Origin of the sequence: Saccharopolyspora shandongensis (genome assembly GCF_900106995.1) — a bacterium.
In the GTDB taxonomy this organism is placed as follows: domain Bacteria; phylum Actinomycetota; class Actinomycetes; order Mycobacteriales; family Pseudonocardiaceae; genus Saccharopolyspora; species Saccharopolyspora shandongensis.
This window is the reverse complement of the sequence record NZ_FNOK01000055.1, coordinates 1-57,671: the sequence shown is the minus strand read 5'-3', so window position 1 is coordinate 57,671 and position 57,671 is coordinate 1. Positions and strand designations below refer to the sequence as shown.

General features: G+C 66.5%; 9 protein-coding genes (1 of these 9 running past the window's edge). 5 read left to right on the top strand and 4 right to left on the bottom strand.

Features of this window, described 5'->3' with window-relative positions; all coding sequences use genetic code 11:
- Together BLW84_RS37100 and BLW84_RS48000 are read left to right on the top strand one after the other, a co-directional pair.
- Positions 1-457, top strand: the 3' end of a protein-coding gene (locus BLW84_RS37100) for a cytochrome P450 (RefSeq protein WP_245761653.1). Its footprint begins 860 nt before the window's first position; only the last 457 of its 1,317 coding nucleotides appear in the window; its start codon lies off the left edge, out of view; it ends in the stop codon at positions 455-457.
- Between the two features lie 488 nt (positions 458-945).
- The gene (locus BLW84_RS48000; RefSeq protein ID WP_177226894.1) at positions 946-1,095 is read left to right on the top strand and encodes a hypothetical protein; all 150 of its coding nucleotides are present in this window, start codon (positions 946-948) and stop codon (positions 1,093-1,095) included.
- Here the strand turns inward: BLW84_RS48000 and BLW84_RS37090 are convergent, their stop codons facing one another.
- From BLW84_RS37090 to BLW84_RS37080, 3 genes are all read right to left on the bottom strand, one after another.
- Positions 1,096-1,602: a hypothetical protein gene (locus tag BLW84_RS37090; protein WP_093275515.1), complete on the bottom strand. Its 507-nt coding sequence runs from the start codon at positions 1,600-1,602 to the stop codon at positions 1,096-1,098.
- 214 nt (positions 1,603-1,816) lie between these two features.
- Positions 1,817-2,197 carry a DUF397 domain-containing protein gene (locus BLW84_RS37085; protein ID WP_093275514.1) on the bottom strand — a complete coding sequence of 127 codons (381 nt, stop codon included), beginning with the start codon at positions 2,195-2,197 and terminating at the stop codon, positions 1,817-1,819.
- Between the two features lie 10 nt (positions 2,198-2,207).
- Entirely contained in the window at positions 2,208-3,107 is a 900-nt protein-coding gene (locus BLW84_RS37080) for a helix-turn-helix domain-containing protein (protein WP_093275512.1), read from the bottom strand.
- A gap of 397 nt (positions 3,108-3,504) precedes the next feature.
- On the opposite strand from BLW84_RS37080, the gene BLW84_RS37075 reads away from it, so the two are divergent.
- From BLW84_RS37075 to BLW84_RS37070, 3 genes are all read left to right on the top strand, one after another.
- Positions 3,505-3,744, top strand: coding sequence for a hypothetical protein (locus BLW84_RS37075; protein WP_093275509.1), 240 nt, complete (start codon positions 3,505-3,507; stop codon positions 3,742-3,744).
- Positions 3,741-3,905, top strand: coding sequence for a hypothetical protein (locus tag BLW84_RS47995; RefSeq protein ID WP_218157621.1), 165 nt, complete (start codon positions 3,741-3,743; stop codon positions 3,903-3,905). The genes BLW84_RS37075 and BLW84_RS47995 overlap by 4 nt, the downstream gene beginning before the upstream one ends.
- 274 nt (positions 3,906-4,179) lie before the next feature.
- Positions 4,180-5,019 (top strand): arylamine N-acetyltransferase family protein, encoded by an 840-nt coding sequence (locus BLW84_RS37070; protein ID WP_093275507.1) that lies wholly within the window; start codon positions 4,180-4,182, stop codon positions 5,017-5,019.
- A gap of 281 nt (positions 5,020-5,300) precedes the next feature.
- Here the strand turns inward: BLW84_RS37070 and BLW84_RS37065 are convergent, their stop codons facing one another.
- Positions 5,301-57,545: a hypothetical protein gene (locus BLW84_RS37065; protein WP_143061230.1), complete on the bottom strand. Its 52,245-nt coding sequence runs from the start codon at positions 57,543-57,545 to the stop codon at positions 5,301-5,303.
- Between the last annotated feature and the right edge of the window lie 126 nt (positions 57,546-57,671).

Below are 57,671 nucleotides of genomic sequence, written 5' to 3'. Positions count from 1 at the left end.
CAGGCGAGTCGCGGAAGCCGAGGACCTCCCCGCTCTCGAGCTGACGAACCGCGTCATCACCGAAACCCTGCGCCTCTACCCGCCGGGGTGGATATTCACCAGAATCGTCACCGCCGACGCGGAACTAGCCGGCCAGCCGCTACCAGCGGGCACTATCGTGATCTACAGTCCCTACCTCATTCACCGTAGTCCGCGGTTGTACCCGGACCCCGACCGCTTCGATCCCGACCGATGGCTGCCCGGCCACGTCGCGAGGCCGCCCCGGACCGCCTACCTGCCCTTCGCTGCGGGGGCCCGCAGGTGCATCGGCGACACCTTCGGGCTGAACCAGGCGGTGCTCACGCTTGCTTCGGTCGCGGCCCGCTGGGAGCTCCGGCACACCACACGTGCCGTGCGGGCCGCTCCCAGCGCCGTCCTCGCCCCACGATCGCTGCGGATGCGTCTGAGTGCCCGTTAGCCAGGAAACCGTTGCTAGAGACTGAGCATGAGTTGTTCGGGCTCAGTCGCGTGCCCCGAACGGTGTTGGGCACGCTGGTTCCCCGCGTTCGCTCCGCGTCCGGCGCCGACGCATCGGGTGCGTGGTCCAGGATCATGGGGTCGGGGTTCGTCACACCCCGGGGCACCTGGTCGGGCCTGGACGGTCCGATGCCCGCACCCATCACTCTGGTGGGTACGGGGCGGTGCCGTCCGTCGCCGGACCGGGTATCCCTGGACCCGTCGTCCAATCGCCACGGCCGCAGCGTCGTGACGGCGCCGAGCGTCGTAGTGAATCCGGTAGGCCACCGCACGGTCGGCTTCGATGCGGTCGGCCCACTCCTGCCCGCGGTGCGCGAACCGCACCGGCAGGCGAGAACGTAGCGGCCGTGCCGGGCGTTGGCGTAGGCGGCCAACGGCGCGGGAAGTTTAATGCTCACCTCACCATCAGGGGTAACGCGGATCGTCTCGTTGCCGTACGGTTTCCCGCTCTCCCTCGATGCTGGCGGCGTCCTCGCGGAGTTCACCGGGGTGCTGGTGCACGACAGCTACGCCGGCTACACGCACCTCACCGCCGTGCACGCCTGGTACGGGGCCACCTCCTGCGGGACGTGCGACTGATCAGGTTTGGGGCCCGCTCCACCCAGTCGCACTGGCCTGCTGACCTTCGACATCGGCGACATCGGCGACCGCGCCCGCACCGCCTGGACCATCCCAGTCCGGTTGCGTCACCGGCCCGCCCGGGAACACGAGGTCAGACAGCGGTTCGACACTCTTCATCAGGGGTGTGCTCACTTCACCCACCCCGCAGGCGCCCGCGCCAGCGCAGTCTGGCCGGGACGAATCCGGACTCGACACCGACGGGCGCAAAGTTGGCAGACCATCGACCGGGTCCGACTCCATGCGATACCCAGCGACGACCTCGATCCCTCCATCGACCGGTTTGATGTCAACCTGACCGATGACGCCGTTGACGCCAATGTCCCGGCGCACGTGCTCGACGAAGTTGCGCACGTGCCGCACATGCTCGCTGCCGTTGGCGCGTTCCCACTCCCGGATCAGCTGCTCATCCTGGGCTTTCCGCTGCTCCATCCGCTCGAACTCGCTCCAGCTGCCGGGCTCGGTCACGGGGGTTCCTCCAACTGCCTTGTCGGTGCACGGACCTGTTGGCCAGCACACGTATGCCGAGCGGCATCCGGTTCAACCGATCCCGGGCGGGGCGTGAAAGTGCCGTTCACTCAGCCTGGAGCGACGCTCCGGCAGGTCAGGGGCCGTGAGTGCTTTGGGGTGCCATAGCGCCCCAAAACACGCACGGCTTTACACGACGGCGACAGCGGAAAACCTATGCGGCGTAGGCGATTGCGTCGAATTCGTGGTTGGCGATGCCGTCCTGGAACGCCAGCAGTTCGGCTTCGGTGAACACCAGCTCGACGGCTGCCCAGCCGCGCCGGCGGAACACGTGCATGCCGTCCGCGTCGCGGCGGGTGATCTCCAGGCACAGCCCCTCGGTCCGGCCTTCCCGAGCACCGGCTAAGAAGGCATCGAACTCCTCCGCGGTGAACACCAGCCGATGGTCATCCGGCGCGCCGAACACCGTCTTGTCGTCACGCACCTCGACCCAACCGTCCCGGCGGGCCACGCGCACACAACTCTTGTCGGGCTCGCTACGTGTTGCCTTGCGGAAATCCCGCTCGGCAAATTGCGGTCGTGGGACCGTGCTCATGTGGAACTCCCTAGCTGGTGGTGTTTTTCGCCTGCTCAGCGTAGTCGCGTGACACCGCCTTCATGAACTTCCGGCTCTCATCGAACCGCAGGGCCGCGTTCGTGATGCGCGCCCAGGCTGTCTCATGTGCGGCAAGCGCCTTCTTGTCGTCCAGGTAGCGGATCTCGCTTTGACCTTCCGCGTATGCGAGTTCGAGTGGTCCGGCCGCCCCTGGCGAAGGGACGCGAAGCAGGATGAAGCGGGTGCCGAGCGGAGACCGGCGGCCAGGCGGAGCTTGGAACGGCATCACCTGAATCATCACGTTCGGCCGGTTCGACAACTTGATCAGATACTCGATCTGCTGCTGCATCACGTCTGCTGGGGCCCACATGCGGCGCAAGCACGACTCACTCATGACGACCTGGATCGTGGGTGGCTCGGACTTGTCGAGAATGTCCTGGCGCGCGACTCGCGCCGCCACGCGGTCTTCGACGGTGACGCCATCGATCTCTGGTTGGTCCGCATGCATGGCGCGTGCGTAGGCTTCGGTCTGAAGCAGACCGGGCACGACCTCGACCTCAGACTGCCGGATCTGGTCCGCGTGCTTCTCCAGGTCGATCAGGAGTCGCAGATCCTCTGCGTACGCACGGTTGTGACCGGTTGACCAGAAGCCACGCTTGTGGTTGTCCCGGCGCAGCTCGCGCAACGTCTCCCGGTGGCCGTCATCGGTGAATCCGAGGCGCGTCGCCAGCAGATCCAGATCGCCAACGGAGATCGTCCCCATGCCGCTGATCAAGCCAGCGATACGGCTCTGACTGGACTCGATGATCTTCGCCGCGTCGGCTTGCGAGATGTCGGCGGTCTCGATCATGTGGGCGATTTCGCGCCCCAGCAAGAGCTTCCTGGCGGTACGCATCTTGGCCATCGGCATTGGGTGCTCTCCTGCGTCGTGCGGGCATTGTCCGAGCGAGCACCCCTCCTTTCCATCACGAAGGGTATCGCTCGGTGCTACCCGATCGGGCGGGTAGGCAAATAGTGATTATCACGATACCTTCATCGCATGAACATACGCGAGATGAGATTGAGGCCATGTGATGCAGAAGGTCCTTGCTGAGGCAGCGGATGCCAGGCGGAAGCTCGCCTGTACCAGCGACCTTCAGCACTCCTGAGACCTGCCCGGGCCGTCCGTGCCCCCTCCCGACGGGACGGACCGGGCATATGAGGCGGGCGGCGCTGCGTCGAGACCGAGCGGTGCCCCCGACACCGCGCCCCCCTCGGGCTCCGCGCGCCGCCCGCCACCCCTACAACCTCCGAACACTGGAGTTCTCATGTCCCAGCCCCAGACAGAGCAGCGCTACTTCTGGTTGCCAGTGCCAGACGAGTCCAGCACCTACGGCCTCGTGCGGCACGCTTTCGCCGGTAGCCGCCTGGACGCCGGCACAGCCGACGAAGCGTTCTGCGGCAACACCTTCGCCTTGGCCAATCCGTCCGAAATGGACTGGATTCACGCCCGGACATGCCCAGACTGCAACGCGCTGCTCAAAGAAATGAAGGGCTGGCCCCGGTGACCTCTCCCATGCGGTGGCCCGACGGCACCCCAGTCGACCCCGAACCCGACGACACCCCGACCACCGACAACCACGCCTGGCGATTCACCGAGCCGCCCGTCTGGGCCCGAATCGACCACGAGCTCAAAGACCGGATCATCCAGCGCCTTCGCGCGCTCTAAAAACCCGGCTCGATGCCGCGACCTCCCCGACTCGCGGCGGCATCGAGCCGCGCGGCCGGGCGGAGCGAACGTCCCCCGACACACCGCCCGGCCGCACCCCCAACGACGAGGACTACCCGTCCTACGGGTTGGAAGGCCGGGCTCGATCACTACCAGGCCTGGTCTTGCTGCGTCCCCGTCACTCTCGCGCCCCGCAGGGGGGCGACCAACAGAAGGTTCCCGTTCGCGCAACAGAAGGTTCCCGTTCGCGCCCGGAGGATCTTATACTCCCGCCGTGGACGTACTCGGCTACTTGGCACGACTCGGTCTCGAACGTGAACCGCCGAGCCTGGCGGCGTTGCAGAGGTTGCAGGCGGCACACGTCGAACGGGTGCCGTATGAGATGCTGGATCTCCAGTTCGGGCAGCCGCCCTCGCTGGATCCGTCGGCCTCAACAGCGCGAATACTGCAGGGCCGCGGTGGCGGCTGCTACCACCTCAATGGCGCCTTCTCCGCGCTGCTGCGCGAGCTCGGTTACCAGGTCACCCGCCATCTTGGCGGAGTGCAGCACAGCACGGAGGATCCGCCGAAAATCAGCCGGAATCACCTAGCGCTGACCGTCACCGGCCTGCCGGAAGCCCCCGAAGCGGCGTGGCTGGTGGACGCCGGGTTGGGAGACGGCTTCCATTTGCCGCTACGGCTGCGCGAAGGTTCGTATGACCAGGGCCGTTACACCTACCGGATCCGGCCGTCCGAGGTGGCACCGGGCGGCTGGCGGTTCGACCACGACCCGGCGGGAGCCTTTGTCGGTTTCGACGTTGCGCCCGGCGTCGCGAAGATGGCCGACTTCGCGGAAAAGTGGGTGTGGCTGTCGACAGCGCCGGAGTCGGGTTTTGTCCGCCTCTGCATGCTGATGCGCCGCGACGCGACAGGCGTCGACACTCTCAAGGCTTTGACCTTGAACCGCCACGGTGCCGAAGAAGTACTCGAAACCCCCGAAGCATGGTGGACGGCGGCAGGTGACGTGTTCGGGATCCAGCGGACCCTGTTCACCGGCGATGAGCGCGATCGACTGTGGCAGCGGCTCGTCGAGCAGCACGAGGGCCACGCGAGCGACGAAGTGATCAACGCCTAGTACCCGACGGTCAGGTACCAGTTCACGTCCTGGTGCTGCGGTTCCGGCACCGACTGCGGTCTTAGAGCCTGTCGGCGAATGCCGTCCGCGCCTGTGGAAGCGGCGCAGCCGCTTGCATCCACCTTGTCAAGACGACCATCGGCGGGTTCTGAGAGGTTTCCTGGCGAGGACGGCCCCTCCGCCGCGTATTGGACATACATCAGGAGGGGCACCCACTCCTCCAGGGAACCTCTCAGGTTCCGCTAAGCGACCACCCACCCAGACCATTCACCAACAGGCTCTTACGGATTGTGGTGGTCGGAGTCGCCTTCGTGGTCCTGGCCCGCTGCGCCGTCCGATGCGGTGTCCGGCCCGGGCGGATCCTGCGTCATCTTGGCCGGCCGCGAATACTCGGCCATCCGGTGCGTCTCCTTGCCCGGCAGGAACCGCAGGTACTTCCGGGCCTGCTCCGGCAGTTCGACGCGGCGCTCCTCATGCTGGTCGCCGGTGATGCTGACCAGTTCGCGGTCGGTGACGGTCCGCACCAGCCCGGCGAGTTCCGGCCGCTGCGCGAGGTACCCCAGTGCGGCGGTCCAGATCACGTCCGGGGCCTCGTGCCGGTGCACGGCGTCGCCCACCAGGGTCAGGTGCAGGTCACCGTCGCGGTTGTGCAACTCCCGGACCAGGGTTTGCACGACCTTCTTGGTCAGTTCGACGGTCGCCACGCGATCCTGCAGCGAGATCGACGGCTGCGGGCGGGGGCGGGCGACCCACTGGCCGCCCGTGTTCATCGCCGGTCCGGTCATGGCTCCTCGGTCTTCGCCTCCGTGCCCGAGTTCGTAGGCGAGTTTTGCGATGTTGATCGGGCCGGTGCGGGAGGTGACCGAGTAGCGGTGCGACCTCAGCTGCGGGTTGGTGACGAAGCTCGCGGCGCGGAGGAAGTCCGGCACCCTGTGGATCTCAGCCTGCGTCTTGCCGTAATTGTCACGCATCCGATCGAAGAACTTGTCCGCGAACGGGTGTCCCTTCGGCAGCACGAGGAGATCGTTGTTGACCCTACCGCCGTACTTGTGCGTCCCGTACGCCTCGCGGGAGTCCAGCGCCTGCCGCATCCCGTCGAGCAGTTGCCAAGTGGTCTCGTACTCGCCGTCGCTGTACGGGAGGCCGAAGCGTTGCCCGAGCGCCACCCGCAGGTAGTCGCTTGACGCGGTGTAGCCGGGCTTGGTCTGCTTCGCCAGCTCGGCCAGGAACGCCTCCTGGTGCGGCATCGGCCACGAACTGTGGAAGACCTCGTGGACGTTGACCAGCGCGACATTGTTGTCCTCGGCCCACGCCAGCATCTCGCGAACACCGGCCAGCGAGTCCGGTTCGTGGTCGACCGGGAGCTTCGCGGCCTCCTCGAACTGCGCCCGCGGTACGTCGGTGAACACCACCATCGGTGCCCAGCCCCGCAATTGCTTCTCGGACTCCGCGATGTTCTCGCGGAGTTCGACCTTCGCCGGGCTGCTGGCGTCCAGCGGACCGCCCAACCAGACGGAGGCGCGGGCGCGCAGCAGTTGCAGCTCGGCGGGTAGCGGCGTTTCGTTCTCCGCCCAACCGCGTTCGTGCTCGGGCAGTTCCCGTGTCAGGACAAAGTCGTCGAGATCCCGCAGGTTGTGCGGCGCGATGTCGGACCAGTTCGGTGCCGGGCGCTTCAGGTCGAGACGCTGCAGCAGGTCCAAGCCCTGACCCGCGGTGATCTCCGAGTAGTCGTGACCGCGAAGGAACTCCGGCGGGTCGGCGGGCGTGAGCAGCCCGAACAGGTCCGGTTCGGGCAGCACACCGGCGGAAGCCGGGTCCGACAGCGTCGCCTCGTTCAGCTCGCTCAGCAGCTGACCGGCCGCGACGGACTCCGGCTCCGGCTTGGAGCTCCCTGCTCCGGCGTGGATGCGCAGGCTGTTGCCTTGCGTGTCAAGCTTTTCCGCCAGCGTCCGGGAGAACTCGATGGCCCGGGCTTGGTTTTCGGGGCTTTGGCCGGGGTGCTGAGCAGCGACGAGTGCCACCACATCCGCCAGGGGCACGCGAGCATCGTTGCGAGCCAACTTGATGACATCGTGCGTGTGCCGCACAACCATGTTGGCCACCGCAACATCGATGGGTTTCGCCACCGCATTGGCAAGCTCGATCTCCGCCCGCCACTCCGCCCGCAACTCCGCGATACGCTGCTTCGTCTCCTCCCAGTACCTCCGCAAACCCGGATTGTGCGACGGCAACGTCGCCGACTCCGCCCGCAGAACCTCGGCCATACTCGGCAACGCCTCCAAGTCAGCCAGGTAAGACTCAACCTGCTCCAGCGACTCCCACAGCTGCACAACCCGCAGATCCTGCTCCTCATCGCGGGTCGCACCCTCCGCCTGCTCCCCCTGCTCGTCCAACTCCCCCTGCGTCTCCCCCAACTCCTCCGGGAAAACCGCCTCCGACCCCTGCAACGCCTCGAACTCCGCCTGCTGCCCCTCGCCCACATCGGACAACGATGCCGCAGCCCGCCCATCCCCACCTGAATCCCCCATCACCGCATCAACCGACGCACCGAGATCAACGTCCTGCTGCCCACTTGCCCCCACACCCGCAATCTGCCCCGACCCAGCCTCCCCCCGGGCCAGCATCAACTTCAGCTCCTGCTTCTTTTTCGCCAGCCTGTCCCTCGCCTCCTTCTCATTCTTGATCTCCTCAGCAGCGTTTTTCCGTCTCCGCCTTCGGGTTTTCGACGTATTTACTTCCGTTTCCCCCATTGCTATTTCCCGCCGCAATCTGAGCTCGTCCTGCTGCCCCGGAGTCAGCTGCCCCTGCCGCTCCCTCGCCTCCAAGTCCGCACGCCGATCGGTGGCAGTCTTTCCCTTCTGGCGCCGATTCGCCTCCTTTGCCTCACCTTGCTGCTTCCAATGCGCCACCATCGGCCGGAGGTCCGCCAGTTCCTTCGCCTCCAACGGAGTCAGATTCTCCTCCCCCTCCTTCGGAGTCAGCTTCTCCTTCGCCTCCAACTCCGCAAACCGATCGGTGGCAGCCTTTCTCCTCTTGTAGTAATTCGCGTTCTGGGTCTTCCTGTTCTGCTCCCACTGCCCCACCGTCGGCCAGAGCTCCACCAGCTCCTCCGCATCCCCCGGAGTCAACTCCTCCTTCGCCTCCAACTTCTTATACTGATTGGTGGCAGCCATTCTCTTCTGGTACTGCTTCGCGTATTTTGTCTTCTCTTGCTGCTTCCGCTTCTCCGCCCGCGAGTCCTGCTGTGCAGAACTCTCGCCGGCCTCCCGCGAACTCCCCGCCCTCACACCACCCCGGCGGTTGGGGCCTGTCACGTCGGTCGGCAACCCGGATCTCCCGCCCGAGCCCGACGGTCCGGCACCGAACGGCCGATTAGCATCGCCCTCCGTCACCGGCTCGTCGCCCGGCCCGCCGCCCACTCGCGGACCGGAATTCCCGGCGTCACCGGGCTTCTCCGGTGGGCTGACGTACTCGCCGTCGGCGTCGACCGGGTCCGCCACAAGCGTGGACACCGAGATACCGACCGCCTCGATCACGCCGGCGTAGCCGAAGTCCGCCGGCGAAACCACGACCCCGGTCCGGGGGTCCACGATCGTCAGCTCGTCGCCGTCGAAGCGCACGACGTATGCGCGTGCCAGTGCCAGCCCAGGCAGCTTGTTGCGACGGACCATCTCCGCCTCGGCCTCCGGACTGGGCTCCTCGAGCCCACGCACCAACATCACGGTGAAAGCGTCGCGGTTCCGCGGATCCCTGTCCTTGGCCACCATCATCCGCTGGAGCACCTGCCGCACCCCGTCTCCGCCGGTCCCGAACTGCTCCAGCGTGTGCCGGGTGAGCAGATCCGCCGACTTCCCCGTGTGGCTCTCAAACGCCCTGAGCGCTTCGACTCCGCCCTCGGCCATGACTGTCTCGAAGCCGAACCTGGACGGCGCGACGTCGGGTGTGTGGGTGAATTGCCCGGCGTACATCGGCGGCCTTGAGACGTCGACCGGGTTCTCCCGCGCGTCGAGAGCAACCTCGTAGATCGAATCGAGGCCAGGAAGTGAGTTCTCCGGCCATTTCTCGCGGGTGACCGGGTTGCCCGTCCCGTGCGGGTTCTGCGACGTCACCGTCTTCGTCTCGGAGATCTTCTCGATCCGCATCCTGGAGTCGAAGCTGTACTGACGGGATTCCTTGATCTCCCATCGCCGCTCTTTGAGGACCCAGCGCGCGGGGCGATCGTGACCGTCGGCATCCTTCCCGCCGGCCCCGCCCCTGTTCTCCTTCTCCGGTTCCGCGACCAGGTCGGTCACCGTCACCGAACGGAACGCATACCCCCACTCCTCGCGTTGAACCATGGCCCCGTTTTCCACGACGTCCACGATTTGCTTCTGGGGAACCCGTTCCAGGTTCCGCACCCGGAACTTGTCCCCGCTCGAAGGATCGACGATGTACACCAGGTCGCCTTCGTCGTCCCGACCCAGGTTGACCAGGACCCAGACGTGACCCCGGAACGGCTCGCGATAACCGACCAGGAACGACAACGCGCCAGGGCCCGCGCCACGAACTCGTTCGATGCTCTGGGCCAGCCCCTCGATGCCTCTACTCTTCATCGGCTCGAAGTCGGTGAACGGCGAAGCATCACGCCCGTGGAAGAACCTCTGGAACTCCAGCGCGTCACGGATGCCCTCGCGAACCTCATCGGGTTGGACCTCCCCGGGTTGATCCGTGCGCAGCACCACCAACAGCTTATGTTTCTCGTTCACTACCGGATCATCTGGCAGCCGAGGAAACGCCCGCTCGCTTGCTGTCCTCGGCTCATCCGGGGACAGCAACTCCTCCGGCTGGTCGTTCAGCCATGTACTGATCTGTCCGGTCTCGGGGAGTGGCGTCGATTCGCCCAGCACGATCTGCACCTGCCTGCGCTGACGACCCAACGACTCGCCTGGCAACAGCGCCGGGTTCGTCGAAATCACAGTCACCGGGACATCCCAGGGGTGCGGAACATCGGCCGGCGGCAACCCGGCTTCGAGGGCCATCCGGCGCGCGTCGCTCACCGCCTCACGCATCAACGCGACGACCCGTTCCGCCTTGATCTCTCCGCCGCTGCGACCGCCCCGGCGCGCGTTGTCATAGGTATTCAGGAAGATCCGTGGCGGATTCCGCCTCTCGCCGCCCGTGACCGGCCCGTCACCCGACCTCGCGCTCCAAGCTTCGTCTGACCCGTCACGCTCTCGGTGGTCCACGAAGGCCCTGTCGAACCAGGCCTTGCCGACGTTGTACGCCGTCTCGGCGTTCTCGCCGGTGAGCTCGGCATCACCTTCTTCCTCGAACGTGACGATCTCTGGCGCATAGGCCGCCACCACGTCCGCCTTACTCGCTTGAAGGTCGTGCGCCATCTCCTTGACCGTGGCACGGACAGCGGAACCGTCCCGGATGTCCCCACCGTGCCGCTGCAGGGCGTCCCTCGCCACCAGATTCGGGTGCAGGTTCAACACCTGCAATCGCATCAAACTGAACTCGGCGAACACCATTCGAGCAACCGAGCGCAGCGCCGGACTGTCCTCGTGGACCGAGATCCTCACCCGTTCGGCGCCAGGCGACGGCAGCACCTCATGCTCCGCCACGTCGGTGACGACGTCGATGTCCGTCTCCGCCGGCAGCTCCTCCGGGTTCGGCCATCCGGCAAGGTAAACGGCACGCGCGTAAGCGAATCCCGAACGAACCTGCTCGCCCACCCTGTTCGCGGCTTGCTCGGCAGCTCCCGCAGCGACGACCCGGTAGGTCCGCACGCCCACCGTCCCGTCGGCAAGCACATGCTGCGTCTCACCGCGCCGCACATCCGCGTGCATCTTCTCGAACAGCTCGATCCCATACAGCCACGGCCTTGTCCCCGCTGCCGCAGCCGGGTCGCGCGCCTCGTCGTTGATCGGCACGTCCACCGGCTCCGGCAGGCTCGGCGACCGGTGCTTGATGACCTTCAGGTCACGCAGGACATCCCGCACGATCTCGTCGATCGGTTTGACCTGCGACGCGGCCTGGACGTAATAGCGGCGTTCGATCATCCCGGCCACCTGGTCGAAATCCATGCCCAAGCTGACGATCCTGGTCAAGCTGATCTCGTTGTTCAGCATTGCCTTCACCGTCTGCAGGTAGCCGGGCCGGGCTTTGTCCCGCATGCCCTCGCCGATCTCACGCACGAGCGAGCCGGGATCGGGCCGGTCGACGGGTGCCGGTTGGAGCCCGTCCAGCTCGACGAGCCCGTCGGTGAGTCTGCTCTCGACGATCTCGGCGAGCTTGAAGGTGTACTGACCCTTCTTGCCGTCGGGCAACTCAGCCGGAAGCCCCGTCCGCCTGTCCATGATGTGCAGCCGCCCGCGCAGGGTCCGCCGCACTTCGATCAGATGGCTTTCGTTGGGCTTTTCGCTGTTCTCGATGAGAATCAGACCGGAATACCGGTCAGGCAGCCGGTCCAGTCGCCGAAGCAGACCGGCCTTGTTGTCGTAGCGATCGAATCGAGGGATCTTGAACGCCTCTCTGACGTCCTTTTCCTTGAACTCCCGCTGCGTCGTCGGGCCGAAGGAGTACAACTCCCCCCGCTTGCGCGAGTTGTACGCCGCAGCCGTGGCCAGCACGCAGGTGTAGAAGTAGTCCTCGTGGTGCCGCAACCCGCCCGCATGGTGCGCCAACCCCGCCACCCGCGACGCGAACCCGTCATTGACAGCGACCCACCGCAGCGCCTCCTCCCGGCTGAACGCATCCCGGGTCACTACCGGCGGGTTCGGCAACCCCAGCAGATCGGTGACGATCTCCCGGACCAATTCGTCCGCATAGGACCGCGCCGCATCCGACAGAGGTCGACCGGTCCACGACATCGCGATGGCGGCGATCCTCGCCACATCCGCACCCACCGGGCTATCGGCCCACTCACGGCCGCCAAGCGAACCCGGCGCCGCATCCCGCACCAGCCCCACCGCACGCGACCACGCACCCTCCTCGAACCGCCCCTTCCACTCGTTCGCCTTCCGCACCACAAACTCAGCCGTCCACCCCTCCTCCGGCCGAAGCAAGTCCATGTCGAAAGCCTGCCTGCCAAGCGTCTCCGCCGGGGTAGGCAATCCTCGAATCGGCTGGCTCGACGGCGGCACCACTGCCTGCGAGGCCTCACGCGTCCCCAGCTTGGCCGCCCACGACTCCAGCCCGTCGCGCCACCGCGTGCGCTCGTTGTCGTCCGCGAAATGCAGGTCCTGTGCCGCTTCCCACCGCCGCCGCGCGGCCGCATCCCCCGGGTCCAGGCTCCGCGGATGCTCCTCGTCGTTCAGCCAGTCATCCCGCAATCTCGCCCGATCCGGAGCCTTGTCCGGATCCATGTCTCGCAAATCCAGCGCATCGGACGCATCGCCCGGTGCGGGAACAGCCCCCGGCGACTCCGACTCAACGGCGTGCACATCCCCGGCCTGCCCGGACTCCGGAGGGCCAACAGACAACGCCTGCGCCCACCGCTGCACCGCTTCGCCCGCGGACTCCTCCGCACGCGACGGATCCACCTGATCCGCCACTACAAGCGCGACCTGCTCCAAAGTCAAGCCATTGTCCAACAGCTCCGCCGCATCGATGCCCTCCCGCACCGCCTGCCGCGCCGCCGCCAACTGCGTCGTGCGCTCCTGCCGGACGTCGGCGGGGAGACCGTCCAGATCCGTGAACTTCCGGGCCACCTCGCTCAAACCGGACAAGACCTGGCCGACCGCCCGCCGAATCACGAGCTCATGCTTCAGCCCCTCGTCGCCGGCTCCCATGTGTGCGGCCGCGACCGGATCCCCCATCGCCCATTTCACGTCCTGCGCGACCACGTTCGCCATCGCTCGCACAAACGCGTTCAGATCACGCGGCAACGTCGGAGGCAAGAACGACCACACCTCCGCACGCCCCTTCCAGGCATGCGCGGCGATCACCTGGACGGCATCGGCCAAATCACGACGACCCAAGAACTTCCGGGTTTCGAGACCGCGCTGTGCCGAACTCTCCGCCGGCTCGTCGAACCGCTCATACGCCGCCCGCACCGCATCCGCCAGAACCGCATCCTCCGGCTCGGACCGACGACGGTCCCCAGCCGCCAGTCGAGCCGCCATCCCCAAAACCAGATCCCGATCCCACCGCAGCCGCGGCCCCGGCGTCTCCGGCCAACCAGACCACTCGCCCGTGGCCTCACCCGGCCCCGGCCCACCGACACGAGGCCCGGACGGCCCCACCCCAGGATCGCCTGGGAAATCGCCGGTGACCGCGCTACCGCCGGCGTCGGCACCGAACCCGGCCGCCTGTCCCTGATCGGGAACCGTCATTTGCTGGCCGGCCAGTTCCCGCCCGGCGGCCAGACCGCTCACGATCTCGTCGACCACGGCGGTGAGCTCTTCGCCATGACCGTTGCGATGCGACACGATCCGCGCCACAGCGTCGTACTCGGCCCTGGTGAGTTCCTCCGGCAACAGCCCGCTGATCAACACCGGAAACAAAAAGCTGTCCACCGGCGGCAATCCGGACACGTCGTCCAGCGCCGACAACACCCGCGCCGAGGTCCAGCCAGGCCCCGTCCAACGCTGCCCCGCCTCAGCCGATCCCCGCACCTGTTCCTGCACCTGTGACGGTGCCCCCGCGGCCGCCTGCTCAGCCACCAAACCAGCCAGGATCTCTTTGAACACCACCTCAGCGGCCTCGCCCCGACTAGCCCGAAGCCACAACACCCGCGCCACCCCATCAAGGACCTCCCCCGACTCGCCCACCAAGGCCTGAGCGGCGTCAACCCCGCTCACCGAACGCAACTCGCCCCAGATCCGATCCGCCACCTCACCACCGCCCGGTCGCTCCAGCCCCGACTCATCCCGCACCGCCGACAGCACCCGCGCCCTGGTCCACACACCCCCCACCCACGAATCCCCCGCCACCACCAGTTTCACTTCCTCCGCACCCGGCCCCGGAACGAACATCATCCCCAGCTTGCGGTCAACCTCAACCCGACCCGAAACCACCGATTCCCCTCCAGGCACACCCGGGTCGGGCCGGGGTTCCAGGACCACGTTCAACTGATTCCTGATCCCCGCCCGTCGTTTTGGCGTGGGACCATCAGGAATCAACCCCTTACCCGGCTGGGCGTCCAGCAGCGCACGCATCACCTCGAATTCATCGCGCTCCAACCACCCCCACCACCCAGACGTCTTCATCAACAAACCCTCAGCCCGCGGCGAATTCCCGCGGGGCCGCACCCTAGTCGTCAGATCTTCGATCGTGGACGGATCAACCAGCCGATCCCCTGGCGCACCGGTCGTCATGTACCGCCACGAAATCTCACCGCCACCCTTTTTTCGGGTCGTGTGCGAAACAATGATCCCGGCACCATGCTGCCTCAACACTTTGTTGACGTTGACGATTCTTGTATCAACAGCCCGCTCTGTGTAATCGTCAGAGTTCGAGCCCCAGATACCCTCCCGAAGCTCGGTACGGGAGAACTCCTGTCCCGGCGCCTTCGCGAAGAAATGCAGCATCTCCAACAAGCCTGCCGTTAATAATTTCCCCCAGTCGGCCGCGGTGAACCGGTGCCCCGTTACGGCCACCGACTTCTTGGGCATATACAGATAAGCCGTCTCGTCACCACGTTTCTCGGTGACAATCCAGCCCTCCGCATCGATCCCCTCGCTATCCAAACGCTTTTGGACCGCAGCGTTCGTGGGCTTGAACATTTTATCTGTTAGCCTCGCCCCCTGCAGCAGAATGCGCTTAGGTATGGGGCGGCTCGGATTCGCCCGATAGAACTCCTCCAGCCTCTCCTCCGGCGTCGCGTCAGCCGCGCGGTCAATCTGATTGAACGACTCCAACTGCACCGGGCTCTCCGCGGCACGCCGTTGCCGCTTGTCGGAGAGCGACCCCTCCGGCGCCGTCAGCCCCCGCGTGTCCCGCGCCCGCTTCTGCCCGCGGTAGTTCTTTTCACCGAGCTTCGGTTCATCCAACTCGGTCAGCTTCGCCTCAGCCTCACTCCAGGCCGGCTCCAGCCGCAGATTCCCGCCAACAGACGCGACCAGGTTCCCCACCCCTGTCTTGGCGCCGACCCAGTTCAGCTCGTCCACTGCCGACGTCGACGACTCGCCCACCCGCGTCAGGCCCTCTTGCAGGTCCGACAACAACTGCCCCGCACCGGAACTCAACCACACCCGCCAGTCGTCACCCACCAACAGCTCCCACCCATCCCGCCGGCGATCGCGCCGCAACTGTGTGCGATCGACATCCGGGACCTCGGCCCTCGACAACAACCGATCCCCCGCCTCACCAGACGTATATATAAACCCCTTACCCCGCACGTCGTCATTGACAACAAAGATATGACCCGCACTATTCGCCCGCAACAACCCATTGATCTCAGAGACCCTTTGCATCATTTTTCCACTGTACTGCTCCTCGACCTCCGCCGTCGGAATGAAACCCCGAGGCGCCTTGACGATCTCCGCCAACAACTTGACCATAGGCTTTTCCAGCGCAGAGTCCCAGTTCAAGCGCTTTCGATCCCCTGCTGACCTCTCACCATCCGATACCGCAGCATCCGGTGCCGCAGCATCCGGAATGAACATGTACTTTTCAGACAGGGACACGACCCACCCCGCCGCACCAGAACCCGAACCCGAACCCGAACCCGAACCCGAACCCGAACCCGAACCAAGAATCTTCCGCGCAGAAGACAGATAATTCAAGAACGAACCCCGGCTCGACGCCTGCGACTTAACACCATCCTTATCGACAGCGTCACGAGCCTGACCCATCCACTTTTCCCACTCCCACAACACATTCGGATGAGCCCGGAACTCGGCCGCTAACGCAACCCCCAAAATCTCCTCGGAACCCTTACCCTTACCCTTACGCTTCACCTCGCCGGCGTTATCGCCAGAGCCGCCGGATTCCTGCACAAGACGCACCACTTGGTCAACCAGCTCGGCAGCGAAGACCCTGATCCTCTCCTCGACCGTGCCGTCAGCGAATACTGTGCTGACCACCAACTCTGCCAGCTCCAACCCCTTGATCAGCTCCAGCGCCTCCGGCGTGCCCGCCACCACATGGCGAGCGAGCACCGAGATATCGGCCCACGTACTCTCCGCCATCCGCCGCGCCGGTTCGCTGCGCTCATAGGCATCCTTGACCGCCTCTGACGCCGTGTCCAGATCAGCGAGGATCCGCTTCTCCGCCTCCGACCGCGCCGGCCTCGGCTCGGCCGCCAGCAGAATGATCCTTGCCCTACGCAGCGACTCCGACGTGAAATCCAGCCTCCCGCTACCCGCCGACGATCCCTGGTCGTATGCCCACTTGACGACCTGGTCAGGGTTTCTGAGGCCCAGATCCTTCCTCAGACCCTCGAGCTGGTCGACAAAGCGATTCCGCGACCACCGCAGTCGCCTTGCGATCTGCGCCTCGCTCATGCCTTCGGCGAGGTACGAGACGAGCCTCCGCTGATCCTCCGTGAGCTTATCTTCGGGGCCTGGGGGGAACTCGCTCATACGCCGCATCAAGTCGGCCAGCAACGTCGCGACATCATCCCGACTCCGTCGCTGCCCCTCGAACACAAGGCCCCACTCAGTGAGCAACTGCAGCGCCGCGTCCGTACCCGCCGCAGCATGGACGACGACCAGCCTGACACTTTCCCACGTCCTCGGGTACTTGGCCCGGAAATCCTTCACCAATGGCGCCAGCATCACCCACGCCTCGATTGCCGCGAGGTCCCTTCCCGCCTTGCGCAGGTCCTCGGAAACCTGCTTGTCCGCGTCCGTCCGCGGCGGCCGCGGCGGCTCGGCCTCCCGAAGCCTGTTCGCCGCATCATGCAGCACCTCAGGCGTCAACCGAACCGAAGACGCCTCCTGCTCGTTCTCCGACGAAGGCAACTCCCCCATCAGCACATCGTCCAGGTCCAGAGCGACCACGGCGGCCCAGTCGAGGTCGCGGCCGTCGACGTTGCTCGCACGCTCGTCCGCCTGCGCGGATTCCCGGAAATTCTCGGTGCCCGCCGGGCGCGCGGTGTCACGCGTCTCCAGCTGCTGCACTGCGCGCTGGTGACCGTCGTCGCCGAGCGCCATGCGCAGGACGGTGTCCAGGGTCTTTCCGGTGTTCGCCAGGTATGCGGCCCGCACCTCCTGGACCGCCGCCGGGTCCCCGCGCAGCGCAGCCAGCTCGCCCAGCACCGCGCCCTCGTCGACGGTGTCCCGCGTCAGCAGATGATCCAGCGTCCTCGCCCGGCGCTGCGGGCCCGGCACCGCCATATCCGGGCGCAGCCCCTGCGAAATCGCGTGGTCCTCGATCCGCCACAGGTGGCGTGGCAGGAACGCCGCCGCCTGGGTGCCCATCAACCCGTCATCGGCGATGTAAGAGTTCTGCGGGCGATGCGGCTCACCGGTCGTGATGTCGGTGGGCATCGGCGGATCGGCCCGGTTGAAGATCAGCCGGTCGTCGGCCTTCGGGCGCGCCTGCATGTCACCGGCCTCGCCCCGCCGCAATGCCTGGAGGAATTCGAGTTCCAACCCCAGGTGGAGACCGACCCTACCGGCGAGGGCGAACCTGCCGGCCCGGGTGTCCCAGGCTCTCGGATCGCCGGCCGACTTCTCCACGAGGTTGACCCTGTAATGCGAGTCCGCCCAGACGTCGGTGAATTCCAGATTGACGAAGAACCGCGAGTCCGGGTGCATCTCCTCGGGATCGAACAAGTCCGAGACCGCGCCGGTCGCGCGGGCCTTCAGCTCATCGATCTCCCGCTCGGCGTCGGCGAGCCGCTGCTTCGACTCGTCCGCCTTCGCCCGCAACTGCTGTGCCTCGTCCCGCAGCCTCGCGTCATGCGGTTCGCGCACCGCGTCCGCCGTCGCTTCGGCGGCCCACCGCTCATCAGTGTCCACCTCATCCCGAAGCGGGCCCAGACGCGAATCGGTGTCCAGATGCGTCCGGACCGTGTACTCCGGCAGCCGCACACCGTCCGCCGCCTGCCGCCAGCCCCGCTGGTAGCTCCCCAACTGGCGGTACTCATCAGGGAGACCGAACCAGTGCCCGAGTTCGTGCGCGAACGTCGAGTCATCGGCCGTGTACGGGTTCCAGGCAAGCTGATTCGTACGGCCGCTCGGATCGGTGTGGAGACGGATCGATTGGCGTGCCTGCGCCGGGTCATCGACGAACTCGAGCCGGAAGTGGAACTGGTCGCCGGAACGTGGCATCCGGTAGCCCTGGTTGAACACCTCGTCCGCCGCACCGGCGGCACGCCGCTTGACATCGTCGATCAGCTGCTGCCGCTGGTCGAGCTCCATGCCAGCCTCGTAGGCCTTCTCCCACTGATCGTCGGCCCGGCGCCGGGCAGCATCGGCGTCGTCCTGCGCACGGGCCAGCACGGCGGCGTTTTCCGGCGAGGAATCCAGTTGCCATTCGAGACGCTGGACGGCGACGGTGGCATCGTCGGCGGCATCCGATGCCTCCTCGGCAAGCCGAAGTTCACGCTCCGCGCGCTCTCGGAACGGCGCCAGGAACTCGTCTTCCTTCAGATGCGCCTTGAACGTGAACTCCTGAACCCCACGCCCGTTGACCTCGAAGCGCCGCCATTCGTAATCACCGAAAACGAAGCGGTCATCGACATTGTCCGGACGGCTGGACATCTTGATGCCACTGATCTCGAAGTTCGCCGAGCCATCCGGGAGCACGTTACGCAGGTGCTCCCAGTCGGCCGGCTTCACCGGGTTCGGCAGCGGGGCGAACCACGACGCCTCCCGCACCTTGGTACGCCGCCAGACAAGGTCCTCGACCCCGGGTTCCCGCTTGCTCGGCCAGAGACTGTCGTAGTACAAGGCGTCCCGGGGGCCTGCTGGCTCGGTTTCCCCGCCCCGTTCGGCGGTTTCCGCTTCCTCCGTACTGGATTGTTCCCCCGGATTTCGCTCAGGCGCTTCGGCGACGCGGCGCTGCTCCGCCTGCTCCGGCAGCGACCGAAGGCCGATGTCGTCCACAGTGGATCCTTCGCCGGCGGCCTCGGCGGTCAGACCGCTCACGATCTCCTCGACCACCGCGGTGACCTCGTCGCCATGACCGTGGCGATGCGACACGATCCGCGTCACAGCGTCTTTCTCGGCTTGGGTGAGTTCAAGTTTCTCCGGCAACTGCTCGTGGATTAACCACTCAAACACATCGTCGTCCACCGGCGGCAAAGAGGACACGTTGCCCAGCGCCGACAACACCCGCTTCCTGTTCCACACACCCCCCACCCACAAATCTCCCGCCTCAGCCGATACCCGCACCGGCACCTGTCCCTGCGTCTGCGTCTGCGTCTGCGTCTGCGACGGTGCCCCCGCGGCCGCCTGCTCAGCCAACAAACCAGTCAGGATCTCTTTGAACACCACCTCAGCGGCCTCGCCCCGACTAGCCCGAAGCCACACCACCCGCGCCACCCCGTCAAAAACCGCCCCAACCTCACCCGCCGAAGCCCGAGAGGCGCCAAACCCGCTCGGCGGACCCAACTCGCCCCAAATCTCATTCCACGCCTCACCACTGCCCGGCGGCTCCAACACCGACACCGCCGACAACACCCGCGCCCTAGTCCACACACCCCCCACCCACGAATCCCCCGCCTCCACCAACTCCACCGCACCCTCACCACGAACGAACATCATCCCCAGCTCGCGGTCAAACTCAACCCAACCCGAATACGCCGATTCCCCTCCCGGCACCTCCGGGTCGGGCCGGGGTGCCAGGACCGCATTCAACCGTTCCCCGATCCCCTCCAGTCGTTCCAGCGGGATCGTGCCCTCGGCGTCCGCGAAAACATCAAGCTCCAACCACGCACCCGGCTGAGCCGCCATCAACGCACGCATCACATCGAACTCATCGCGCCTCAACCACCCCCACCACCCAGACGTCTTCATCAACAACCCCGCAGCCCGCGGCGAATTCCCGCGCGGCGGCGGCAGCACCCTCTTCACCAGACCTTCGATCGAGGACTTATCAACCAGCCGATCTCCTGGCGCACCGGTCGTCGTATACCACCACGAACCCTCACCACCCCCTTTTTGGGGCGTGTGCGAAACAATAATCCCGGCACCGTGCAGCTTCAACACTCTGTTGAGTTCCAAGATTTTAATACGAACTTGGTCCTCTCTGACGCCGGAGCCCGGCCCCCAGATTTCATTCCAAACACCAGTACGAGAGAGCTCCTGCCCCCGCGCCTGCGCGAATAAAAGCAGCATCGCCAACTTGCCTGGGTCTAACAATTTCCCCCAGTCGGCCGCGGTGAACCGGTGCCCCGTTCGCCCATCGATATCGGCCATCGACTTCTTCGGCACATACAGATAAGCCGTCTCGTCACCACGTTTCTCGGTGACAATCCAGGCACTCGACCCCTCGAAGCTTCCGTCACCCAAACGCTTGTGGAGACGATGGTGACAGTGGTCGAAATGACTCTGACCGATGGGATTGTCTAGCCGCCGTTCCGGCCACCCCACCTGCTTCAGAATGCGCGCAGGAATGGGGCCCGGATTCGCCTCATAGAATGCCAGCATCCTCTCCTCCGACGTCGCGTCAGACGCGAAATCAACCCGCTTGAACGACGTCGACTGCACCGGGCTCTCCTCGGCACGCCGTTGCCGCTTGACGAAGCGCGCCCCCTCCGGCTGCCCCTGCCCCCGGTTTTTCCGCGCCCTCTGCTGCGCGCGGTAGTTATTTTCACCGAGCTTCGGTTCCTCCTCCAACTTGGTCAGCGTCGCCTTCTCCTTACTCCCGGCCGGCTGCAGCTGCAGGTTCTCGCCAACAGACGCGACCAGGTCCCCCACCCCCGCAACGGCGCCGACCGAGTTCAGTTCCTTCACTGCCTGCGTCGACGACTCGTCCACCGGCCGCGGCCGACCCTTTTGCAGGGCCGTCAACAACTCCCCCGCACCGGCACTCAACCACGCCCGCAAGTTACCCACCAGCAGCTCCCGCCCACCCCGCCGGTGTTCAGTATGCAACTGTTCACGACCGACATCCGGGATCTCGGCCACCGACAACAACCGATCCCCCTCCTTGCCAGTCGACGCATATACGAACCCCGCAACCCGCTTGCCGTCATTGCCGTCCCTGACGCCAAAGATGTAACCCGCTTTATTCGCCAGCAACAACCCATTGATCTCAGCGACAATGGTCACGGAAGCGCTGGCTGACTTTCGATCGTGCACCGCATCGACCTTCTCCACCGGAATGAAACGCCGAGGCGCCTTGACGAACTCCGCCAACACCTTGACCAAAGGCTCGCCCAGCACAGCGTCCCAGTTCAAGCGCTTTCGATCACCCGCCACCTCCCCACCATCACCATCCGATACCGCAGCATTCGACACCCCCGCATCCGATACCGCAGCATTCGGAACGAACATGTACTCCTCAGCCAGGGACACGACCCACCCCGCCGCGCCAGAACCCGAACCAAGGCCCTTCCGCGCAAAAAGCAGATATTTCTTGAACGATTTCTCGCTCGACGCCCGCGCCTTACCACCAGCCTCCTCGACAGCTGGACGAGCCCGGTACAACCACGTTTCCGACTCCAACAACACATTCGGATTCGCCAGGAACACGGCTGCTAACGCATCCCCCCAAATCTCCTCGGAACCCTTACGCTTCACCTCGCCGGCGTTATCGCCAGAGCCGCCCCCGTCGCCGGCCTCGGCCGGGGCATTGGTCCGCTCCAAACGCTCCGTTCGCTCGCGGCCACCCACAAAGCCACCACCACGCTGTTCCCCGGACGACGACTCGACGAGGCCCAGATCGCGTGCGAGGTTGTCGACGAACCGCACCCGGTCACTCGCCGGAGTTCGTGCGAACACCGCCAGCACATCACTGAACCTGGCGACATCCCCGGGCAGGTTGAACTGCCTGCGCTGCTGAGTGGTCAGGTCCGCCAGCCGCTGGTCCACCCGCTGGATGTTCGCCGGCCCGCCGAAGGTCTTGACCACCTTCTCGAGTGCGGCCAGCCGCAGCCGCCCAGCATCTCCGGTCTCGGGGACGCCGCCGCTCACCCAGCCAAACACGGTCTCCGGGGCCGCGCCGGTCACCTTGACGGCGGCGTCGACCCCACCCACGTAGCCCACCAGCGCGCCGGGAGTGCTGGCGTCGAGGAACCGCACCACGTCCCCCAGCCGACGCAGCTGATGATGCACCACAACATCAGACCCGGGCTCGTTGCTGGACGGCAGCAACTCGCTAACCGCCCGCGCCAGCTCCCACGCCCCACCGAACCGCTCCGCGACCGCGCGGCGCTCGCCGCGGACGTCGGTGAAATGCATCAGGTCCGTGAGCCGCCCCAGCTCACGCACAACCCCAGCCGACTCTTCCACCAGGGCGGCCTTCGGCTTCGAACCGACCTCGATCAGATTTCCATCGACATCGGCCACGTCAACGAAGTAGACGGCGTCGTCGCCGCCCAAGCCGTCCGGCACATTCCTCGTACGCAAATCGTCACCGGTCAGCCGCCACGTCCGCAGACCACCCCGCGCTCCTTCGAGCAGGAACACCCGATCGACATTCGGCTGCCTCGCCAGCCGCGTGAAGACTCCCCACACATCGTCACTGGCGGCGATCACCCTCGGCCGGGGATCACGACCCGTATCGGCACGGAACTCACCGATCGCGCCGTCGTCCTGGGCGAACTCCTCCAACGTCGCACGGTCGACAGCCGGATCAGTGGACACCCGGTCCCGGGGCAGCCCGGGCTCCACGATCTCGGTGATGCGCCGCTGCGCGTCGCGCCCGTCGTCACTGCCGGGCTTGAGACCGGGCAACCGGATGAGCCCTCCATCCAACTTGCTCGCGTCGACAACGCCGAAGTAGTAGGTCCCGCCGGGCAATGCGGCAGGCAACCCCGTGGACGCATCGAGCACCCGCACCTGCCCGCGGGAGTTCCGCCAGACCCCCACCAGGTGGTACTCATCCCCATTGACCGTCCACATAGCCACGCCAACGCCGCGTTCAGGCAGCTCACGACCAACATCAATGAGGCTGTTCCGCCCGCCGTCGTATTCGGTGAGACCACCCACCCCGAACTCACGCACGACATCGGACAGCAGTACCCGCCTCGACAGATCGCCCGTCGGATCGAACCTGAACGGCTCACCCGTCTTCGTCGAGTTGTACAAGGCCCCCAAGGCATACACACACAACATGTCGTAATCCGGGTGACGCCACAACGCACCGGGAATGTGCAACAACGAGCCGATCTGCCGCATATGTTCGGCGTTGATGTCGACCCACGCACGTGCCTCGTCCCGGCTCTCGAAGCTCTCGAGGCTCACCTCCTGGGGGTTGGGCACACCCGCCAGGTCCGTGATGACCTCCCGGACCAGATCAGCCGCATCGGACACCGCGACCTCCCAGCCGCGGGAGCGGCGGCTGGGATCCCACAGCTCATGCGCGGCGAGTACCACAACGGCCTTGCCCAGGCTGCCGTCGATGAACTCCCGGCCACCAAGAGCGCCCGGCGCCGCATCCTGCACCAGCTTCTTCACGGTGTCCTTGATGCGGCGCGAGGGCTCCGAACGCAGGGCATCGCCGGAGTACGGCCACCCCATCCGCGACGCCCGAGACTCGACGTCCTCGGCAGTCCAGCCGCCGTCCGGCCGATTCAGGCCGACCGCACCTCCAGCGGGCACCGCGCCTGCCGGGACGTTCGCGCTCACCACGTGTGCCGGCTGATTGCCAGGCTCCGCGATCGCGATATCCAGGCGCCCCGCGATCTTCCGCGCCACCGTGTTGGCGGACGAGACCTCGTCGAGCGGGTCAAGGTCTTGCGCGACGATCAACGCGAGCTGCTCCGCCGTCAGACCACGCTCACGCAGGGCCGCGCCATCGATCAAAGCCACCGCACGCCTGGCGTGCTCCAGTTGCCGCGTGCGGTCCTCACGCACCTGCTCGTCGGTAATGTCGTCGAGGTTCGTGAACCCCAAAGCAGCCTCATACAGGCTGGTCAGATACTGGCCAACTCGCCGCCGGACGGTCAGCTTGATCTCCTCAGCGGAGGCATCCTCGCGCAGGTGATCCAACGGCGGCGACTCCATCGACCCGGCCACGTCCAACGCGATGATCTTCGCCACCGCGGGCACGAACTCGTTCAGATCGCTCGGCAAGTCGGACGGCAGCAGCCGTCTCACCGCTTCGGCTCCCCGCCAGGCGTGCAGTGTGATCACTTCGACGGCCTCTTCCAGGCCGAAACCGCTCAACAACCTCCTCATCGCGGCCAGGACCTGCTCGTCGTCCGCCGGACGCTTGTCGAACCGCTGATACGCCGCACGGAGGCGCTCCGCTTGCGCTGCGCGCAGGGCGCCCGTGCCGGCCTCGGTCCGAGACTCCAGCGACTTCAGGTGCGCGGCCATGCCAAGGGCCAGGTTCCGATCCCATCGCGGCCTCTCGGCGTTCGCTTGCCCCCCGGCGTTCGCCACCGTGAGAGGGGTGCCATCGACGTTGACCGCGGAGGCGTACAACTCGTCATATTCGGACAGAGTGGCTCGCAACTCGCCCAGTAGCGGCTTCCCATCCTCCTGAAAGTTCGCCGTGTCAACGAGAAGGGGGCGACCATCCTGGGGTGACGACACCACGTTCCAGGCACGGGACCACTCGCCGTCCTTCTTGCCGGCGACGACCGCCGTCACGTGCGGCTTTCCGGAAAACATCAGGATGAGCGCGTCCACCCCGCCAGGCACCCGCTCGAAGTCGACGGACTCGATGATGTCCCTCACATCTTCGACGTCGAGCGCGACCTTCGTCTGGGCCCAGCGCATACGCCTGTGCACATCAAGGTGGTTTAGCAGCGCCGGTCCCATTGCCGCGATGCCGTAGTTCCACCAGTGCCCCGCCTCGCCAGCCACTCGCCAGCGTACGAGCGAGGCCATCAGGCTGTTCTCCTGTGCCGAGGCGACCGGCGTCAGGGCGTTTCGCCACCCGCCGGCCGTGATGAGTCCTTCCGGCAGCAGCTCCGCCGGCGGACGTTTCAGCTGCGCCGGCCCACTCAGATAGCCACGCCACGTCAGCGCGTCACCACCGGTCACAGTGAACAGTTGCTCCAGCGTGGCCGTCGTCGCGACGTGGTGCCACTCGCGATCGCGGAACTCCGCGTTGGTCACCGACGCGGCCCGGGAACGAAACGCCGGAACACTCGCGATGAAGGTACTCGCGGCCTGCAACACCAGTTGAGGGTTCTCATGCCGGCTCAGCAGATTCCTGACCGCCGGGTAGAACATGTCGTGCGGCCGGTTGTGCAGATACAAGATCAGGACGTCGGCGACCTTGGCCACCAACTCCTCCGACCTCGCATGATCCTCCTGGGCAATCTTCGGTTCCGCGGACGGGACGACCGCGGCCGCCCACGAATTGGCATAACTTCCGCTCACGCCCGGAAGCAGGTGGAATTTGCCAGTATTCCGCCGGACACTCGCCAGCAAGCCCGGACCCGTTCTGTCCTTGACCGAACTATGATCAGTCCAGAGCACCCCTATGGGATTCTCGTCGAATAAGTCGGCAGACCGGTTGTAGAGCCGATCTCCGAACAGGTCGATTTGTGTCAGCTCTCCGGCACGGGCATATGTACCCAGATAACCCAGTGCCTTGGGGTGCCCCCTGGACATGAGGATCGCGTCGTTGTTGACGAACCCACCGGTGTCCTCCCGCTCTACGGGTTTTCTGTCCAGCAAGCGATAGCCGACATCCGAGGCATGCACCTGCTGGAACACCTGGGGCCGCTCGAGGACGGCGTCGCCGTCGAGGTAGAGGTTGCCGAGCGCGAAGCTCAGCAGCCATCTCAACGCATCGCTGGCCTGGACATAGCCGTACGGGCTGCTCTTCGTCCGGTCCATCAGGACCCGCTCGACCACCGGCGTGGACACCTTCGCCAGCGGAAGCTCGTCGATATTGACCACCCACAAACCAAGCTGCCCGGCGATCCGCACCATCCGCCGCACACTGTCGAGCCGATCGCCTCGCAGCGCGAGCCCATTCAACGCCTGGGTGATATCCGCTCGCGGAACGTCGGTGAAGAGGACCATCGGGCCATTGAACTTGCGCCGTGTCGCCGCCACGCCCTCGATGAATTTCGCCGTCCGCGGCGAACCGTCCAGTGGGCCACCCAGCCAGATCGCCGACCGCGCCATCGCGATCTCCCGCTTGGTGGGCAGCCGAAAACCGGTTCGGAACTGCTCCGGAAGATCCTGCAAGATCTGACGATCAGCCGCTGTCCAGTTCGACTCCAAGATGACGACGCCCCGCCCAGCCTCGTCGAGGGCTTGCCGCGTGAACGGTTCGTCCGGCAACTCTGAACGAATCATGTCAGCGCGGTTCAGCAATCCCCACACCTGGCGCAGCGGCAACTCCATCAGATCGACGTCCAACGCCGCCGGAACCGGCCGAATCCGGGTGTTCCCGAACAGCCGGGGACCGCGCGTCGGATGGTCACTGATCTCCCCGCGCGCGAAAGCATCCGCGGCCCGGCGCTCCAAACCCGCGAACATCCGGCGGACCCATGCCGCGTCCTGCGCACTCATCGACCCGGAACCGCGCTCCACTGCCGGTACTTCAGTGGGCGCCTCTTCATCGACCTCCATGGATGATCCGTCGTTGTCCAAAGACTCGTCCCGCGCGCCGACCCACCCATCGGGGACGCGACTGGCCGAGCTCCCCCCGGCTTCACCCGTGGCCTCTTCCGGCCCCGGGCCACCGACACGAGGCCCGGACGACGACCCCGTCGCAGGATCGCCCTCAAGGCTGCGGATCGGGAAATCGCCGGTGACCGCACTACCGTCGTCGCCTACCGCATACAGGAAGTACCTGGAGCCAGCATCCTCGAAGTTCCCCGGGAATCCCGAGCCCCGCACCCGCTCAACACTCAGATGCCAGGCCCGCCCGTCCAACTCCGACGCCCCGGTCTTCGGCAGCCGCACCACCACCGCCTCGAGGAACGCACCGGCATTGGCCAGAGCCGCCAGCAAAGCCTTGGCGATATTCGCATCGTCGCTGAAGAAGGCCGGCTCCGGTTCAGCGTCCGGCAGGCGTGGGCGTCGATTCCTCAGCGCCTGCCGGAAGTTCTCCCGCGCCTCGGGGCCATCGACCACGTTGTCCCTCAGCTGCTCACGGGTGATCACCTCACCACCAGCGACGCCGGCCGCGTCCGCACGCGATTCCTGGCCGGGATTCTCGTGCTCAATCACCCGATCGTCGGCAGCGGTTCCATCGAACTCCACGGAAGATCCACCGTCGTCCGAAGACTCGTCCCGCGCGCCGTCCCGCGAGACCGGTGCGGGCCGCTCCGTCAACGGCTCAACCGACGGCAAGCTCACCTCGTCCGACTGCCTGGCGGCCTGCTCACGTCGCTGCTGCATTTCCCAGTCGTGGAGTTCTTCCGGGTCGTAGTACTGCACCGGCGCCGCGGGCCGCTCCTGACCGACCTGATCAGGACCGGTACCGACCAACCCCTCGAACTGCACCCACCACGCCGGATTGACCGTGCCCAGATGGTGGCCAAGACCAACCGCGAACTCCCGCAGACGCTCCTCGCTCCAGCCACTGTTCGCGATCCGCTCGGCAACAAGGCGGGACAGCGTGTTGTACGGGCCCCAGCCGTCACCGTCGGGATCGACAAGGTCAGGATCAACCGGGGTGTCAAACAGGTTGGTTTCGTTGACGATTCGCTGCGCGGCCCTCAGATGATTGTAGTCCGGCCTCAGATTCCCTACGGCCGTATAGATATCGTCCGCACTCGTCAACAGGTCCCGACCGTCTCCACGATCCACCGCAGGCGGCGCATCAGACGACGTCACCAGCTCAGGACGAAGCACCCCGAGCCCACGCGCGATCATCCAAGCAGCGCCGTCAATATACGCGGCGCTGAACTCGCCAATCCCCAACAGCCGGCCAATCGCGGCGACCGCAGCGTCAAAATGCCAAGGCCGACCCTCCAACCGGTTCATGTCAGCGAACCTGCCGAGAACACCGCGCGCGTCATCGACCACCAGATCAAGCCGCTGCCCCTGGTTATCGACCACGACCACCGAGTACCGGAAACCCGCATCATCCAGACCAGACGGCAATTCCCCCATCGCCGGCACGTGCCACGCCCGAATTCCCGCACCACCCCCCAAACCACCCTCCGGCCACCCCACCACCAACGCCTCAGCCGCAACCACATCCCTCTCCGTAAACGCATGCGTCACCGTCGCATCCAGCACCCCCCGCACATTCCGGTCCTCCGGAATCATCTCCAACGACCGCGGCATCAGCCCGCCATCAAACGACGCCCCCCGACCAGCCAACCCCTGCGCAAACCCGTCCCATGCCGCAGACCCACCCTCCAACGCCCCCCACGCCAAACCCGCCGCCACAGCCCCCAACAACGACTCGGCAGAACCACCAGCCCACCACAACTGCGGCGTCCGCTCCACCACATCCAACGCAAACCGCCGACCCGCCACCACATAACCCACAAACCGATCCACCGCCTCCCCCACATTTTCAGGCAGACGCGCAAAAACACCCTCCACCTCCGCACCCACCCGCCCATGCGCCAACGCCACACGCTCCCTCGCCAACGCCACATCCCCATCCGCCCCGAACCCACCCGCAACAAACGCCCGCTCAGCCACATCCAACTCAGCCACCACGGCCACCACACGCTCCGGCGACCACACCAACCCACCAAACCCAGCACCAGAACCAGACCCCGCACCCTCAACACCCCGCGGCCGCTTCGCCAGAGGACCCACCCGACGACCGACCCGCTCCACAGCAGCAGGCCGCCCCCGCTTACGCCCCTTCCTAGAAGCCCCGCTCGCTCCCGACCGCCCGCCGCTTTCCGGCGCGAGCTTCTTCGCGGCCGCCGCCAGCGGCCTCCAATCCATACCCGTCGAAACAGCCTTCAACAACGACTTGACGTCACCGGCGGCGAAGCCCGTTTGCAGCGCAATCTTCTGTGCCAACGAGCCACTCACCGATGCCTCGGCGACGAACCTGATGATCGCGCTCTGAACCACCGAGTCCCCGCCGCCCAAGACCCGACGGCCCTCCGGGCTCAGCGCCCTGGCCACCTCCTGCTTCCCCTTGGCCACAGCCGACCGCCGCTCGGACCCAGCCGACCGCCGCTCAGACGACGACGAATTCACAACCGGCTGCAAGGGGCGCAGCTCGTCCTCGTCCAGAGCGCTGACCACCTCCCGCAATCCCGCAGGCAAGCGATCCGGAACCGCCCCGTGCGGGAGAGCCCCGGCGACCAGGTTCAGCAAGGGTGCGGCAAAATCCCTGGATTTTTTGAACTCTCCCAGGTCGAGGACCCAGCCGTCGGTGTTGCCCCACGACTCGGCGGCGCGGAACGCCTCGGTCTTCGCCATCACCCGCAACGCAAACGGATTCAACGCCAGCACATGCGCGACGAACGTCTTCACAACCTCCCGCTCGCGCCAGCCCAGCTTCCCCAAGCTCTTCCGCGCCTCCTTCTCGGACGCCTCAAGCACCGCAAGCTTGGCTTTGACCAGATGCGATGCCGCAGCTTCCCGCTTCGTCTCGTCGAGCACTTCGTCCGTCGGCGGCAGAGCCCAACGCTCCACCTCAGCCGCATCACCAAGCTCCCACGCAACCTCCTCCAACCGCTCGAACGTCAACGGCCCTTCCGGCGTCCCGTCATCACCGGCAACATTCCCTGACCCCTCAGCCACGTGCGCCAGCACCGCCAGCCACCCCGCCAGCGGAATCCGGCTCTCACCCTCGGTGTTAACCAAGCCCGCCAGCTCCGATGCCCGGACCGCCTCCACGGCCCGCGGCGTCTTCGCCACGATGTGCTTGGCAACCGTCTTGACATCCTCGGCGGACCCCTTACGGAACTCCGGCAGCAGCCCCCTGTCCACGACTGCCTGCCAAGTCCGGCCAAGCTTCGACCCCATCTTGCTCAGCTCCCGGGCGTTCTCCACGTCCAGCTCCGCCTTGCGCAGCTCAAGGTCACGCGCCAGGGACTCCAACCCACTAGGCGTCGTCCACTCCAACGGCCGCACATCCGCCGTAGCCGGACGAGACACGCCAGGCCGGCTCGACGACGCCATACCTTCGTTCCCCGGGGCGTCCACGTCCGTCTGCAGCTGCGCCTGTTCCTGCTCCTGCACCTGTTCCCCTGGCGCACCGCGCCCGGAACCCGATGCCTGCTCAGTAGCAACCCCCGGCCGGACAACCCCCTTGCCCTCATCACGCGGCACATTCCCCGAGTCACCGGAAAACTCGAAGCCCTCAACGTCAAACTCGAAGCCCTCGACGACGTCGTCGGCGTCCTCCAAGAACCTCAGGAACCCGTCGCCGTCCGTCTGTGGCGATTCCGCTTCCTGTGCCTGTGACGATGCCCCCGCGCCCGCCTGCTCAGCCAACAAACCAGTCAGGATCTCTTTGAACACCACCGCAGCGGCCTCGCCCCACCCAGCCCGAAGCCACACCACCCGCCTTACCCCCTCAAAGACCGCCCCATCCTCACCCGCCAAGGCGTCCAACTCGTCCGGCGGACCCAACTCGCCCCAGATCTTCTTCCACGCCTCACCACTGCCCGGCGGCTCCAACACCGACAACGCCGACAGCACCCGCGCCCTGGTCCACACACCCCCCACCCACGAATCCCCCGCCTCCACCAACTCCACCGCACCCTCACCCGGAACGAACATCATCCCCAGCTCGGGGTCAAACGCAACCAAACCCGAACTCACCGATTCCCGCCCAGTCTCCGGGTCGGGCCGGGGTTCCAGGACCGCATTCAACTGTTCCCCGATCCGCTCCAGTCGTTCCAGCGGGATCGTGCCCTTGGCGTCCGCGAAAACATCAAGCTCCAACCACGCACCCGACTCCGGCTGGGCTGTCAGCGCACGCATCACATCGAACTCATCGCGCCTCAACCACCCCCACCACCCAGACGTCTTCATCAACAACCCCGCAGCCCGCACTGAACGCCCGCGCGGCAGCGGCAGCACCCTCTTCACCAGACCTTCGATCGAGGACTTATCAACCAGCCGATCCCCTGGCGCACCGGTCGTCGTATACCACCACGAACCCTCACCACCCCCTTTTCGGGGCGTGTGCGAAACAATGATCCCGGCACCGTGCCGCCTCAACACCCTGTTGAGTTTCGAGATTGTGTCACGAACTTGGTCCTTGCTGACGCCGGAGCCCGGCCCCCAGATTTCATTCCAAACATCAGTACGAGAGAACTTCCGCATCGGATCCCGCGCGAAGAAAAGCAGTACCTTCAAATGGCTTGCGTCTAACAATTTCCCCCAATCGGCCGCGGCGAACCGGTGCCCCGTTCGCCCACCGATATCGGCCATCGGCATCTTGGGCACATGCAGATAAGCCGTCTCGTCACCACGTGCCTCGGTGACAATCCAGGCACTCGACCCCTCGAAGCTTCCGTCACCCAAACGCTTGTGGAGACGAAGGTGCCAGTGTTCGAAACTACTCTGGCCGATGGGATCGTCTAGCGGCAGTCCCGGCCAGCCCACCTGCTTCAGAATGCGCGCAGGAATGGGGCCCGGATTCGCCTCATAGAACGCCTCCATCCTCTCCGCCGGCGTCGCGTCAGACGCGAAATCAACCCGCTTGAACGACTCCAGCTGCACCGGGCTCTCCTCGGCACGCCGTTGCCGCTTGACGTAGCGCGCCCTCCCCGGTGCCCCCTGCCCCCGCCTGTTCCGCGCCTGCTGCTGCGCGCGGTAGTTCTTTTCACCGAGCTCCGGTTCCTCCAACTTGGTCAGCGTCGCCTTCGCCTTACTCCCGGCCGGCTGCAGCTGCAGGTTCTCGCCAACAGACGCGACCAGGTCCCCCACGCCCGCAACGGCGCCGACCGAGTTCAGTTCCGCCACTGCCCGCATCGACAACCCGTCCACCCGCCGCGGCCGACCCCCTTGCAGGTCCGACAACAACTCCACCGCACCGTCACTCAACCACGCCCGCCAGTCGTCACCCACCAGCAACTCCCACCCACCCGGCCGGTGTTCGGGCTGCAACTGTGCACGACCGACATCCGGGATCTCGGCCACCGACAACAACCGATCCCCCTTCTTGCCAGTCGACGCATATACGAACCCCGCAACCCGCTTGCCGTCATGGACGCCAAAGATATGACCCGCACCATTCGCCAGCAACAACCCATTGATCTCAGCAACAATGCGCGTGGAAGCGTGGGGCGACTTTCGACCGTGCACCGCATCGACCTTGGCCACCGGAATGAAACGCCGAGGCGCCTTGACGAACCCCGCCAACACCTCAACCCCATCCTGTTCCAGCACATCGTCCCAGTTCAAGCGCTCTCGATCACCCGCCAACCCCCCACCATCACCATCCGATACCGCAGCATCCGATACCGCAGCATTCGGAAAGAACATGTACTCCCGATCCAGGGACACGACCCACCCCGCCGCGCCAGAACCCGAACCAAGGCCCTTCCGCGCAAAAGGCAGATGTTTCTTGAACGAGCTCTCGCTCGACGCCGACGCCTTAACACCAGCCGCCTCGACAGCTGTACGAGCCCGGTCCAACCACGTTTCCGGCTCCAACAGCACATTCGGATTCGCCAGGAACGCGTCTTTTAACGCATCCCCCCAAACCTCATCCGCCCGCCGAGCCGGTTGTGCGTTTCCGGGGCGTTGTGCCGCCGGGTCCAGTTGTGCTGGCGCGCCGGAGGCCCGATGATTCCCGTCGCCGGGGCCGGCGCCGCCCCTCAGCTTCTCCAGCTCCGTACGCACCACCCACCGCGGATTCTCGGTACGCAGAACGCGTCCCAGTTCAGCGGCGAACCGCTTCAGATCCTTCTTGTTCCAGCCACTGTTCGCGATCCGCTCGGCAACGAGGCGGGACACCGTGTTGTACGGGAAACCCACGCCGACTTCAACGCCGACGTCGACCCGGTCCAGGTCAACCGGGGTGTCAAACAGGTTGGTCTCGGCGACAATCCACTGCGCATCATTCAGGACGTTGTAGTGCGGCGGGCCCAGCTTCGTTGCGGCAGCGTAGATCTCGGCTTCACTCGTCAGCGCCTCCCGGCCCTCTCCGCGGCCGGCGGCGGGCGGCTGGCCAAACGAGGTCGCCAACTCGGGCCGGAGCGCCCCCAGCCCACGCGCGATCCTCTTGGCGATCTCGATGACGGCATCGCGGTTCAGCTCGCCGTTGCCCAGCAATGTGCTGATTTCGGCAATCGCGGCTTCGTAATGCCTACGGCGGGTCTCCAGCCGCTTGATGTCGCTGACCTCGCTGAGAACGTCGCGGGCCGTCTGAATCCGGTACAGCAGCGTGCCGACATGGTCCCGGCCTGGCCGGGACCTGACGAACGCGCGGACCTGATCAGCGGTGACGGCGTTTTCCTCAACGTTCTCCCGATCGGCGACCATGAAGCGAAGCGAGCGCAAAGCCCGCAGCCGGTCGGGCGAATACTCCCGGCCCCGGTCCAGCTCCTGCCCCAGCCGGACGACCGCCGGATCCCCGGCGGCAGAACGCACGCCTGGTGCAGGTTCCCCGGCGCGGGCCTCTTCGACCTCGATGAGGAACCCATCGTCGTGTGAAGACTCCTCCCGCGCACCAACCCGCCCTTCGAACGATCCCCGCGCGGGCCGCTCAACCGACGGCTCAACCGACGGCAGGCTCACCCCGCCCGGCCTCGGCCCACCACCACGAGGCCCGGACACCTCCGACCTCACCCCAGGATCGCCTTCAAGGCTGGGAAGCGGGGAATTGCCGGTGAACGCACTACCGTCGTCGCGTACCGCATACAGGAAGTACCTGGAGGCAGCGTCCTCGAAGTTGGCCGGGAATTCCGAGTCCCGCACCTGCTCGACGCTCAGATGCCATGCCTGACCGTCCAACTCGAACGCCCCGGTCTTCGGCCACCGCACCACCACCGCCTCGACGAATGCACCGGCATCGGCCAGAGTCGTCAGCAAAGCCTTGGCGAGTTTCGCAACGTCGCTGAAGAAGGCCGGCTCCGGCTCAGCGTCCGGCAGGCCTCGAATGCTCAGCGCCTGCCGGAAGTTCTTCCGCGCCGTGGGCCCATAGACCACGTTGTCCCTCAGCTGCTTACGGGTGATCACCTGATTGTCGGCAGCGATTTCATCGAACTCCACGGAAGATCCGCCGTTGTCCCAAGCCCCGTCCCGCGCACCGACCCGCGACCCCGGCGCGGGCCGCTCCGTCAACGGCTCAACCGACGGCAAGCTCACCTCGTCCGACCGCCTGGCAGTCTCCGATCCCGGCTCCGGCGCAGCCAACGCCGACGACCCCGGCCGATGATCCCGCAGTTGCTGCACGAAGATCTTCAGCAACACGTCAGCCTGGGGCTCGGCAGACTCCAACGCCGGCGTCCTCGCGAACGCTCCCGTCGTCGCCGGACTGCCGATCAACGCGAGAGCGATGATCGTCCTGATGGCCTTGACGTACTCCGATGACAGGCTCGTCAGGAAGATCTTCTGCGGCCTGGCCAGCGCCGTGATGGCGTTTTCCACCTGCTCCATCGCCTGGTCGAAGCGGCTCTCGGCACTGTCTCGCTCCTCCTCCGACAGGCGCTCGTTCCCGGCATCCCAAAGCCACTCCGCCGCTGCGGCCAAGTCGCCGAGCGTCCAGACCAGCCCGTCAACCGAATCAGGATCAGCCTGCTGCTCCCCGCGAACACCGCTCCCGACCGCCGTCAGCTGCGGGGCGATCTCACCAAGGCCAGCAGGCCGAGCCTGTTCGGTAGCCATCCCGGCGAACCCGGCATGATCAACCCAAGACACCACCCCACCGCGAGCACCACTCCCGACCGATTCCCCAGGCTCCACACCCGACGACTCGGGAAAAACCACACGCCCCTGATCATCAACCGCGTACAAGAAGTAATCAGCGAAACTATCCTCAAAACCCTCAGGGAACTCGCCCAACGCCTCCCACATTTGCACTGCCCCAACAGTCACACGCCAAGCCCGCCCAGCCCCCCCGGATCGCGGCAGCCGCACTAGCACCGCCTGAGCAAAAACACCCCTCTCTGCGAAAATCTCCAGCTGACTCCGAGCATCACCGGCAAAAGAACCCAGCAGAACCTGCTCCGGCTTCACAACCTGCAACTCCCGCTCACGCAGCGCCCCCTGGAATTCCTCCAGCGCCTCACGCCCCCCAACCACCTTCTCCACCAACTGCCGACCGGAAATCACCCCATCAACCGCCACCGGCCCAGGCAACGCCGCCGCGCCTGCTGATTCCTCCCCGGGGAGTGCCACCGCCGTAGTAAAGGGAGCAACCGTCAGCTGCGGGGCGATCTCACCAAGGCCAGCAGGCCGGTTCGCCCGCAGTTGCGTCGCGAAAGCGTCCAGCAAGCTGGTGGCGCGCCTCCAAGAGGAGCCCTGAAGTTCCGGTGTCGCCACCAGCATCGTCGCCGCTTCCTTGGTGCCGTAGAGCACGTCGGTGACGATGGCGGTGATCGCGTCCCGGTGCGGCTTTTTCAGCGCGGCCAGGAAGTCCTGCGACTCCTGACTCAAGCGTTGGTCGCGGTAGGCCTGCTCCACCGTGGCCCGATAGTCCTCGTATCGCCGGACGTCGTTCGGTGGTTCCCCCAGCATTGCAAGGCGTATTGCCGCTTGACGCATTCCCTCCAACGTCCAGGTCAGCGGAGCGTATTTCTCCTGCGCCATGCGCGACAGCTGGTCCAGGTCGAGGTCGATCGTGCTGCCCGCGCTGTCGACCGCGTGGGCGTAGTAGTCGACCCCGCTCCGCAAGAACTCCGGCCCGAATTCCTCACGCACCACCTGCTTCCGGGTCAGCACCCACGCCTGCCCGGCGACGGGAGCCGTCGCCACCACGACCCCGGCAAGATCCGCAACAACGGCCGCCGCACGCAGACGCGCCCTCGCCTCACGGGGATCACCGCCGAGCAGCCGCAGCTCCAGAGACCCACCCGTCGCCGCTTCGAAATCCTCAGCCACCAACTGCCCGCCATCGATGCGCGTAACCAGCACATCCCGGGACAGCACCGCGGGTGGATTCGCGGGATCGATCACCACCTCGTGGGCGATCCGCATGCCCTCGGTCTGAGTGGACGGGCCGGCCTCGGGCCGTTGCGACGGTTCGGGTGCGGTGTGCCGCGGCGGAGGCTGGGTGGACGGGCCAGCGTCCTCCTGCACGTTCATCAGCCGCCTCATGAGGCCGCGCAGCCCTCGGCGCTCCCTGAGACCGGCGCCGCCCCTCAGGTTCAGCGGCTTCTGACCGTCTCCGCGGTCAACGGCAAGCGGCTGGTCAGACGCGGTCCTCGGCTCGGCCCGGAGTGCGCCCAGCCCACGCGCGATCCCCCTGGCGACCTCGAGGACGGCATCGCGATTCAGCTCGCGGTTGCCCAGCAGCGTGCTGATCTCGGCGAGCGCGGCGGTGTAATCCCTACGGCGGTTCTCCAGCTGGTCGACGTCGCTGACCTCGCTGAGCAGCTCGCGGGCGGTCTGGATCCGGTACAGCAGGGTGCCGACATCGTCCGGGCCCGGCTGGGACCTGACGAATTCACGGACCTGCTCAGCAGTAACGGCGTCTTCGTCCACGGCTACCCGATCCGCAACCAGCGAACGAAGCACACGCAGGGCGCGCAGCCGGTCGACCGAGTACTCCCGGCCGGGTTCCAGCTCCTTCCCCAGCCGGACGACTGCCGGGTACCCGGTGGCAGACCGCATGGCTGGCGCGGGTTTCCCGGCGGGGTGCAGCTCGACGGTGAGGTTGTGCCCGTCCCTGCGAGCTCGGTCCACGAGGGCCGACGCGAGGTCTCTGGCCGTGACAAGCGTTGGTGCGCCGTCCCGCCCGTTGCCGAAGTTGATCACGACCCGATCCACGTCGGCCAAAGTCACTCGGCCCAGGATCTGCCGCTCGATGTAAGGCACCTTGGGCGCTCGGTCCGCCAGCGACAGCGCCAGCTCGGGGTCGTGCTCGAAGTTGGTGGCCAAGCCGGCCAGCAACCGCAAGCGGGGCGCCTTGGTGTACGCCAGGATCGTCGGAATACCGCTGGGACCGGTGACCGCCCTCGCGCTGGCGGACGGCTGGCTGCTGACGCTGGTGTTCGGGGTGAACGTGGCCCTGCCACCAACTTCGGGATTGAGGAAGAAAGCGACATGACCGTAGCTCAGGTCCGTTCCGGAGGGCTCGAACCGCGGGTCTACGTGGGAAGCGTAGAGCGGCAGTAGCTCAGGTCTGGCCGGCTGGAAGCGGTTGTTGGGGTCGTTCGGGTTCTGGAACTGTCCGGCCTGCCGCCCGACCGCCGCCGCATGACCCAACATCTCGTCATACGCACCACGGCTGGCGAATCCGGTTACGCCTGCCGTCCCACCTGTCTCCCACATGCCTTGCAGCGTTCCCGTGGCAAGGATGTGGTCCATCGCCGTGCGTCCGACCGAGGGGAGCCATTGTGTGGCCTTCCGGTTGACCGCCGGCACCATCTCGTTGCCGACGTACTCGTAAACCCGATCAAGCAGCCGCTGATATTGCGCCTCGTCCTGGACCGGATAGCCCTTGGCCCACTCTTCGGATTGCAGCCGCTCGCGCAGCCTGGCCGTGTCCCGCTCCAGGTACATACGGCCGCGCCGCTCGGCCGTCACCATGGCCGCCACGTGGCCAGGATCAAGCGCGGCCCAGTCAGACCGGTCCTTGAGCGTGTCGAAAATGCCCAGGTCCTCACGCGCCCGATTGAGCTGGGCGGCCGTCGTGGGGCTGGTCGTGGGGCTGGCGGCGAGCTCCTCCAGCCGCTCCACCCGCTCCTCAAGCGCCCGACGTGCACTCTCGTAATCCGGACGCCGGTCCTTGCCACCCTGGAGATGGTCAACGAGTTCCAGATCAACCGCCGACGGCACCATGTTCTGAGTCGCCGGCCCCTCGGTGGCAGGCCGCCACGGAAGACGCGGATCACCCGCCACCGGCATCGGTTGCGCGTCCATGACCTCCGACACCGACAACTCGGCCGGCGTCACATCCTCCGGCGCGCGTGCCGGTGCCGGTGGCTGGGAAAACGGGCCGGCCCCGGCCGGATCGTTCCTACCCCCGGGCAGCTGCTCACGTCGCTGCTGCTCTTTCCAGGCCCGAAGTTCATACGGGTCGTACTGCACCGGCGCCGCTAGCGGATCCGGATCCGGATCGGCCTGACCAGGGCCGCTACCGCCCAACCCCTCGAACTGCACCACCCACGCCGGATTGACCGTGCCCAGAATGAGGCCAAGACCAACCGCGAACTCCTCCAGATTCTTCTCGTTCCACCTCAAGCCAGGATTCGTCGCGTATTGATGGGCAACGAGACGGGAAACGGCGTCGTACTGAGATCCCACGCCACCGCCAACCGTGCTCCCGAGATCAACCGACGGGTCAAAGAGATTGGTCTTGTCGACGATTCGCCACGCGATCGTCAGGGCGTTGTAATCCGGACTCAGATCCGCTGCGACCGCGTAGATGTCGTCTGCACTCGTCAACCGGGCCTGACCGTCTCCAAGAACCACCGCAGGCGGCGCAAACGTCACCAGCGCAGGACGAAGCACTCCAAGCCCACGCGCGATCAACCGAGCATCGTCGTCGATATATGCGTCACTGAACTCGCCATTCCTCAACAGCTGGCTAATCGCGTCGACCGCAGCGGCATAATGCAGAGGCCGACTCTCCTCCAACTGGTTCATGTCAGCGAACTTGTCGAGGACACCACGCGCGGCTGCGATGTTCGGATCGGCAGGCGCAGCCTCCGGCATGTGCAACTGCCCCGGCGGCGCTACCTCGTCATCGACCACCAGATCAAGCTTCTGCCCTTGATTATCGACCACGACCACCGAGTACCGGAAATCCGCATCACTCAGACCAGCTGGCAATTGCCCCATCGCCGGCACGTGCCACGCCCGAATTCCCGCACCACCTCTCAAACCGTCCTTCGGCCACCCCACCACCAGCGCCTCAGCCGCAACCCGACCCTCCGTAAACGCATGCATCACCGTCGCATCCAGCACCCCCCGTACATCCTGCTGCGGCGGAACCACCTCCAACGACCCCGGCATTACCCCGCCATCAAACGACGCCCCCCGACCAGTCAACGCCCCCGCGAACCCGTCCCATGCCGCAGACCCACCCTCCAACGCCTCCCACGCCAAACCCGCCGCCACAGCCCCCAACAACGACTCGGCAGAACCAGCAGCCCCCCGCAACTGCGGCGTCTGCTCCACCACCCGCAACGCAAACCGCCGACCCTCCAACACATAACCCACAAACCGATCCACCGCCTGCCGAACATTCCCGGGCAGACGGGCAAAAACACCCTCCACCTCCGCGTCCACCCGCCCATGCGCCAACACCACAGCGTCAGCCGTACCCTCCTCCACCGCATCCAACCCAGCCACCAAGGCCACCACACGCTCCGGCGACCACACCAACCCACCAAACCCCGCACCAAAACCAGACCCCGCACCGTCATCACCCCGCTGACGCTTCGCCGGAGAACCCACCTGCTCCACAGACGCCGGCCGCTTGGTCCGATCCCCAGACACCCCACTCGCCACCGACCGCCCGCCGCCTTCCGGCGCCGCATCGTGCTCCTCCGTGGCCGCCGCCAGCGGCCTCCAATCCATACCCCTCGAAACAGCCTTCAACAACGCCTTGACGTCACCGGCGGAGCCACGAAGCTCTTCTGTTTGCAACACCAGCTTCTGCGCCATCGAACCAGTCACCGATGCCTCGGCGACGAACCTGTTGATCGCGCTCTGAACCACCGGGTCCAGGCGCGGGACCTGACTGTCCCCCCCGCTCAGCTCGTCATAAGCCCTGGCCACCTTCCGCTTCGCCTCGACCAGAACCGACCGCCGCTTTTGCAATTGTCTGTTCGAGAGGTCCAGCTCGGCCCGGTCCATAGCGCTGACCACCGCCCGCAATCCCGCAGGCATGATGGGATCCGCATCCTCCTGACTTTCGGCGGATCCCGGCTGTTCAGGAACCAACCTGGCGACCAGATTCAGCAAGGTTGCCGCAACTTCCCTGGGTGGGTCGGCTGCGCGCGTGTCGGTCCAGCCGTCGGTGTCGCCCCACGACTCGGCGTCGCGGAACGCCTCGGTCTTCCCCATCACCCGCAACGCAAACGGATTCAACGCCAGCACATGCGCCACGAACGTCTTCACAGCTTCCCACTTGCCCGGCTGTTTCTTGAGAAGCTGCTGCAAGAGACCCCGTGCATCTGGACTCACAAGGTTCTCCAGGAACGCCGCACGCACAGCATGTTTGGCTCTGACCAGAAACTCCGCCGTAAGCTCCCGCGACTTCTCGAACTTCTCGTCGGGCACTCCGTCCGTCGGCGGCAAAGCCCAACGCGCCACCTCAGCCTCATCACCAAGCTTCCGCGCCACCCCCTCCAACCCCTCGAACGTCAACCGCTCAACCGGCCCAACCGGCGTCCCGGCAACATTCCCCGACCCCCAAGCCACGTGCACCAGCACCGCCGGCCACCCCGCCGGCGGAATCCGGCTCACATCCCCGTGAAGCAAGCCCGCCAGCTCAGGTGTCCCCTTGACCACCTCCACGGCCAACGGCGTCTTCGCCGCGATATGCCGGAAAATCGTCTTGACATGGAGAGTGAACGGACCCGAACCGGCCGGGAACACCGGCAGCAGCCCCCTCCACACGGCTGAATTCCAAAACGGGCCACTATTCAGCTCGCCCAGCCTCTGGGCGTTCTCCAAATCCTTCTCCGACAGCGACGGCGACTCCAGCCTCGCCTCGATCCGCTCAAGGTCACGCGCCAGGGAATTCAACCCACCAGGCGTCAACTCCAACGGCCGAACATCCGCTGTAGCCTGACCCTGCTCCGCAGCAACCCGCGACCGCCCGACAACCTCGTTGCCCTTATCACCCGCGTCGCTTGACCCGGCACCAAACGGCCCGCCGACCGACTCGGGCTGGCGGTCCAGCAACGCAGAATCACCAAACTCACCACCCGGCAACCCGCCACCACCGTCGCTGTCGCCTTCAAGGCCAGAGAGCGGCGAAATGCCGGTGACCGCACTACCGTCGTCGGCGGCATTGGACTCGGCTTCCTGCCCCTGAGCGGAAACCGTCATTTCTTGGCCGGCCAGTTCCCACTGACTCACGACCTCGTCGACCACGGCGACGCGCTCTTCGTCATCCATCTCCAGGACCCGCGCCGCAGCGTCGTACTCGGCTGGGGTAAGCCAATCCGGCAACAGCCCGCGCCGTGCCCCCGAAACCAATGTGTCGTCCAGCGGCAACCCGGACGCGCCGTCCAGCGCCTGTTCCTGCATCTGTGACGATCCCGCTTCCAGCGCCTGTGACGATGCCCCCGCGGTCGGCTGCTCAGCCCTCAAACCAGCCAGGATCTCGTTGAACACCACCTCAGCGACCTCGCCCCGATTAGCCCGAAGCCACACCACCCGCGCCACACCCTCAAAGACCTCCCCATCCTCACCCGCCAAAGCCCGAGAGGCGTCCAACCCGCCCGGCGGACCCAACTCGCCCCAAATCCCACTCCACGCCTCACCACTGTCCGGCGGCTCCAGCACCGACACCGCCGACAGCACCCGCGCCCTGTCCCACACACCCCCCACCCACGAATCCCCCGCCGCCTCATCACCGCGCTGCCGCTTCGCCGGAGAACCCACCTGAGGACCGGCCTGCTCCACAGCAGCACGCTGCCGCTTACGCCCCTTCCTAGAAACCCCACTCGTCACCGACCGCCCGCCGCTTTCCGGCGCGAGCTCCTCTGCGGCCGCCGCCAGCGACGTCCAATCCATACCCCCCGAAACAACAGCCCCCAACAACGACTCAACGTCACCGGCGGCGGCGAAGCCCGTTCGCAGCGCAATCTTCTGCGCCAACGAGCCACTCACCGATGCCTCGACGACGAACCTGATGATCGCGCTCTGAACCACCGCGTCCAGGCCGCCCCAGACCTGAGGGTTCTCCCGGCTCAGCCGGTCATAGGCCCCGGCCACCTTCCGCTTCGCCTCGGCCAAACCCGACCGCCGCTCGGACCCAGCCGACCGCCGATCGGACGCCGACCTCCCCGTCCTCAAAGCCGACTGCAAGTGGCGCAGCTCGTCCTGGTCCAGAGCGCTGACCACCTCCCGCAATCCCGCAGGCAAGGAACCCGCAGCCTTCTGACCTTCGGCGGATCCCGGCTGCGGCATCTGCGACAATCCACCCGGAACCGCCCCCTGCGGGAGAGCCCCGGCGACCAGGTCCAGCAAGGTTGCGGCAAAATCCCTGGATTTTTTGAAATCCCCCAGGTCGGTGGCCCATCCGTCGGTGTTGCCCCACGACCCGCTGGCGCGGAACGCCTCGGTCTTCGCCATCACCCGCAACGCCACCGGTTTCATCGCCAGCACATGCGCGACGAACGTCTTCACAACCTCCTGCTCGCGCGACTGCAGCCGCCCCAATGACTCCCGCACCTGTGGGTTACCGGACGCCTCAAACACCGCAAGCTTGGCTTTGGCCAGATGCCATGCCGCATCTTCCCGCTTCTCGTCGTGTACTTCGCCCGTCGGCGGCAAAGCCCAACGCTCCACCTCAGCCGCATCACCAAGCTCCCCCGCAACCTTCTCCAACTGCTCGAACGTCAACGGCCCATCCGGCGTCCCGGCACCACCGGCAACAACATTCCCTGACCCCTCAGCCACGTGCGCCAGCACCGCCAGCCACCCCGCCAGCGGAATCCGGCTCTCACCCTCGTCGTTAACCAGGCCCGCCAGCTCCGATGTCCCGACCGCCTGCACCGCCAACGGCGTCTTCGCCACGATATGCTTCGCCACCGTCCTGAGAATGAGAACCTTCTCCTTCTCCGACACCTCGCTCAAAGCGGCCGGGACCAGCCCCCTGTCCACGGCTGCCCGCCAAGACCCGCCCATCCCCATCCTCACGCGGTTAAGGCGCTGGTCGTTCGCCACGTCCTCCCGCAGCGACGACGACCGCAGCTCCGCCTCACGCAGCTCAAGGTCACGCGCCAGGGACTCCAACCCACCAGGCGTCGTCAACTCCAACCGCCGCACGACCGACTCGGGCTGGCTGTCCAGCGACGCAGAATCACCAACCCCAGCACCCAGCAACCTGTCACCACGGTCGCTGTCGCCTTCAAGTTCTTGTCCCGCACCGGCCGTCGACTCCCCGCGCCCGGAACCCGGACCCTGCTCCGCAGCAACCCCCGGCCGCCCGACAACCTCGTTGCCCTTATCACCCGGCACATCCCCCGAGTCGCCGGAAAACTCGGAGCCGTCCCCGAAGCCCCCGAAGCCCTCGGAGACGTCGTCGTCAGAGAACGTCGGGACGTCGTCCCGGACAGGACCGGTGGAGCTTTCCCCCGGTTCATCTCCGGCCCACCTCAGGCTTCGCCTCGGCGCGTCACGCAGCACTTGCGGCGCGCCACCATCACCGTCGCTGTCCCGCGCGCCGACCCGCCCGTCACCCACCGGCACAGCACCCTGCGACCGCACCGGCAACACCATCGACGCCGGGGACGCGCTTTCCGGCGAGGCCGACGAGTTCCGAGCAACGACTTCCAGCGCCGACAAAGCAACGGCGACGCCATCGGACTCCACATTGGGGTCCCAGCCAAGTTCCTCAAGCCGCGGCGCAGCCCACACGATCTGCAGCGCTTCCGGCACACCCGCCAATGCCTCTGCGACGAGCCTGTTGACCGCACGCTGAACCACCGGGTCCAACGCATTCAGAGCACCAAGGTCGTCATCGCTCAACTCGCCGTACGCGGCCCACACCAATTCCTTCGCCGTCCGCAGCTGCTCGGCGCGATCCAGCCATTTCTGTACCGATATGTCTCGCTCGGCCGTGCGAAGCTGATCCACCGCACGAACCAGCCACTCGGCGCTCAACGGCACCACATCCCGCTGTTCGGCCGCTGCGCCCCGGGAAACCTCTTGCCCGGACACCACAGGCCCAGCAGACACCAAGGTCGCGAAGACCTTCATCACATCGACAGCAGTTGATGAAGTGGACCACCTTTCGGGCACAGGCCCCCAGGAGTCGGCGTCGCGGAACGCCCCGGTCTTCGCCAGCATCAACAAAGCCAACGGGTTGCCCGCCAGCACATGAGCAGTGATGACCTCGACCGCGTCCCGCTTCGCCGGAGGCAGCCTCTTCAAAATCTTCGATGTCTCAGAATCCGACGTTTTCGCCCAGAAGGCCTTCGCCGCGGTTTGGCCACGTTTCAGCCACTCAGCGTTCCACTCCCGACCGCGCTCGGTCAGCGGGTGAGCCGCGTCCAGCACATCCCAGCGATCGCTATCAGTCTCACGAACAAGAAGATTCGCCGCATCCTCCAGCCCAGCGACCGTAATGGCCGGCAGCGCATCCCAAGCAAGAACACGCTCCTGCCCACCCCGATCACCCGGCTCGTTCGCCGCCCGCTGGTACCCCTCCCGCACGACATGCGTCAACACAGGCACCAACCCACGAAAAGAAACCCGTGATGAGTCTTTATGCACCAGCCCAGCCAGCTCAGGCGTCCTCCTCAACAACGCCAGCACCGGCTGCGAGCCCGCGTGCGCTCGCTTGGCAATCTCCACAAGATTGCCCCAGTCCCCGGGGTACTCCTCGCGGAAAGCCGCCGCCGCCGGGCTGATGTACCCGAAATTCTTCTTGTTGATCAGACGGCTCGCGATACCCAGCCCGTTGAAATACGGCCACCTCTCGGCCGCGGGGAGCCGCGCCAGCCATGCGTCCTCGTCAGAGCTGACCCGGGCCAGCTGCGCCTCCAACGCCGCACCCGCCATCACGGGCATCACGGGGACGGAGGGCTGATGAGCCGCGTCGCCGGGGCCGGCGCCGCCCCTCAGCTTCTCCAGCTCCCTACGCACCACCCACCCCGGATTCTCAGTGCGCAGAACGCGTCCGAGTTCAGCGGCGAACCGCTTCAGACGAGGCTCATTCCACCCACGAGGGAGGTTCGCGCGCTGCTCGGCAACGAGGCGAGACACCGTGTTGAACGGGAAACCCCAGCCGATTTCACCGTCGAGATCGACAACATCAGGGTTAACCGGGGTGTCAAACAGGTTGGTTTCGCTGACGATTCGCTGCGCGTCCTTCAGGTCGTTGTAATCCGGCCTCAGATGCCTCAGATCCCCCGCGGCAGCGTAGATATCGTCTTCACTCGTCAACGGCTCCTGCCCGGCTCCGCGGTCAACGGCAAACGGCTGATCAGACGCGGACCTCGGGTCAGCCCGGAGTGTCCCCAGCCCACGCGCGATCTCCCTGGCGATCCCGACGACGGCCCCGCGGTTCAGCTCGCCGTTGCCCAGCAGCGTGCTGATCTCGCCGATAGCGGCGACGTAATGCCTACGTCGGCTCTCCAACTGGTCGACGGCGCTGACCTCGCTGACCTCGCTGAGCAGGTCGCGGGCGGTCTGGATCCGGTCCAGCAGGGGGCCGACCTCATCCGGGCCCGGCTGGGACCTGACGAACTCGCCGACCTGCTCATCAGTAACAGCGTCTTCCTCCACGCCCGCCCGATCCGCAACCAGCGAACGAAGCACACGCGAGGCATGCAGCGCCGAACCCTCCCGGCCGCGTTCCAGCTCCCGTTTACCGGAGACCTCCGTCACCCGCGGGGTGGGCAGCGGTGGCGCCGGTTCGATGGCGTCCGGGCGGCTGGTGCTGGGGATGGATGCCGCCGGCAGGCCCAGATCCCGGCGGATGTTCCTGGCGCGATCGAGCGCCGCGCTCTCGCCCCGGGTCACCAGGTCGAAGACGATGACGTCGTGCAGATCGTTGTACAGACGGCGGCCGAAGTGCCTCGCTTGCTCCGAGTAAAGGGGAATCTCGCGCATGGCGATCGCGTGGGCGCGTTCCTGCTGCGTGTGTTTGCCGACCTTGTCGCCGGGGTAGATCGTGTCGAGTAGCTTGCGCACCTGCTGCCCGCGCCAGTCGAGCTGGATGGCGATGGTCAGCACATCGCGCAGTTGCGGCTCGGTGAAAACGACGTCCTGGGCGAAGGTGTACGTGGCAGGCCGCAAGGCCGCCGGCAGCCCGGCAACGTAGCCGACCACCTGGTTCATGGTCACACCGGGCCCGATGTCCAGGTTGCGGCCCCTGGTCAGGTCGTCCTGAGGCAACTCGGGCCGCGCCGGCTCGTACCGCTGGCCCTTGCCATGCATGAACGCTCCGGTTCGCCCGGGAGTGCTGCCGACCACGACCCCCTCAGGCACCACGACGGATTCCTGCTGCCACAGCTGGCCCAGGTCGGTCATGCCGAGGCGCAGTGCGAGATCACCGGTCGCCATGACGATGCTGTCGTCGTGCGCGTCCACCTGCGTCACACTGCGCTGGTGGCGGGTCTTCACCGACAGGAAGTACTGCCAGCTACCGCGGAATATGTACTTCTCGTCGTTGTAGACGTTCCGCTTACCCCAGTTCGTCGCCCCCCGATCAGACACGAAATGCGTGTCGTGCTCGGCGAGCACGTTGCCCTCCGGGATAACCCGGGCATTCGGGTTGACGGCACCCTCACCCTCCGAACGGACGCCCATTCCCTCGCCGCGCAAACCCGCCGCCGCGCCCACCGCCGTGGCCGCGGACTCGCCGAACCGTTTGCTGAGCTGGTCGATCGTGCCCAGCGTCGCGCCCGCCTCCGGCGGCACCTTCTTCAGCAGCGTGAACTCGGCAGGAATGGGTTTGGCGTGGACACTGACGTCCATCCGGCTCTTGCGGAACAACCCCCGTCGCACCACAACCTTCTCGGCCCCGTAGCGGTCCTTGCTGTGAGCCATGGCGTGCATACCGCCGCGTACCGTGCTGCCGCGCGAGAGCATGTCCAGCACGAGCCGGCCGGCACTGCCTTCCTCGGTGTAGCGCGATTCCTTGGCCGCCGCGTTCTCCAGGTCCGTTGCCGTGACCGCGCCCGGCCGCAGCGGAGCATTGTTGACCAGGTCCGCTACGAACGCGCCCGGCGGCAGCGGAGCATTTCCCAGCTGCGCCTTCAACACCGACTCGAACGCTTTGGAGGTGTACTCGCCGATGGCCAGGCTGTAGAGGCCGTCGCCGACCTCCAAGACAGGGCTCGCCCCGTCCGGCAGCGTGGCGTGGACGGTCACTGAGGGCCCCTGTGCCGGGCGCTGCAGCGCCGGAGCGAACCCGGCTTGCGGCGAAATCAGCCCCACCTTCCCGAGCACGGTCGCCGGCACCGACACCGGGGCGCTGCCGCCTTCCTCCGGCGGCGGCGACTTCTTCCGCAGCTTCGCCGGACCCTGCGGCCGACCGTCCCGCGGCGGCAGCACGTCCTTGTCGACCGCATGCCCCAGCGTGATCGCCTTGAGCAAGAAGCTGGGCTTTTCGTGCCGCGAGAACTCCAGCGTGTACTTCACCTTCACGTCGGTGCGCGCGACGAGCTTTTGCGTGGTGCTGACGCCGCGCTCCTCCTTGGCGCTGCCGTCCAGGATGGTCACCTTCGTCTTTTCGCGGACCGCCACGAGTCCGGTGCTGGCCCCGCCGAACGTGTCCGCCCCCCCGCCGGGACGCGGTTCGGCGTGCGCGCCGCCGACCTGGGGACCGCCGCCGAACACCAGGGTCCTCGCCTTGGTCAGCGACGTGAGCACGATCGAGAAGGCGACGGAGGCCATCGACGTCGGCATCACCGGGGAACGCCGCACCGGCGCCTCGTCCTCGTGGTCCGACCTTTCCGCGGAGATCCGCACGTTGACCACTTCGTGGAACCCGAACAGCCGCCGCCAGCCCTTGCTCGCCGGATTGACGATCGACAGCACCGCGCCCTGCTCCGTCGTCCTGCCCGCCAGGGCGTCGCTCAACGTGACATGCCCGTCCGGTTCGGCCAGCACTTCCTCGATCGGCCGCAGGATCTTGTCGCGGAAGTCGGCATCGGTCACCTGCAGGAAATCGAGTGCCCGCTCGACCTCGGCAAGGGGCTGCCGTCCGTGTACTTCGGACGACTCCACCATCGTCCCGTTGTGCGAACGGTAGTCTTCCGGGTTCTCCGGCAGCAGGGTTTGTACCGGGGACGCCTCGATCCAACGACGAACCGACGACTCCGACACCGACTCCGACAGGTCGTGATCGTCACGCAGCCGCCGCACGATCGTCGCGACCGTCACACCGGCGTCGGTCCACTCCTTGATCCGAGCCCGATGAGGCTCGAGCTCCGCCTTTGCCGTCTCCTGGGCATCCGCCTGCTTCTTCCGGTGCTTCTCCAGCTCCTTGAACAGCTCGGACGGCACCTCCTCGCCGTCCGCCTCGTACAAGCTGATGGCGTCCTCCAGCGGCATCACGATCACCGCGGCGTTGGGCACCACCGAAATCGCCGGACCACCCGGCAGCCGGCTGTTGATCAACCAGTTGACCGCGCGGCTGGACGTCTCGTAGGTCGTTTTCCGGTCGACGGCGAAGACCGCCGTGGGACCGGAGTACGGGAGTACCTGCAACGGGCCCGGAGCCTTCAGCACGGTCTTTCCGAGGTCCCTGTTGTACAGCCCCAGCAGGTTGCCCAGTACTCGCCCAGCGCTGCCGGGCATAACACTGATCACCGACAGCAGGATCCGCACGCCCAGTTGGTATCCCCGGGAACGCGACCTGACCATCAGCGGCAACTGGCTGGCATAGCGGTACAACTCAGGGGAGTTCTTGGCACTCTGCGTGCTCAGCAGCCGGTAGTTGCCGAACTCGCTGGTGTGGACTTTCTTGGTGAGCAACCGCGACCACAGGCCGCCGGTCGCCACCTCGGGCACCTTCTGTGCCCGGCCACTGAGCGCGAGGTCGGCGTCCACTCGATGAGCGCCGTAGCTGTCGAACGTTTCGACCAGTCGGCCCACCGCGTCGCCGGATCCCTTGTGCGGAGGTGTTTCGTACCGGTACTCCGTCGTCGTCCCGTCGGGCAGGACCTCGTTGAAGGTCTTCAGCCCCTCGGGACTCGACCACGTCTTGAACAGCCGTGGCGGCTTGTGCTGGGGCGCATCCGGCCGTCCACCGTCGGCGGGAACCAGCGAGCGAGCACCCGACAGCTCCGCGGCAGCCCGGTCGGCGGGGCTGACCCGCACCGTCTGCGGGTACGCGAAGTTCCCCACCTTCTTGGGTTCGAGCCTGCGGAAGGTGACACCGTCCGGCAGCGACCCGAGATACGTCCGCTCCTCGACCTCACTGGCGGGCAACGGCTTGGTCGCCCAGGCGAGCTTGCTCTCCGGCACCACCAGCAGGACCGCGTTTTCGATGCGCTCGCTGAACACTCCCTGTCGCGGCGACGGCACGGCTTGCGGCGCGGGCTCAAGCTTGGTGCCGGACTCGTCCTTGCGCAGCACCCTCCGGAACGCCTTCGGCCTGGACCACGACCGCGAGTCCGGGGAACCGGACGCATCGCCGGGCTCCGCACGCTCCGTCTCATGTGGATACAGCGAGTCACCAGGCGTGAGGCCCGCCAGTTGCGCGTCAGCGGCCGTCGGCGCGGCCCGGCGGTCACGCACGTCCGAGCCGATCATCGTGCCACCGGCCAGCAAACTCTGTGCCACGTTCGGCAGCTGCCAGGAGGTGTGTACGCCCGCTACCCGCACGTTCGCGTAGCTTTCGACGAGGTTCGTCGCGACGTACCCACGTGCGTCCTCAGTCGCCCAGCCCTGCATGTTGGCGCGCCGCGCGTTGAAACTGGCGCTGACGCCCACGCTCGGCATGTTCCAGGAGCTCGGCTTGCCCCTCAGGAACGAGAAGAGCCCGAAGACGAACCGCAAGAACCGGTTGACAGAACTCAAGCGGCCACGCAGGTTCAGACGGTTGTCCTCCCAGGTCCTCGAGCGGTCGGAAGACGGCTGGAAACTGTCGGGCACCTCCGTCTCGATGCGCACCGCGACCCGATGTGCCCTGCCGTCGGCCTCCGCCCAGGTGAACGCGAACTCACCGGCCGTCGCACTGCGCATCGCCTCGGTGGCCTTCACCGCGGCAAGCTCGCCCCGGCCGGCGTCGGGGTGCCCGCCAAGGGCTTCCCACAAGGCGGCCTTGCCCTGTGGGCTAAGTGCAAATCTCCCGGAGACCATCTCGGCGAACTCGCGGACCTTCGGCTCGGGCACCTCCTTCACTTCTTCCGGCGCCACCAGGAAGGCGGGGGCGCGGCTCTCGGGCGGTACCTCGATGTCCTTCGACTGCGTCAAATGGCGGGGAACAGGCAAGCCGGCACGGATGGCCACGTGCGCCGGCACCGCTACCCGGTGGCCACCCACCTCGTAGACCAGCCGGTCGTAGAACGCCGCCAGCTTGTTCTCCAGGTAGACCATCGAGAAGGGGCCGTTGTGGGTACCGAACCCGCCTTCCACGTTGAGCCCGCCCATTAGTCCGGTCACGAGCCCCAGAATCTCGCCGGCGGCCAGGCCGCCACCCGCGGCGAGCTCGACGCCTTCGAGCTGAGACGTGTTGAACTCGACCTTGTGCTCCTCGCGCCGAATCGCCTCGGTCAAGCCGACAACACGAACTTGCTCCCCGGCGGTGATCGCCTCGGTGATCTCCTTCGGCAGCCGGATGCCGTTCCCGGCGAGGCGGTCGATGTCCTCCGGCGTCAGCTCGACGGTGTCCTCATCCTCGGCTGCTTTGACCGGCGTAATGTGCGCCACGCGCAGGCCCGCATCCAGGATCGCCACCGCGGGTCGCCGCCCCTCGGCGCCGGACCCGACCCGGACGGCCATCGTTGCCGCGATGGCCGGGCTGCCGCCGTCGCCCTCCATGGCCAGGTTGATTTCGGTGTAGTCGAGGTCATGGCGCGAGTCCACCGCCGGTCCGACCCACACCAGGGGACGAACGAACGCGTCGGAGTCAGAGATCGGCTCGATCGTCCCCAGCGGGATCCGCAAGACCGCCCTGGCCGATGCCTCCTGAGTGTCGACGTCACGGTCCTCCGTGCCGCTCGACTCGAGCGTGATGGGCGCCAGCGTGGGCGGCACGGCACTACCCGGCGGCTGGTGCAGCTCGACCTGCACCGGGACCAGGATCCGGTCGCCCGTGGCGGTCCGGATCGGCAGCTCCCGGTTGGTGAATGCCTCGGCGAGCTCGACCAAGCTCATCTCGCGGATCTGCGACTCGATGGCCGCACGGTCCGCTCCGCTGTACTCAGCCACCGCGTCGACCAGCGACGAGACGCCCTTAAGGCTCTCGATGGTCAGCATTGAACTCATGGCGAGCAACTGGAGCTCGGCTGCCTGCTTGGCCATCGCCGCGGTGGCGGTGGCAACGGTCTGGTACCTCTCGATGGCCGCGTTCAGCGTCTCGTGCTGCTCGCGCAACTCCGAGCCGAGGGCCTTGGCCTCGTCGTGCAGGAGCTCCGACTGGTCAGCCGCTTCGGCGATCCGGTTGTCCCGCTCGGTCATATCGTCGAGGTCCCGCGAGAGCAGCGACTCGGCTTCCCGTCGCTGCTCCCCGTCGAGACCAGGGGAGGTGAGTGTCTCGATAGCCTGCGCGGCTTCGGCGATCTTGGCGCGGTAGGTCTGCGCGGCCTCGCGCGCGTCGGCTTCGACGCGGCTCGCCTCCTGGGACCCGGCGCGGACCCTGTCCACCAGGCTCTCGGCCTCGCCGCGGACGGTCTCGCTCTGGTCGATGAGCTCGGCACGGGCTTCTCGCAGCTGTGCGAGCCCGGCGTCGGTCACCTGCCACGAGAGATGGGTGGCGGACACAACGTCCGAGGCTTCCCGCACGAGTCGCTGCGCCCGCTCCACCGCCGCCGCGGACCGGGCAAGACGCTCGTCCGAGTCCTGTGGCGGCAGCGTGCCCGCGGGGATCTGATCGATCTCCACACGCAGGTCAGCGAGCCGGACCCGCTCAACGTTCAGGTTGGCCAACGCGTCGGTCAGCCGCTGCTGAGCCCGGTCCCAGGCCGTCCGAATCGCACGCGCGCTGGCTTCCGCCGTGTCTTCGGCCTTGTCGAGCGACACGGGGTCGATTTCTCGCAGGTCAGCGTCGATCTCCGCGAACAGGTCGGCGGACCGGTCGGCCTCCGCCTTGACCTCCGCCACCCGGGCGCCGGTGACATGCCGGCGGTGCAACGGGGTGAAGCTACGGACGAGACCGCTGTCGTTGGCGATCCACCTGGCGGCCTGCACCACGGACATGTCGTTGGCCGCCGCCTCCGTCTTCACGACAGAGGCCACCGCCTCCGGATCCAGCTCGTGCAGTTCGAGCAGGTACGAGTCGAACAATGCCTGCACCGCAGTCACGGTGCGGGCCTCGACCGCAGGCCTCTCGCCGCTGGCGTGGATTTCGTCGCTGAGCACCTGGCGGGTGAACAGACGCCGATTCGGGCCAGGCTCACCGTCAGCGGATGAGGATGGCGGCGGCGCAGCGGTCTTGAAGGACCGGATGATGTTGTCCGTCACAAACCCCGCGCTGACGCTGTTATCGCTCCTCTCGACGATGCGGTCGGCCACCCGGATCACGTCGTCCGGGTCGAGGCCCTGTTCAAGCAGCCACTCCCGATCTTCCGCGGCGATCGACGGCCGGAAGTCCGGCGGAATGTCAGCAAGCTCTGGCGCGTGCGCGAGATCGCGGGCGAAGCCTGTGCGTGTCCACGCTTCGACGCCCATCACCAGCGCCATCATCGGCGCGTAGCGAATGTCCCACTCGGTCCTGAGCTGGACCTGCTCAACGACCCGTGCCATGTCGTCGAGGTTGATGCCGTCCTCGCGGAGCAGCTGCATATCGACGGCCCGCAACACCTCCGCGTCGGTGTCCGCACTGACCGAAGCCAGCGACGGCGCCTCCGCCAGTTGCTCGTCGAACTGCTGCCGGTTCCCCCCGCCCAACCGGAGCTCGCGGGAGATGTTCTCCGCGATGCGCCCGATGGACACCTCGCGGCCTTCCTGCTCCCAGACCGCCTGCACGACAGCGGCGACAGCGGTGAACTCGAAGTCGGCACCGAACTTGGCACCGAACACTTCGGCGGTTCCGACATGCCACTGGACGATCCCGATCAGCTCACGATCGAGATCGGCCTCTGACGGCGCCGCGGCGCGCACCTGCTCGAACTTCTCCCAGGTCCATTTCTCCGTGCCGAGCGCGCGGGCGACGTGCCTGGACAACGCTTCCGGTTCGACTACATCGGCGCTGGCGTCGATGGCGTTCTGCAGCGCCGTGGCCACGTCGTCCTGCGAATACCGGTGGCGGGCCAGCATCTCCGGGCTGTGCTGATTCGCTGCCTCCCGCACGGCCGGATCGACCGCGCCACGGGGCTGCTCGCGGAATGCATCGAATTTCTTGCCCGACCACGGCTCCGTCCTCGTTTCCGCGGCCAGGTAGTCGGCGATTTGGTCCAGGCTGAGACGACCCTCGGCTTGGTGTTCGAGGTGATTGACCAGCCAGGCGATCTGTTCGGGGTCGTAACCGTTGCGGGCGAATTCGACGCTGCTGAAGTACGTGGCCGCCGAGTCGGGCATGACCTGCCCTCGCGGCGCGCCAGCGTCGGCGTAGAGGGCGGCGACCATGTCCGGACTCAGCGGCTCGATGCCGAGCCGCCGCACCAACGCTGCGGCGACCACAGCCTCTTCGATGGTGTTCCCGCTGCTTGCCGTGATCGCCGCAGTCACCTGCGCGATGTCCATCACGTCGTAGCCGCGCACCTGTGTGCGCACGGAACTGCTGTTCGTGACGACGGCCGCGAATGCGGGGGCGGACTGTTCGGGGTCGGCGCGCAGTCCGGCCGCCGCCAGCTCGACATGCAGCGGCGTCCAGCGCAGACCCGGCCCGCTACCGATCTGGGCGGCCAAAGCCTCGCCCTCGCCGAGACTGGCCGTGCTGGGCCCGCCCGCCTGGTGCATCCGCCACGCGAGAACGTCGCGAGCCGCCTCCACCGGTGAACTGCTGAGCTGCCGGAAACCACTGATCTTCGGCAACGGATTGATCGACGACAACGCCAGATCCAGCGCCTGCTCCCGCAGCCGTGCCACGTGCTCGGGGTCGCCCAGTTCGTCCAGCGCCATCGACGCCACGTACCCCTCGACATCGAGGCGGTCCTGCGTCCACTCAAGCGCCATGCTGCCGCGGTCCGCGGCGATCTCGTCCGCCACCTGCAACCCGGCAGCCCAACTCCCGCTGCTCGTCGCGGTGGCGATCATCGTCCGGATAGCCCCGGCCAGCTCCTCGTCACGCTTGTCGGCATCACTGATCTCACCCGTGTCGAACGCCGCGGCGATCAGCTTGTCCGCGCTACGCAACGCTTCCTCGGTCGGGCTCTGGATCGCGGCCTCCGCCTTCAGCCGCTCCTCCGGCCAGGCCGCCCGCAGGTCAGACTCCGCGCCGAACAAGGCACTCGCCTGCCTCGTCGTCTCGTTGCCGGTCGCTGGGTCCATCAGGTCCGCAGCAACCAGCGGAGCCAACCACTCCCGCTGCTCGGGCCTCAACAACGGGGCCGACTCGGCCAGCACCCCCATCGCCTCCGCTACCAGGCCATCCCGACCGGGTAGCTCGCTCAACGCGACTTCCGCCGCCTCCAAGTTGGTGTCGATGGCCTTCCGAAGCTCAGCCAACACGTCGTCCGCCCGCAGGTCAGACTCCGCACCGAACCAGGCCCTCACCTGGTCTGTCGTCTCGTTGCCGGTCTCTGGGTCCATCAGGTCCGCAGCAACCAGCGGAGCCAACCACTCCCGCTGCTCGTCGCTCAACAACGGGGCAAACTCGGCCAGCACCCCCATCGCATCCGCTACCAAGTCATCCCGACCGGGTAGCTCGCTCAACGCGACTTCCGCTGCCTCCAACTCGGTGTCGATGGCCGACCGAAGCTCGTCCAACACGTCGTCCACCGTCTGCCGGACATTGGCCCGGCCCGGCGCGTTCTCTGGCGTGGTGGCACCGCCGCCGAGCCCAGGACGGAACCGGTGCTCGAGAGCCAATTCCGGACGCAACGTCCCCGAGATCTGGCTCAGGAGCACCGGTTCCCGGTGCGGATACCGAGCATGCGCGCCCAGCGGTCCAACGTTGGCCCCCAGATCCGGATTGTGCCGCCTCTTTACGCTGTCGGCGATCAAAGCGATGGCGGCCCGAGACTCCGCGTCATAGCTGCGGAGGTCGCGGTAGGGGGCGCCGTCGTCGACACCACGGATATCGACCTCGTCAAAGATCCGTCGCGCCTCCTGCATTTCCGCCGCGTAGAACTCCATCGACGCTGCCAGAGTGGTCATGTCCTCGACGGTCTGCACCTCCGCGCCCGAACTCGTGCGCATGGTGTACGAACGGGTCCCGTCACTGCTCATGCCCAGGCCGGCGACGACCTTTTCGGCGTCCCGCGCGACCCGGCCCCTGTCGGCATCGATATGCAGCAGCCACACGACAGCGCTGAGCGCCTCGGAATACCGCAGATCATCCTGCTTCAGCCGCTCGAAGTCGCTTACCCAGCGCAGAATGTCGAGAGCTGCCGGTGCCTCGGCATATTTCGCAGTCGCCTTCGGTATCGGGCTCACCCACGACGGTCGCGCAGACTCGCTCCCGGGGAGTTCTGGTTGCTTCCGCCTCTCCCGCAGTCGTTCCAGGGCGCCGTCAACGGCCTCCTTTCCGGACTGCCCGGGGTATCGCTCGGCAGGAGTCATGGCCAGGCGCCTTGCCTCGCTCAGCACCTCGGCCAGAAACGCGCCGGGCACCGAGCTGTCGGGTCGCACCTGCACCCGCGGCAAGGCTCGACGCAGTTCCAGCTCGCTCACCTTGTACAGCTGGCCCCAGTTCGTGTCCGGCCATGACAACGGCTTGGTCGCCGGCCGGGCGGTCCCGAGCTGACGTCCGATCGCCTGCGAGGTGTTGCGAATGGCCAGGATGCTGGCCGCGTCGATGCCACGCACGATGAGCTGTTGAGCAACAAGGTAGGCCAGCGGGCCACGCAGGTGCTCGTTCGGTCTGGTGAAAAGGTGGACGCTGTCGACGATCACCTGCGCCAGCCGCAGCAGATCCCGCTCCAGCGGGTCCGAGATCTCGTGCAGGGCGCGCACCGGCATCGCAGCGGCGTTAGCTTCGCGGACAACCCGCTGTGGGGTCCACGCCTGCGACGGCACCGCCCTCGACTTCGCCCCGGACGCGGCCCCGTCCTGCGAGCCGATTCCCAGGTCGCCGGCGATCCGCTGGACCACCTCGGACGGCGTCCGCGCCGGATCCTTGCGCACCTGGTTGGCCGCGGCGAACGTCAGGTCGTTGGACGAGATGCCTTGGGCGAGCGCGCTGGGCCAGTCGACCTTCTGCTGGACCGCTTCGCGCACCTGCAGCCAGCTGTCCCAGGTCAGGCCCGGCAAGCTGGGCGGGAAGACCGATCCGTCAGACCGCTTGCCGACCACCAAGATCCTGCCCAGATCACCCAGCGTGGCGCGATCGACCTCGTGTCCGTCGGCCCGCCACACCGCCACGTTATTGGCACCGCCCGGTTGGCGCGCCACGACGTAGGCCTCACGCGATTCGCCGTCCAGCACGATCGCGGTCGCGGCGCCGCCTTTATCCGCACGCACCGCTTCGATGACGCCGTTCAACGTCCCGCCCATGACGACCGGCGCGGTCCACATGCTCTGGCCAAGCTGAGACGGCTCACCGATCCGCGCCTGGCGGATCTCGTCCTCTAGCACCAAAGCGAGTTCGGCCGCGCCGGGCCGCACGAACCGGCGAGCGTCGCCGTAACTGAACTGTGCAGGCTTCGGCAGCTCGCTCCGCAGCTCCTCGAACCTCGCCGCCCGATCCTCACTCACCGTGGCGACATCCTGATCGCCGATAAGCGGCGAACCGTCCGCGTCCATCGCGATGGCGGCTACAGAGTTGCCGGCGCCAATGGGAGCATTGGCGCCGGTCATGTCGTACGACATGCCGCTGTGGAACCGCCAGACGTGGACGTCGCTGTCACCCACGCGCCGCATCGCGAAAGCCTGGCGCCCGGCTTTGTCTATCAGCACCGCGGTCGCGCCCTCACCCCGCAGCCTGAGCAGGTCTCGGACCTGGGAGAAAGCACCCGGCCCCGAGCCGACCGGAGTGGGCTCCAGCGTCCATCGCTTGGCCGAGTCAGCTGGTAGGTGCCCGACGGCCGCCTGCACATCCTCCATCATCGTCAGGCTCAATATCGCCAGCGGGTCCGCGTCTACGGTCGGCGGAATATCCGCGTATTCCTCGGCGAGCCGGGAAACCTGCTGGTCCGTCAATGCGGCCTGACGGCCGAAGAGCAGCCTGCCGTCAGGCATGTAGGCCACCCCGAACAGCGGCCCGGCACCAACCAGATCGCCAGGTCGCGCCTGGGATCCGTCGTGCATGCGGGAAATCTGGAAGTCGTTGCCGCGCCCCTCCAGGATGAATCCCTTGTGCGTGTCCGGTGCGAACACCAGCGCCCGCGCACCGTCGCCGGGTCCTGACTGGCGTAGCCCAATTTCGACCCGTCTCATCGCCACCAGGTCGTTACCCAGATAAGCGAGCGGGTAATTGGTCATGCCTCGCCCGCCGGGCTGATCGTTGGGTCCCAGTCCCAACGCTTTTGCCTGCAAGACCAGCGCATTGTCGAACCCTGCGAACCTGTCGCGGAATCCAGCCAACGTGTACTTCGGCACGTCGGAGGACGGCCAGGATGCCATGATCGCGTCGAACAGTCCTTGGTCTTCCTCAGCCAGCGACGACCCGGCTCCTGCCTCCGGCGGCGCGCCACCGGGGAGCTTGTTCTGCTCTGCCCGCGCGCGCAGTCCGTCCGCGACCCACCGGAG

Coding starts and splice junctions, on each gene's coding strand:
- BLW84_RS37085 (WP_093275514.1), bottom strand. CDS start 2,197: ATGAGCACGGTCCCACGACCGCAATTTGCCGAGCGGGATTTCCGCAAG.
- BLW84_RS37080 (WP_093275512.1), bottom strand. CDS start 3,107: ATGCCGATGGCCAAGATGCGTACCGCCAGGAAGCTCTTGCTGGGGCGC.
- BLW84_RS37075 (WP_093275509.1), top strand. CDS start 3,505: ATGTCCCAGCCCCAGACAGAGCAGCGCTACTTCTGGTTGCCAGTGCCA.
- BLW84_RS37065 (WP_143061230.1), bottom strand. CDS start 57,545: ATGGCATCCTGGCCGTCCTCCGACGTGCCGAAGTACACGTTGGCTGGA.